This window comes from Vibrio sp. 5S239, assembly GCF_041439575.1.
GTDB classification, from domain to species: Bacteria; Pseudomonadota; Gammaproteobacteria; order Enterobacterales; family Vibrionaceae; genus Vibrio; species Vibrio kanaloae.
The window spans coordinates 57672-115342 of sequence record NZ_JBGOOM010000001.1; the positions used below are offsets into that span (position 1 = coordinate 57672).

General features: G+C 44.7%; 58 protein-coding genes and 1 pseudogene (2 of these 59 cut by a window edge). 21 read left to right on the forward strand and 38 right to left on the reverse strand.

The annotated features are described in order from the left end of the window. From ACED48_RS00265 to ACED48_RS00310, 10 genes are all read left to right on the forward strand, one after another. Positions 1-68: the 3' portion of a nuclear transport factor 2 family protein gene (locus ACED48_RS00265; protein WP_017057634.1), read on the forward strand. It extends 364 nt beyond the left edge of the window; the window shows 68 of its 432 coding nt (coding positions 365-432); the start codon falls outside the window, past its left edge; the stop codon is at positions 66-68. Continuing rightward, the gene (locus tag ACED48_RS00270) at positions 68-799 is read left to right on the forward strand and encodes an SDR family NAD(P)-dependent oxidoreductase (protein ID WP_017057635.1); all 732 of its coding nucleotides are present in this window, start codon (positions 68-70) and stop codon (positions 797-799) included. Before ACED48_RS00265 ends, ACED48_RS00270 begins: the two co-directional genes overlap by 1 nt. 2 nt (positions 800-801) lie before the next feature. After that, complete coding sequence (locus ACED48_RS00275; RefSeq protein WP_017057636.1) at positions 802-2073, forward strand: NAD(P)/FAD-dependent oxidoreductase; 1272 nt, start codon at positions 802-804, stop codon at positions 2071-2073. Next, positions 2070-2876 (forward strand): DUF1365 domain-containing protein, encoded by an 807-nt coding sequence (locus ACED48_RS00280; protein WP_017057637.1) that lies wholly within the window; start codon positions 2070-2072, stop codon positions 2874-2876. Before ACED48_RS00275 ends, ACED48_RS00280 begins: the two co-directional genes overlap by 4 nt. 119 nt (positions 2877-2995) lie before the next feature. Continuing rightward, positions 2996-4276: a cyclopropane-fatty-acyl-phospholipid synthase family protein gene (locus tag ACED48_RS00285; protein ID WP_017057638.1), complete on the forward strand. Its 1281-nt coding sequence runs from the start codon at positions 2996-2998 to the stop codon at positions 4274-4276. Then, entirely contained in the window at positions 4254-4778 is a 525-nt protein-coding gene (locus ACED48_RS00290) for a DUF2878 domain-containing protein (RefSeq protein ID WP_017057639.1), read from the forward strand. Before ACED48_RS00285 ends, ACED48_RS00290 begins: the two co-directional genes overlap by 23 nt. A 3-nt stretch (positions 4779-4781) precedes the next feature. Next, on the forward strand, positions 4782-5405 hold the full coding sequence (locus tag ACED48_RS00295; RefSeq protein ID WP_017057640.1) for a chalcone isomerase family protein: 624 nt from the start codon (positions 4782-4784) through the stop codon (positions 5403-5405). Continuing rightward, the gene (locus tag ACED48_RS00300) at positions 5402-5944 is read left to right on the forward strand and encodes a DUF3833 domain-containing protein (protein WP_017057641.1); all 543 of its coding nucleotides are present in this window, start codon (positions 5402-5404) and stop codon (positions 5942-5944) included. Before ACED48_RS00295 ends, ACED48_RS00300 begins: the two co-directional genes overlap by 4 nt. 228 nt (positions 5945-6172) lie before the next feature. Beyond that, complete coding sequence (locus ACED48_RS00305; protein ID WP_017057643.1) at positions 6173-6436, forward strand: hypothetical protein; 264 nt, start codon at positions 6173-6175, stop codon at positions 6434-6436. 125 nt (positions 6437-6561) lie between these two features. After that, positions 6562-6801, forward strand: a complete 240-nt coding sequence (locus ACED48_RS00310; protein WP_017057644.1) for an RNA-binding protein — start codon at positions 6562-6564, stop codon at positions 6799-6801. Positions 6802-6958: 157 nt separating this feature from the next. Here ACED48_RS00310 and ACED48_RS00315 read toward each other — a convergent pair whose 3' ends face one another. The 4 genes from ACED48_RS00315 to ACED48_RS00330 form a co-directional block, all read right to left on the reverse strand. After that, positions 6959-7303 (reverse strand): ribosome recycling factor family protein, encoded by a 345-nt coding sequence (locus ACED48_RS00315; protein WP_017057645.1) that lies wholly within the window; start codon positions 7301-7303, stop codon positions 6959-6961. A gap of 165 nt (positions 7304-7468) precedes the next feature. Further along, positions 7469-7936 carry an OsmC family protein gene (locus tag ACED48_RS00320; protein ID WP_017057646.1) on the reverse strand — a complete coding sequence of 156 codons (468 nt, stop codon included), beginning with the start codon at positions 7934-7936 and terminating at the stop codon, positions 7469-7471. Between the two features lie 29 nt (positions 7937-7965). After that, positions 7966-8358 (reverse strand): GFA family protein, encoded by a 393-nt coding sequence (locus ACED48_RS00325; protein WP_017057647.1) that lies wholly within the window; start codon positions 8356-8358, stop codon positions 7966-7968. A gap of 90 nt (positions 8359-8448) precedes the next feature. Beyond that, the gene (locus ACED48_RS00330) at positions 8449-9402 is read right to left on the reverse strand and encodes a LysR family transcriptional regulator (RefSeq protein WP_017057648.1); all 954 of its coding nucleotides are present in this window, start codon (positions 9400-9402) and stop codon (positions 8449-8451) included. A gap of 119 nt (positions 9403-9521) precedes the next feature. Between ACED48_RS00330 and ACED48_RS00335 the strand changes: the two genes are divergently transcribed. From ACED48_RS00335 to ACED48_RS00350, 4 genes are all read left to right on the forward strand, one after another. Beyond that, the gene (locus ACED48_RS00335; RefSeq protein WP_017057649.1) at positions 9522-10205 is read left to right on the forward strand and encodes an SDR family oxidoreductase; all 684 of its coding nucleotides are present in this window, start codon (positions 9522-9524) and stop codon (positions 10203-10205) included. An 80-nt stretch (positions 10206-10285) separates the two neighbouring features. Then, a complete protein-coding gene (locus tag ACED48_RS00340; protein ID WP_017057650.1) occupies positions 10286-11494 on the forward strand; it encodes an MFS transporter in 1209 nt (402 codons plus the stop codon). A gap of 70 nt (positions 11495-11564) precedes the next feature. Then, entirely contained in the window at positions 11565-12653 is a 1089-nt protein-coding gene (locus tag ACED48_RS00345) for an alkene reductase (protein WP_017057651.1), read from the forward strand. Between the two features lie 200 nt (positions 12654-12853). After that, a complete protein-coding gene (locus tag ACED48_RS00350) occupies positions 12854-13675 on the forward strand; it encodes an HNH endonuclease signature motif containing protein (protein WP_017057652.1) in 822 nt (273 codons plus the stop codon). Between the two features lie 270 nt (positions 13676-13945). On the opposite strand, the gene rlmJ is transcribed toward ACED48_RS00350, so the two are convergent. From rlmJ to ACED48_RS00410, 12 genes are all read right to left on the reverse strand, one after another. Next, positions 13946-14812, reverse strand: coding sequence for a 23S rRNA (adenine(2030)-N(6))-methyltransferase RlmJ (rlmJ, locus tag ACED48_RS00355; RefSeq protein WP_017057653.1), 867 nt, complete (start codon positions 14810-14812; stop codon positions 13946-13948). Positions 14813-15010: 198 nt separating this feature from the next. Next, positions 15011-15964 carry a protein translocase subunit SecF gene (secF, locus tag ACED48_RS00360; protein WP_017057654.1) on the reverse strand — a complete coding sequence of 318 codons (954 nt, stop codon included), beginning with the start codon at positions 15962-15964 and terminating at the stop codon, positions 15011-15013. A gap of 2 nt (positions 15965-15966) precedes the next feature. Beyond that, entirely contained in the window at positions 15967-17766 is a 1800-nt protein-coding gene (gene secD, locus ACED48_RS00365) for a protein translocase subunit SecD (RefSeq protein ID WP_017057655.1), read from the reverse strand. Between the two features lie 168 nt (positions 17767-17934). Continuing rightward, a complete protein-coding gene (locus ACED48_RS00370) occupies positions 17935-18417 on the reverse strand; it encodes a hypothetical protein (RefSeq protein WP_017057656.1) in 483 nt (160 codons plus the stop codon). Positions 18418-18687: 270 nt separating this feature from the next. Continuing rightward, positions 18688-21450: a pitrilysin family protein gene (locus ACED48_RS00375; RefSeq protein WP_017057657.1), complete on the reverse strand. Its 2763-nt coding sequence runs from the start codon at positions 21448-21450 to the stop codon at positions 18688-18690. Between the two features lie 179 nt (positions 21451-21629). Then, positions 21630-22454 (reverse strand): LytTR family DNA-binding domain-containing protein, encoded by an 825-nt coding sequence (locus tag ACED48_RS00380; protein WP_017057658.1) that lies wholly within the window; start codon positions 22452-22454, stop codon positions 21630-21632. A gap of 72 nt (positions 22455-22526) precedes the next feature. Next, positions 22527-23561 carry a sensor histidine kinase gene (locus ACED48_RS00385; protein ID WP_017057659.1) on the reverse strand — a complete coding sequence of 345 codons (1035 nt, stop codon included), beginning with the start codon at positions 23559-23561 and terminating at the stop codon, positions 22527-22529. Beyond that, complete coding sequence (locus ACED48_RS00390) at positions 23561-24853, reverse strand: hypothetical protein (RefSeq protein WP_017057660.1); 1293 nt, start codon at positions 24851-24853, stop codon at positions 23561-23563. The genes ACED48_RS00385 and ACED48_RS00390 overlap by 1 nt, the downstream gene beginning before the upstream one ends. 9 nt (positions 24854-24862) lie before the next feature. Beyond that, on the reverse strand, positions 24863-25645 hold the full coding sequence (locus tag ACED48_RS00395) for an outer membrane lipoprotein-sorting protein (RefSeq protein WP_017057661.1): 783 nt from the start codon (positions 25643-25645) through the stop codon (positions 24863-24865). Then, positions 25638-26936: an FtsX-like permease family protein gene (locus ACED48_RS00400; RefSeq protein WP_017057662.1), complete on the reverse strand. Its 1299-nt coding sequence runs from the start codon at positions 26934-26936 to the stop codon at positions 25638-25640. Before ACED48_RS00400 ends, ACED48_RS00395 begins: the two co-directional genes overlap by 8 nt. Further along, positions 26924-27622: an ABC transporter ATP-binding protein gene (locus ACED48_RS00405; protein ID WP_017057663.1), complete on the reverse strand. Its 699-nt coding sequence runs from the start codon at positions 27620-27622 to the stop codon at positions 26924-26926. The genes ACED48_RS00400 and ACED48_RS00405 overlap by 13 nt, the downstream gene beginning before the upstream one ends. A gap of 86 nt (positions 27623-27708) precedes the next feature. Beyond that, the gene (locus ACED48_RS00410; protein WP_017057664.1) at positions 27709-28389 is read right to left on the reverse strand and encodes a hypothetical protein; all 681 of its coding nucleotides are present in this window, start codon (positions 28387-28389) and stop codon (positions 27709-27711) included. Between the two features lie 437 nt (positions 28390-28826). Between ACED48_RS00410 and ACED48_RS00415 the strand changes: the two genes are divergently transcribed. After that, positions 28827-29513: an EAL domain-containing protein gene (locus tag ACED48_RS00415; RefSeq protein WP_198928342.1), complete on the forward strand. Its 687-nt coding sequence runs from the start codon at positions 28827-28829 to the stop codon at positions 29511-29513. A gap of 276 nt (positions 29514-29789) precedes the next feature. Here the strand turns inward: ACED48_RS00415 and ACED48_RS00420 are convergent, their stop codons facing one another. Both ACED48_RS00420 and ACED48_RS00425 read right to left on the reverse strand, forming a co-directional pair. Then, positions 29790-30557, reverse strand: a complete 768-nt coding sequence (locus tag ACED48_RS00420; RefSeq protein WP_017057666.1) for a glutathione S-transferase family protein — start codon at positions 30555-30557, stop codon at positions 29790-29792. A gap of 170 nt (positions 30558-30727) precedes the next feature. Continuing rightward, positions 30728-31120 (reverse strand): hypothetical protein, encoded by a 393-nt coding sequence (locus ACED48_RS00425; RefSeq protein ID WP_017057667.1) that lies wholly within the window; start codon positions 31118-31120, stop codon positions 30728-30730. A gap of 212 nt (positions 31121-31332) precedes the next feature. Here ACED48_RS00425 and ACED48_RS00430 point away from each other — a divergent pair, with 212 nt between their 5' ends. After that, entirely contained in the window at positions 31333-32220 is an 888-nt protein-coding gene (locus tag ACED48_RS00430; protein WP_029627159.1) for a LysR family transcriptional regulator, read from the forward strand. Positions 32221-32519: 299 nt separating this feature from the next. Here ACED48_RS00430 and ACED48_RS00435 read toward each other — a convergent pair whose 3' ends face one another. The 6 genes and pseudogenes from ACED48_RS00435 to phhA all read right to left on the reverse strand — a co-directional run bounded on the left by ACED48_RS00435 (position 32520) and on the right by phhA (position 36127). After that, positions 32520-33395: an NAD(P)-dependent oxidoreductase gene (locus ACED48_RS00435; RefSeq protein WP_017057669.1), complete on the reverse strand. Its 876-nt coding sequence runs from the start codon at positions 33393-33395 to the stop codon at positions 32520-32522. Next, positions 33392-33574, reverse strand: a pseudogene (locus ACED48_RS00440) (hypothetical protein); the annotation flags it as partial. The pseudogene ACED48_RS00440 and the gene ACED48_RS00435, both read right to left, overlap by 4 nt. Positions 33575-33735: 161 nt before the next feature. Continuing rightward, positions 33736-34452 (reverse strand): YebC/PmpR family DNA-binding transcriptional regulator, encoded by a 717-nt coding sequence (locus ACED48_RS00445; RefSeq protein WP_017057670.1) that lies wholly within the window; start codon positions 34450-34452, stop codon positions 33736-33738. A gap of 96 nt (positions 34453-34548) precedes the next feature. Beyond that, a complete protein-coding gene (locus ACED48_RS00450) occupies positions 34549-34758 on the reverse strand; it encodes a DUF3283 family protein (protein WP_029627160.1) in 210 nt (69 codons plus the stop codon). A 246-nt stretch (positions 34759-35004) separates the two neighbouring features. Beyond that, entirely contained in the window at positions 35005-35343 is a 339-nt protein-coding gene (locus ACED48_RS00455; protein ID WP_017057672.1) for a 4a-hydroxytetrahydrobiopterin dehydratase, read from the reverse strand. Further along, positions 35333-36127: a phenylalanine 4-monooxygenase gene (phhA, locus tag ACED48_RS00460; protein ID WP_017057673.1), complete on the reverse strand. Its 795-nt coding sequence runs from the start codon at positions 36125-36127 to the stop codon at positions 35333-35335. Before phhA ends, ACED48_RS00455 begins: the two co-directional genes overlap by 11 nt. A gap of 199 nt (positions 36128-36326) precedes the next feature. On the opposite strand from phhA, the gene ACED48_RS00465 reads away from it, so the two are divergent. Further along, positions 36327-38360 (forward strand): acetoacetate--CoA ligase, encoded by a 2034-nt coding sequence (locus ACED48_RS00465; protein WP_017057674.1) that lies wholly within the window; start codon positions 36327-36329, stop codon positions 38358-38360. 370 nt (positions 38361-38730) lie between these two features. Here the strand turns inward: ACED48_RS00465 and ACED48_RS00470 are convergent, their stop codons facing one another. The 3 genes from ACED48_RS00470 to ACED48_RS00480 all read right to left on the reverse strand — a co-directional run bounded on the left by ACED48_RS00470 (position 38731) and on the right by ACED48_RS00480 (position 41833). Further along, on the reverse strand, positions 38731-39900 hold the full coding sequence (locus tag ACED48_RS00470) for an MFS transporter (RefSeq protein WP_017057675.1): 1170 nt from the start codon (positions 39898-39900) through the stop codon (positions 38731-38733). Positions 39901-40089: 189 nt separating this feature from the next. After that, positions 40090-40182 carry a hypothetical protein gene (locus tag ACED48_RS00475; RefSeq protein ID WP_366664376.1) on the reverse strand — a complete coding sequence of 31 codons (93 nt, stop codon included), beginning with the start codon at positions 40180-40182 and terminating at the stop codon, positions 40090-40092. A gap of 757 nt (positions 40183-40939) precedes the next feature. Beyond that, positions 40940-41833 (reverse strand): LysR substrate-binding domain-containing protein, encoded by an 894-nt coding sequence (locus ACED48_RS00480; RefSeq protein ID WP_017057677.1) that lies wholly within the window; start codon positions 41831-41833, stop codon positions 40940-40942. A gap of 179 nt (positions 41834-42012) precedes the next feature. On the opposite strand from ACED48_RS00480, the gene ACED48_RS00485 reads away from it, so the two are divergent. Next, entirely contained in the window at positions 42013-42780 is a 768-nt protein-coding gene (locus ACED48_RS00485) for a carbohydrate deacetylase (RefSeq protein WP_017057678.1), read from the forward strand. A 108-nt stretch (positions 42781-42888) separates the two neighbouring features. Continuing rightward, positions 42889-44736, forward strand: coding sequence for a hybrid-cluster NAD(P)-dependent oxidoreductase (locus tag ACED48_RS00490; RefSeq protein WP_017057679.1), 1848 nt, complete (start codon positions 42889-42891; stop codon positions 44734-44736). A gap of 123 nt (positions 44737-44859) precedes the next feature. Here ACED48_RS00490 and ACED48_RS00495 read toward each other — a convergent pair whose 3' ends face one another. Further along, the gene (locus tag ACED48_RS00495) at positions 44860-45783 is read right to left on the reverse strand and encodes a LysR family transcriptional regulator (protein WP_017057680.1); all 924 of its coding nucleotides are present in this window, start codon (positions 45781-45783) and stop codon (positions 44860-44862) included. 121 nt (positions 45784-45904) lie between these two features. Between ACED48_RS00495 and ACED48_RS00500 the strand changes: the two genes are divergently transcribed. After that, the gene (locus ACED48_RS00500) at positions 45905-46654 is read left to right on the forward strand and encodes a 3-oxoacyl-ACP reductase family protein (RefSeq protein WP_017057681.1); all 750 of its coding nucleotides are present in this window, start codon (positions 45905-45907) and stop codon (positions 46652-46654) included. A 359-nt stretch (positions 46655-47013) separates the two neighbouring features. Continuing rightward, a complete protein-coding gene (locus ACED48_RS00505) occupies positions 47014-47784 on the forward strand; it encodes a TerC family protein (RefSeq protein ID WP_017057682.1) in 771 nt (256 codons plus the stop codon). A 188-nt stretch (positions 47785-47972) separates the two neighbouring features. On the opposite strand, the gene maiA is transcribed toward ACED48_RS00505, so the two are convergent. From maiA to ACED48_RS00555, 10 genes are all read right to left on the reverse strand, one after another. Beyond that, positions 47973-48677, reverse strand: coding sequence for a maleylacetoacetate isomerase (maiA, locus tag ACED48_RS00510; protein WP_017057683.1), 705 nt, complete (start codon positions 48675-48677; stop codon positions 47973-47975). A 21-nt stretch (positions 48678-48698) separates the two neighbouring features. Next, positions 48699-49736 carry a fumarylacetoacetate hydrolase family protein gene (locus ACED48_RS00515; RefSeq protein ID WP_017057684.1) on the reverse strand — a complete coding sequence of 346 codons (1038 nt, stop codon included), beginning with the start codon at positions 49734-49736 and terminating at the stop codon, positions 48699-48701. Between the two features lie 9 nt (positions 49737-49745). Beyond that, entirely contained in the window at positions 49746-50906 is a 1161-nt protein-coding gene (locus ACED48_RS00520; protein ID WP_017057685.1) for a homogentisate 1,2-dioxygenase, read from the reverse strand. After that, complete coding sequence (gene hppD / locus ACED48_RS00525) at positions 50899-51972, reverse strand: 4-hydroxyphenylpyruvate dioxygenase (RefSeq protein WP_017057686.1); 1074 nt, start codon at positions 51970-51972, stop codon at positions 50899-50901. Before hppD ends, ACED48_RS00520 begins: the two co-directional genes overlap by 8 nt. Before the next feature lie 401 nt (positions 51973-52373). Next, positions 52374-53033: an HAD family phosphatase gene (locus tag ACED48_RS00530; RefSeq protein WP_017057687.1), complete on the reverse strand. Its 660-nt coding sequence runs from the start codon at positions 53031-53033 to the stop codon at positions 52374-52376. A gap of 1 nt (position 53034) precedes the next feature. Beyond that, positions 53035-54054, reverse strand: a complete 1020-nt coding sequence (locus ACED48_RS00535; RefSeq protein WP_017057688.1) for an ABC transporter ATP-binding protein — start codon at positions 54052-54054, stop codon at positions 53035-53037. Beyond that, positions 54054-54839, reverse strand: coding sequence for an ABC transporter permease (locus ACED48_RS00540; protein WP_017057689.1), 786 nt, complete (start codon positions 54837-54839; stop codon positions 54054-54056). The genes ACED48_RS00535 and ACED48_RS00540 overlap by 1 nt, the downstream gene beginning before the upstream one ends. Then, complete coding sequence (locus tag ACED48_RS00545; RefSeq protein ID WP_004732590.1) at positions 54839-55732, reverse strand: ABC transporter permease subunit; 894 nt, start codon at positions 55730-55732, stop codon at positions 54839-54841. The genes ACED48_RS00540 and ACED48_RS00545 overlap by 1 nt, the downstream gene beginning before the upstream one ends. Next, the gene (locus ACED48_RS00550; RefSeq protein ID WP_017057690.1) at positions 55729-56628 is read right to left on the reverse strand and encodes an alkaline phosphatase family protein; all 900 of its coding nucleotides are present in this window, start codon (positions 56626-56628) and stop codon (positions 55729-55731) included. Before ACED48_RS00550 ends, ACED48_RS00545 begins: the two co-directional genes overlap by 4 nt. 33 nt (positions 56629-56661) lie before the next feature. Beyond that, a protein-coding gene (locus tag ACED48_RS00555; protein ID WP_017057691.1) for an ABC transporter substrate-binding protein crosses the window boundary here: on the reverse strand, positions 56662-57671 show its 3' portion. Its footprint extends 94 nt past the window's final position; the window shows 1010 of its 1104 coding nt (coding positions 95-1104); its start codon lies off the right edge, out of view; the stop codon is at positions 56662-56664.

Here is a 57671-nt window from a genome sequence, read left to right on the forward strand (position 1 = left end):
TGTTGTATGAACACATTCCAGTGTTAGGCTGTGCCATCAAATCCATCAAGAAAAGAGCGAGCCGATAATGCGTATTATGATCACTGGCGCGACCTCAGGTATCGGCCAATCACTGACACTCGATTATGCTCAGCAAGGGCATCAAGTAATTGCTTGTGGCCGCAACTCAGACAAGCTGCAAACCTTAGTCGATTCCCACAAAACAGACCTATCACACTCATCCATTGAGCCACTCTGTTTTGATCTAACCGATTACCACAATTTCCCTGAGCTTGACCACAACAAGCCACTCGACCTGCTAATTTTGAATGCAGGTGATTGTGAGTATATCGATGATCCATTGAATTTTGATGCGGAGCTTTTCGAACGCGTCATTAATATCAACCTGATCTCTATTGGCTACGCTTTAAAAGCATGGCTCAAAAACATCAAGCCCGGCGGTCGCTTGGTTTTGGTGAGTTCAAGCGCGAGCTTTTTGCCTTTGCCTAGAGCTGAGGCTTATGGCGCTTCTAAGGCGGCACTCACGTATTTAGGCAGAACGCTTTCGGTTGACCTGGCACAACACGATATTCATGTATCAATTGTGCATCCAGGCTTTGTTGAAACACCATTAACCGAGCGAAATACGTTCTCTATGCCTATGATCATTAGTAGTGAGGCCGCAACTCAGCGAATCGTAAACGGTATTGCTCAAGGAAAGAGTGAGATCGATTTCCCAAGACGATTCATCATGTTGATGAAGCTATTAAGAATGCTTCCAACTCAAGTTTGGCAAAAACTCGCTTCAAGGATGGTATAACAATGAAGAAAATCGCCATTATTGGTTCAGGCATCTCTGGACTCACTTGCGCGCATATATTGGATAAGCACCACGACGTAACGGTATTTGAAAAAAATGATTACGCTGGAGGGCACACTGCCACCGTTGATATTGAACATCAAGGCTCGGCGTTTTCTATCGACACCGGCTTTATTGTATTCAACGATCGAACGTACCCGAATTTCAACCAGCTTCTAGAACAACTCGGTGTGGAAAGGCAACCGACTGAGATGAGCTTCAGTGTTCACAACTCGACCACTAAGTTTGAATACAATGGCCACAGCATTAATTCATTATTCGCTCAAAGGAGTAACATTTTTAAACCGCAGTTCTGGTCTTTGGTTTCCGACATTCTTAAGTTCAACAAATTGTGTAAAGCACAATTCGAAAGCAATGTATTCACGCCTGACGTTACCCTTGGTAATTTCCTGCGAGATAACCAGTTTTCCGACTTCTTTAGCCAGCACTACATCCTACCGATGGGTGCCGCTATTTGGTCAACAAGCTTAGAAGAGATGGAAGAGTTTGAGCTTAAGTTCTTTATTCAGTTCTTCTATAACCATGGCCTGCTAGACATCGCCAACCGACCTCAGTGGTACGTGATTCCTAAAGGGTCGCGATCTTATGTTGAGATCATCCTTTCGCGTTTGAACAAACCGGTTGCGTTGAATACATCAATCAAACAGGTCACCCGCCAAGAAGTTGGTATTACCATTGAATTTGAAGATGGTGATACACAAGACTTCGATGAAGTGATATTCGCCTGTCACTCAGACCAAGCCCTGCGCCTACTTGGTGATGCGACCGAACAAGAGCAGCAGGTACTAGGCGAGATCCCTTACAGCCGCAACGAAGTAGTGCTCCACACGGATACTCGCTTACTACCAGACAGAAAGCTGGCTTGGGCGAGTTGGAACTACATGCTCGATGGCGACAGCAAACGACCGGCTTGTGTCACTTACAACATGAACATCCTACAGGGCATTGAAAGCCAAGATACCTTCTGTGTAACCCTAAATCAAAGTGACGCGATAGCACCTGAGAAAATCATTCGCAGCTTTGTCTATCACCACCCCGTTCTAAACTCGAACACGGTTGAAGCTCAGCACAAGCGTGAACAGATTTGTGGCAAAAACCAAACTCACTTCGCAGGAGCTTATTGGTATAACGGGTTCCATGAAGATGGTGTCCACAGCGCACTTGATGTAACCAAACGCTTCGGCTTAGATTTGAATACGAGTTCAGCGCTATGAACACTCACGCCCTGACACCCGACATGAGGGCCGATCCAGAAAAGAGTGAAGAACTCAGCGGGATCTATTGGGGTAACGTCAGACATCGCCGTTTCGGCGACATCACCCACGAGTTCAGCTATCAGCTATATATGATGGGGCTGGATCTTGATGAACTGCCCCAAACCACAGCGCGTAGTGCGCTGTTCGGAACTCAATGGTATAACCCGATTCGCTTTGTCGAATCGGATTATCTCGCTGAAAAAAAAGAAAATAGCATTAACAATGAACCAAAATCACTTAAGCAACGTATAGCTTCCAAAGTGCAACAACTTGGTGGGGTTTGGTCTGAGTCAAATAGAGTAACAATGTTGGCACAGTGCCGTTGTTTAGGTATTTATTTCAGCCCAATCAACTGTTTTTTCTGCTACGACGAAACCGGAGAGTGTCGCTATATGTTGGCTGAAGTGAGTAACACACCTTGGCGACAACGACACTACTATCTGATCGACATGCAACAAGAGTTAAAGGTTAAGAAAGAGTTCCACGTATCGCCGTTTATGGACTTAAACATGACCTACTTTTGGAAGATTAAGCCACCAGCGAAACGAACATTAGTCCACATCGAAAGCCGCCGAGACGAAAAGCTTTTCGATGCAACGCTGGCACTGACCAAGCAGTCAGTAACCAAGCAAAACATTCGACGAACAGTATTCAAAATTCCGGCGATGACGATAAAAGTCGTGATGGGAATTTATTATCAGGCTCTCAAATTATTCCTGAAAAAAGTACCGTTCGTGGCGCATCCAGACTCAACGTCTTAAGCGCCTTTACAGTCACTAAATAGTACAACTCAATTAACGATTTGGGCGTCTCAAACCAATGAACAACACCCAACCTTAGTTGACCTAAAAAATTTAAATGAGTTCTCAGCGAGGTTTACATGGAACAGCTTGCAAAACAAAACAACAACATTAAACAACAAGCTAAAGCCGTTGCTGTTTCAAGCAACTGTAAATATCGATCTTTAATCTTCAAGGTGTTAGAACGCCTGCAATTTGCGACGCTCGAAATCATCGAGCGAGACCAAAATTCAGTGTTTGGTGATCGAGAAGCCGACTTGAAAGGTCAAATTGTGATTCACGATGCGACCTTTTTTAGAGATGTTGTCATCAACGGCAGTATTGGTGCATCCGAAGCCTACATTGATGGTAAATGGACCAGCCCAGATCTGACTCGCGTTATCCAGATCATGGCGCGCAACCAATCGCAGCTAGACGAATTGGACGATAAAACACAGTGGATTTCTCGCATCAAAAACCTATTGCTTCGTCGTAAGAATGCCAACACCGAGCAGGGCTCTAAGCGAAATATTCTCGCTCACTACGATATTGGCAACGAACTGTATGAGCGCTTCTTAGATAGCTCAATGCAATACTCTTCCGCTATCTACAGCGAAGAAGCAGAAACCCTATCCAAAGCTCAGCAAAACAAAATGAAAACCATCTGTGAGCGCTTAGAGTTGTCAGAAAACGATAACGTGGTCGAGATAGGCACAGGCTGGGGTGGCTTGGCTATATTCATGGCGCAACACTATGGTTGCCATGTCACCACAACCACAATCTCAGATGCCCAACACGCGCTTGCAGAACAGAGAGTAAAAGCGCTTGGCTTAACCGACAAAATCACCCTCCTTAAGGAAGATTATCGTAACCTCGCTGGCGAGTATGACAAATTGGTTTCTATCGAGATGATAGAAGCAGTCGGACATGAATATCTACAAACCTTCTTTGAGAAATGTTCTTCGCTACTGAAACCTTCAGGCAAGATGTTGATTCAAGCAATCACCATCGCCGACAGTCGTTACGATAAATACCGCAAAGGCGTCGACTTTATTCAGAAGTACATTTTCCCGGGCGGTTGTTTACCTTCGGTTTCAGTGATGACTCAACACCTTGCGACCAGCACAGACCTTGTCGTCCAAGAAATTAATGACATAGGCCTGCACTACGCTCGCACGCTTAACGACTGGAACATCGCCTTTGAAAACAGCTGGCAAGAGTTAGAGTCTCTCGGTTATTCAGAAGAGTTTAAGCGCTTATGGATCTTTTATTTCTGTTACTGTGAAGGCGCATTCAAAGAGCGCGTGATCAGTACACATCACCTAGTGGCCAGAAAACCTCGTTACTTTGGAGCAAAAGATGAAACAGTTTTGGATTATTAATCTGGTCTTGTTTCAAGCGACCTGGGTTTGCAGCGCCTTCTTTACCGCGCAAGCCCCGTTCATCGCGCCACTGATTGTCGCTGTTCATTTCCTTCTCTCTCCGACTCGTAGTCGTGACCTGAAAATACTCTGTTTGCTTCCATTAGGGCTATTGCTTGATAGCCTCATGCTTTACTTCGGCGTGTTTGCCGTCGATTCTGAAATTGCCAATCAATCATGGTTTCCAGTGTGGCTCGTATGTCTATGGATCATGTTTTTGATCAGCTTCAATCACAGCCTAAATTGGCTTTTAAAATGCTCGAAAGTGATCTTGTTCGCCATAGGGTTCGTAGCGGGTACTAGTAGCTATTGGGGAGGCATCAAAGTAGGCGCCCTTATTACTACTTGGCCAGATGCATCGGTAGTCGCAGCCCTTGCAATAAGTTGGGGAATTTTGTTGCCCTTACTGGTGGCCGCCTACTCCAACTTAGTACAACCTGAAATAGCAAGGACAACGAGGTGACTTATGGCTTATTCACGCAACCCTACCCAAGCGTTCATACCTGAGAACGAAACAAGCCGCGTTCGTGCGCTGTCAAAATCTACAGTGCAATCAAGCTATCTAAATCAAGAGAGCACTCAAACAACAAACAGATTGGTAAGCTTCATCACACTACCCCTGATTTTTGCTGTGCTCTTCTTTACTGGAAACGCGAACGCCTCTGCTGTTGATGATTTAAATAAACGCGGCCAAGGCGAAATGAGTTACCTGTTTTGGAAACTTTATTCTGCTGAGTTCTACGCAACGCCAACCAACTCAGATCGAGCATTAAAACTTGAGTATTACCGCGCGATAGATAGCAAAGACCTCGTAGACGCAACCAAAGAGCAATGGAACAAACTTGGCTACTCAAACAACAATATTCAACGTTGGCTACAACCTTTGTACGAGATGTGGCCTAACGTTGAAGCAGGAAGCACACTCACTATCCGTGTAACAGAAGACAATATAAGCCGGTTCTACTTCGACGAACAACCGATCGGCACCATCCAAGACAAACAATTTGGTGAAGCTTTTTTGGCAATCTGGCTATCTGAAAACACATCCGAGCCCGGCCTACGCAAACAACTATTAGGGTTAAATAAATGAGTCCAAAAACAAAAATAATAAAACTCGCTCTAGCACTGCTTTCTCTCATTTTGCTAGCGGGCTGTGGCTCTGCAAGTTTAGAAGACCATGTCGACACTACGCCAGAGCTCAAGCTTGAAACCTTTTTTAATGGTGATCTGATGGCCTATGGCATGGTGCTCGACCGCTCTGGTAACCTGCTGCGCCGCTTTGATGCCAAACTTATCGCGACTTGGGACGGTGACAACGGAGAGATAAAAGAGTGGTTCTCCTTTGCTGATGGTGAGCGCTCAACTCGCGTTTGGAATCTGATCAAAACGGGCGAAAACACCTATTCTGGGACTGCCAACGATGTCGTTGGAACCGCTTATGGTGAGACTCAAGGCTCCGCCCTGTACTGGAAGTATGACCTCGAAATCGAAGTAGACGGCAGCACCTATGAAGTCGTACTAGATGATTGGATGTTCTTAATGGACGAAAAACGACTATTCAACAAAACCGAAATGTCGAAGTTTGGCTTTAAGGTCGGTGAGGTCATCTTATACATAGAGAAAATCTGATGAAGCGAACCTTAGATTTAATATTGTTCGTTTAGCGCGAAATTTCAGCCCACAAAGATATGTTGTGGGCTGTTTTGTTTGATCTCGCGAATTGCATACCTGCAAGCTCAACGCTCTGTGCTAAGATGCGCCACCAGCACACAAATGGGCTAGGCTCACACATAGCAGTTCCTATTTGTTTCGCTAGCGTAGATTTCCTAACATGATTAATTGAAAAGGCTTTAAAGCATGAGCAAGTTGACCTCAGCGGAGCGTAAAGCTCGCGACAATGAACGTTTCTCACAACGCGTAAACGACCGCAGAGAAAAAGGTGAAGACGTCGTTGCTTACGCACTGACCAACAAAAAAGCTGTAAAATTCCTGACTAAGTCCGAGAAAAAACGTTTCAACGAAACGAAAGCGACTCTTCAAGAAGAGAAGCGAGTTAAAGAACAAGAAGAGCTTAACCGAATCGAAGACGCGTTCACGATCAAACAGTTCGACGAAGAGTAACCTGACTCTAAAAACCGCTGGCATGACTTAACAAACCCAAGCAAGCATGAACTTAAATTATTATGTCAGGGTGAGCATGAAAGTGTGCGACAATGCTCGGCGTAAATTCATATTCAAGGTTTATTATGAAACTTCTAGTTCGTAACCTATCACGCTCTACTTCTGAGCAAGACATCCGTGTGCTATTTTCTGAGTTTGGCTCAGTAAAAGAGTGCAGCCTAGTTTTAGACCAAGAAACTGGCGACTCAAAAGGCTTTGCTTTTGTTGAAATGCCAGAGCACGAAGAAGCGAAAGCGGCGCTAAACAAGCTGAACATGACTAAGCTTGGTAAAAACACGATTCGTGTAAAAGTAGCGAACTCTTAATCGAGCAATGCTTCATAAGCCAAGTGGCTTAGCTTAACGGCAGCACAGATGATAAAGCCCGTAACGATATTTCGTTGAAAAACGCAATATCGTTACGGGCTTTTTGCTGCTCGCGATTTTCTTTTCACAACCCGTTCGACTCACTTAAAGTTCGCGCTTACAACCCTTCATGTTCATCAATAACTCGCCTTGCTTCTGCCATCGAACATCCAGATTCCATCACCAACTGAGCGACCGTCATCGAGGGTGTCGCCGCTAACATAGAAGCCAAACACACCACAGGTTTAGGCAATACTTTGTCTATCGCAATGGCGATCCAACCGTCTTTTTCGTGGGTGAGCAAGGCTTTAAATTCAACGAGTTGATGCTCTTGAGCGACCAACAACCAATTACGCGAACGACGAACTCGTTTCAACTGGCATCCACATTCCGCAGCATTAGCCATCACTTGGCTTTTATCACTCACACGATGTACAAAACTATTCAATGGGACGCTAAACATAACTCTCTGCCAACCAATCTCTATCAATCATTGAAGCGCTAGTACTCGCAACTCAGCACTTCAATCACAACTCAATAAAACCATGAGTAGGATTACACAGACACAAAAAAACCGCCAGTCATGCGCCAAATAGACTCGCGGTTGTTCTATGTTAATGTGTGTTGTTTACGCTTTAGTTTCTACCACAATGTCCGTTTTTACCGAGTTCGCAATAAAACAGTTTTTATGTGCCAAATAGTGCAGCTTTTCGATCTGTTTGGCCGTTGGTTGTTTAGTTCCTAAAAACACAATCTCAGGTCGCAAAGTCACCTTTGTAACGGACAAACGACCTGATTCATCTTCTTCAAGCACACCGACTGCATCGTCCACATAAGAGCCGATCACATACTTCTGTTTAGCCGCGATGCCCAAAAACGTCAGCATATGACAGCTAGAAAGTGCTGCAATATAGGCTTCTTCTGGATCAACATTCTCAGCCACCGAAAGTGGCAATGGCACCACATGAGGCGAAGAGGAAGCAGGTACAATAACACCACCATCGAACTCCCATGTATGCCCACGGCTGTATTGATTGTCGCTAAAGGCTTCATCTTCCGCTTTTTTCCAACGAATGACAGCTCCGTATTCAGACATAATCCCTTCCCTTTATAGTGCTCAATAAATTAACGATCAGCGGGGTGATTGACACCGTCGTTGGTGACCACATCACCAATATCAAAAGGGTTCACCCCTTCCAAACAACCGATATTAAAGCCATATTCATTTGGGCTTGAGCGGCGTTGATGATGGGTATAGATACCACAGTTTGAGCAGAAATAATGCTTTGCGGTGTTGGTATTGAATTGATAAAGCTTGAGATGCTCTGCACCTTTGAGGATCTTGATTCCATCCAGCGCAACAGAGCCCACAATCGCTCCCCTGCGACGACAGATAGAACAATCACAGCGGCGTGGTTTTTCTATCCCGTTAGGTAAGCTGAGCTCTAGTTCAACCGCACCGCAATGGCAGGTTGCCTTGTGAAAAGGTTGAATAACCGTATCTCCGACGACTTTCATTTTTCTCTCCAATCACGTCCTTATGTTGCAGGTATCATAACCAGTTCAATGACCTCTGTCCGTAAGCTGGCGCTGAGTTCGAGAGATCCGTCATACGTAGGTGAGCGTCGACTCTTTGTCTGATCGCTCGACCAAACCACTGAAATTCTCAAGAAGATAATCTAAGAAGAGTCGGATACGCTTCGGCTGATATTTCTTACTGATGTACACCACATTCAAGTCGGCGCTTGATACAGAGGTTGAGGTGTTAAAGTTCTTCATGTAGCCATTGAGCAGAGTCACAAGACGCTGGTTATTGATGTCATCTTGCACATCCAACACTGATTTAAGGGCAATGCCCTCGCCTTTTAATGCCCAATATCGAATCACTTCACCGTCGTCTGAGAATCGCTTTGGTACAACGGTAATCGACTTCTTCATATCATGATCTTGGAAGTGCCATGTCTTGAGTTCTTCATTGCTGCGCAGCATCGCTAAACAATCGTGTTCGACCAAATCTTGTGGCGTCAACGGCGTTCCATGCTTGGCAAGATATTCAGGCGAGGCACACAGCACACGTCGGCTTGGCGACAAACGTCTGGATATCAAACTGCTGTCGACCAACTCCCCATAACGGATCACGATATCCATGCCCGATTCCGCAATATTCGATAGGTTATCGTTCAAATACAGGTAAGGAATCACATCTGGATACTGCTGACAAAATTCCGACAAAATTGGCAGGATGTACTGCTTACCGATGTCTTTCGGCGCAGCGATCTTTAATGGGCCTTTAACCTCTTTGACACCATTCTGAATCAGATTTTCAGCCTCGCTGACATTATCTAATATCTCCAGACATGCCTTGTAATACAGCTCGCCTGAGTCAGTCAAAGACACATGTCGCGTGCTTCGATTCAACAACTTCACGCCATATCGTTCTTCAAGTGCCTGCAGCCTTGCTGTCATGGTCGCGGGTGATAAACCCAACTCTCGCCCCGCAGCAGCCAAACCTTGATGTTTGACAATACTGACGAACATCGCCATGTCTGAAAACTTATCCATTCTATTCGTGCCCTATTGTTCATTTAAACCGAATAATGAATTTATATTTTAGCCAATTATCAAATTTAGTCGAATAAATATAATAACAACCATCAGCAGAACACTTAGGAATTCAAGACATGAACAACGAACTAGCAAACCAAGAAAAAAACACCTTCGTCATCATTGGTGGCACGTCAGGTATTGGTAAAGCATTAGCAATGCAATTGAGAAACGAAGACAACACAGTACACATTGCCAGCCGTCACACTGGTGTTGATATCAGCAATGAAAAATCGATTTGTGAATACTTCGAATCAATTGGTCCATTCGATCACTTGGTGGTCACGGCAGGCTCATCCGCTCCGGCTGGAAAAGTGACAGACGTTGCTATCGACGACGCAAAGTCGGCATTCGATACCAAGTTTTGGGGCAGCCTAAACGTTGCTAAGCATGCAGCACGTTACATGAAACCTAACGGTTCGATCACGCTCACGACGGGCATGCTATCGCGCAAAGTGGTCGCTGGCACTTACGTAAAAACGGCAATAAACGCCGCACTAGAAAGCGTGACTAAGATACTGGCGAAAGAGCTATCACCGATTCGAGTCAACGCCGTCAGCCCTGGCCTAACCATGACAACTGCCTACAAAAACATGGATGACTCAGCTCGTTCAACCATGTACGACAACGCGAAAAACAACTTACCAGCAGGCAAAGTCGGAGAGGCTGAAGATATCGCAATGGGCTACCTATTCGCGATTAACAACCCATACGTAACTGGGTCAATCATCGACATCGACGGCGGCGCTCTGCTCGGCTAACCCCTTAACGACACAAAATGCAATTGTTAGGGCTTGTATATAACGCCCTAACAAACAAGAATCAACATAGGTAGCTCATCATGAAACAAGAAGCCATCCATAAAGAAAAGATTCCATTCCAAGTTTGGATACTGACACTCGCGGCTTTTGCTATCGGCACAGCTGAATTCGTTATCGCCGGCATTCTTCCACAAATTGCAACATCCCTTTCGATAACAGAAGGCCAAGCAGGCTATCTAATCAGTGCTTACGCGTTAGCTATCGTTATTGGTGGGCCGATCTTAACCATCTATCTTGCACGCTTTAATAAGAAGAGGGTACTCATTGGCTTAATGGCGCTGTTCATCATTGGTAATGTCTTGTCTGCCCTAGCGCCAAGCTACCCATTACTACTCGCGAGCCGTGTTATCGCTGGCTTAGTGCAAGGCCCTTTCTATGGCATCGGTGCGGTTGTTGCGACCAACTTAGTGTCGGAAAAAATGGCAGGTCGCGCCGTTGGTCAAATGTTCGCAGGCTTAACGCTCGCTAACGTTCTTGGCGTTCCCGCGGGTACTTGGGTGAGCTTGCAATTCGGTTGGCACACCACCTTCTTTACCGTAGCGGCGCTTGGCACAGTTGCGATGATCTCTATTCTAATCTCAATCAAATCAACGGGGCACAGTGAAGCGAAAGACATCAAAACTCAGCTTCTGGCGTTCAAAAATCCAATGCTTCTGATCAGCTTAGCGATCACCGCGTTTGCTTGGTCTGGCTTTATGACGCTTTACGGCTACCTAGCGCCTATCGCCATGCACATCACGGGCTACGGTCAAGAATCAGTAACTTGGATCTTAGTCATTGTGGGTATTGGCTTAATCATCGGCAACACTTTGGGCGGACGCTCTTCAGATAAAAACCTAGGCAAAGCTTCAATGTTTTGGGCTGTCGCAATGATTGTGTCATTGGTGGTGGTTGGCCTTGTGGTAGACAACAAAATCCTATTCGTTGCAGCGGCATTTGTCTTTGGTATTGCATCATTTGCGAACGTTCCTGCTATGCAACTTCGAGTAATGAACCACGGTGGCGAAGGCCAAGAGTTAGCAGCCACCGCGAATATCTCAGCGTTTAACTTAGCTAATGCCTTTGGTGGCTTCCTTGGCGGCATGGTGATCGACAGCCAACTAGGCGCAGGCATGATTCCATTCGCAGCCGTTGTTGTCCCCGTGATTGGCTTGCTGCTAATCGCCAAAGCTAACCGAGCTGACAAACCACAGAGCAACTCAATTTTTAGCCCTGCGGAAAACAAGTAACTCCGCTTGCCACTGGCACTAGACAAAACCAAAAACTTTAAGACCACATGACTCCAACAAGGTAAACACCATGAAAAAATTATTCGAAACATCAGAACTGAAAGGCCTAGAGCTGCAAAACCGTGTTGTTATGGCACCCATGACACGCGCTCGTACTAGCCAACCTGGAAACGTGCCAAACGACATGATGGCAACCTATTACCAACAACGCGCCAGTGCAGGTTTAATCATCACTGAAGCCACACAAATTTCAGATGACTCTCAAGGTTACTCATTTACGCCCGGCGTTTATACCGATGCACAAATCGAAGGTTGGAAATCAGTAACAACAGCAGCTAAAGCACAAGGTGCCGCGATATTCTGTCAACTATGGCACGTGGGCCGAGTGTCTCACCCTACCTTTCAAAAAGGCGAGTTGCCGATTGCACCTTCAGCACTGGCTCCGGTAGAAACTCAGGTTTGGATCTCTGATGAAAATGGTAACGGCAACATGGTGGATTGTATCCAACCAAGAGAGATGACCCAAGCAGACATCAGTCGTGTTGTTCAAGATTTTGCTAACTCAGCGAAAAAAGCAGTCGAGGCAGGGTTCAACGGAGTGGAAATCCACGGTGGTAATGGCTACCTCATCGATCAATTCCTAAGAACTAATTCGAACAAACGCACAGACAACTACGGTGGCAGTCGTGAGAACCGACTTCGCTTTCTAATTGAAGTCGTTGATGCGGTAATTGAAGCGATTGGTGCTGACAAAGTGGGTGTACGTTTAGCTCCCTTCATCACCTTCAAAGACATGAACTGCCCAGACATCGTGCCAACGATTTTAGAAGCGTCAAAGGAACTGCAAGCTCGTAATATCGCTTATCTACACCTATCAGAAGCCGATTGGGATGACGCGCCTGTGATACCTGAAAGCTTCCGTGTCGAACTAAGAGAGTTGTTCTCTAACACCATCATCGTTGCTGGCAGCTACACACCAGAACGCGCTGAAGAAGTACTAAGCAAAGGCTACGCCGACCTCGTCGCATTTGGTCGCCCGTTCGTGGCAAACCCAGATCTCGTTTCACGCCTACAAAACGGCAGCGAGCTAGCACAACTCGACGGCGCTACTCTATTCGGCGGCAACGAAAAGGGCTATATCGATTACCCAGCGTTGTAGTGGTAAAACATTAAATAAACACCAAGCCTGCATGAGTCCTGCAGGCTTGCCTCTTTAGAAACGTGACCGATCCGATACCTTTTCACACTCAAAAATTCACTTGCATATTTTGACCTAAACCGCTGTTATATTTGAACTTTACATGAAATTTAAATTATAAAAATATCAATAACAATTAGAATTGAAACGAGGACTCTCTATTGTTCAACGTAGGACAGGTTTACAATCGACGCACAGATATACACGGTCGCTACAAAGGTCAGCAATATGGTGGTATAGCTACGCCTGCAGCCCACCCATATGTATTTATCTTCACTAGCGATGCTGGTGAAGAATTTGGCTACTCTGATGGTTTTAGTGCAGACGGCACTTTCCGATATACAGGAGAAGGGCAAGAAGGTGATATGAAAATGGTTAAAGGAAACTTGGCCATCTTTAAACACCAAAACAACCTTAAAGACATTCTCTTGTTTGAATCTGTCTCAACTGGTTTTGTTAGATTCGTCGGAGTTTGCAACTACATCTGTCATCACATTGAGCAACGCCCCGACAAGAACGACCAACTTCGCGATGCAATAGTTTTCCATTTAGATATCGTCCCACAAAGTGTCGGCAATACCATTCAAACACCAAAAGCTTCATACCTAACGAAGCCAACTAAAAGTAAATCATTAAGGCAATTACGAGACATCGCCTTAGCTTCAACACCACTTCAAGCTGACCCTAAAGAACAACTCACGCATGTGAAGTATCGTAGTGAAGCCATTAAGCTTTACGCAAAAAAGAGGGCAAATGGTATCTGTGAAGGTTGTGGAGTGCCCTCACCTTTTGAGACCAAGTCAGGTCCTTACCTAGAAGTACATCACCTGACACGGTTAGCGGATGGCGGCGCTGATTGCCCTGAAAATGTGATCGCACTTTGTCCGACCTGTCATCGAGAAGCACACTACTCGGTGGGAGCCGCAGATTTCAATGCAAAACTCATCAAGAAAGCGCTAAAGATTGAAGAGAAACTGTTGTAAACATTTCCGACAGGCAAAAGAAAGGCTCGCATGACTAGTGCGAGCCTAATGCAGTTTAGGGGGTAAACCGCAATCGAGTTTAATCTTAAGATTAATTATTTAACTTATGAGCCTTTATGCACCTTTGCGCATTGGTCTTCTATTTTTAAATGATTCACTGCAATTAATCAATCGATAAAAGTTAGCGTTTGGTCAATTTAAACCACATAGATAACAGTGATTTAGTGAGTAACGTCTAGAGAAGCATCATAAAACTCATAAAAATCAGACCTATAAGCTTCTCATTTGCCAGTAGCCTTCACCATTGGTTGCGAGTTGGCTGTGTAAATAATCGAGCGTATCTGCGACCGTTCCAGCGATGCCTTGTGGTGGATTGAATAACAGCAAACCACTGCCGATCAGGCGATCATCACCCTTGGGATCTCGAAGACGAAGCTCCGACTTAATCGGACTTGGTAGCAAGCCATCTTTCACAGCTGTCACGCTGTGGTTCAGAATCAGTGAGCTCTTATCATCCGTGTAAAGCGGATACCAAATTAATGCTGATACCTTCTCAGACTGCTGATACGCCTTAACCAAGGCATCGATTACCGCGAGGTATTCAGAATCGGTTTCATAGGGTGGGTCGATGACAATCAGGTGATGATTATCGTGTTTTGCTATGTCATCAGGCAGTGCTTCCAAGCCATCGCCCGCGGTAATGGTGAGCTTACTTGAAACATCAAGATCTCGTTGCAGCTTCTCAATGTTGACTTGTAATAGGTCGGCTTCATCTTGCTGAATGTCTGAAAAATAGAAGCTATCTTGGCTGCGGCCTTGTTGATAGGTGATGGCCGCAGAGCCAGGATACAGCGTGAGAATCTGATTCGGATTGTAGTATTCCAGCACCGACATAAAAGATGTAAACGACTCTGGAAGATAAGCCTTGTTTCGCCATAAATACCCAACCCCTTCGGCAAATTCGCCCGCGTGATTGCTTGGCGCTGTGGTTAGGTCATAACACCCGGTACCTGAGTGTGTGTCGATAACATTGAGGCGTGAGTGTTGCTGCATTAATGATTTAACCAGTGCACTCAAGACTGGATGCTTGAGTGCATCCCCATGATCGCCTACGTGACATTGATGTCGATATTCCATTCCCTTGCCTCATCTCTACTAGCGTCATATAAACATACTTCATATCCTGAGGACTTGCTTGCTCAATCTATTGTTTTTTGAATTAGCCTCTTTTGACTAACTGTTTGACTCTTATAAAAAATAAAGCCCTTCGTCTTTTTACAACGAAGGGCTTTACTGAACTGATTCACTAACTCGTGCTGTTAACTAATCGACAACCTAAGGGTACTCACCCTCAATTTCTACTGGTGGTTTCACTTGGTAGTGACAAGGCTGTAGGCCAAGTAACTTAGGCAGTGTGATGCCTACGGAAACGGAAGACCACGTACCGCTGACAATACCGACAACCAGTGCAATCGCGAAACCTTGCAGTGCTGCGCCACCAAGCAGCCAAAGCGCTGATACGGTGATCAACGTGGTTCCTGATGTCACCATGGTGCGTGAGAAGGTCGCTTTAACCGATTCGTTAAGCAGGTTGTCCGTATCACCGTTAGGGTTACCTCGTAGCATTTCACGAACACGGTCGGCAATGATGATCGAGTCATTCAATGAGTAACCCAAAATCGCCAACACAGCCGCTAACACAGTCAGGTTGAACTCGAACTGAGTAAAAGCGAATAAGCCCAAGATAAGCATCACGTCATAAATGATCGCAGCAAGTGCACCCAATGCCAAACGCCACTCAAATCGCACACTCAGGTACAACATGATCATTAGGAAACACACCAATACCGCCAAGCCTCCTTGGTCAACCATGTCTTGACCCACTTGAGGCCCAACCACACTGCTGTTAAGCACTTGTACTTGGTCGCTCACCGATGACAAAACATCCACTAGGTTAGGCTGTGCCGCATCCGTCAATTGGCTGTAACGGATTGTCCAGCGATCCTGTTCTGCCATACCAACCACTTGCACGTCTTGTTGGAAAGCCGTATCAAGTTTTGTTTTTAACGCATCTTTGGTTACTTGATCAGAGAGCTGAACCTCGGCAACCACACCGCCTGTGAAGTCCAAGCCCCAGTTAAAACCTTTCACCGCCACCAGCATCACAGAGCTCATGAACAGCACAATAGATATCGCAGACATCACCTTACGAAGGCGAGTCATATTGCTGTCTGAAATATAGCGGTCTGAAATATTGCTGTTTGAGTTAGTCATTTTTGAAGTACTCATGCTTAAATCCTTACATCGTGGCGTTGGTCACGCCCCCAAACCAAATTGATGATCGCGCGTGACGCAAAAATGCCTGTAAACATACTGGTTAGAAGACCCAAACCTAAGGTCAATGCGAACCCTTGAATTGGTCCATTACCAATGGTGTACAGAGCCACGGCAACAATCATGGTGGTGACGTTGGCATCGAAGATTGAAGAGAATGCGCTATCAAAGCCACGGTCGATGGAGCTCGCAAAGCTGCGTCCTTCTTTCATCTTGTCTCGAATACGCTCAAAGATAAGCACGTTGGTATCGACCGCCATACCGACCGTTAATACCAAACCCGCAATGCCTGGCAGGGTTAATACCGCACCCGGTAGCATTGCAATCAAACCAAATAGAGTGGTCATGTTAACGACCAATGCAGCGTTCGCAACCCAACCAAGGCGGCGATACCATAGCGCCATAAACGTGAGAGTTAGACCAAGGCCAAGAGCCAAAGCAGCAAAGCCATTCGTTACGTTTTCAGCCCCCAGAGATGGGCCAATGGTGCGCTCTTCAATGATGGTAACAGGCGCTGTTAATGAACCTGCACGTAACAGTAGAGCAAGCTCTTGTGCTTCTGCCATGCTGCCTGCACCTGTGATTCTGAAGCGGCTACCCAGTTGAGATTGGATGTTCGCAACACTGATCACTTCACTGGTTTTTTCGCTGTTACCGGCTCTGTCACGGCTGTATTCGCTGTAAACGGTTGCCATTGGCTTTCCGATGTTATGGCGAGAAAACTCAGACATTTTCTTACCCCCCGCAGAATCCAGAGTGATGTTTACTTCTGCACTGCCCATCTCACCAATGCCACTGCGTGCATCAATAATGTGTTCACCGCTCAGCACTGCTTCGCGAGCAACAATGACACGATTGCCATCTGAATCTTTCAGAGTTTGAGTATTGCGCGTTGCATTGTCGTACACAGAGTAGAACGCTAATGAAGCCGTAGCACCAATCACGTCTTTCGCAGCTGCAGGGTCTTGTACACCCGGTAATTCGATACGGATACGGCTTTCACCTTGGCGTTGAATCGATGCCTCAGTGATGCCTAGCTCTTCAATACGGCTGCGCATGATTTGCAGGTTTTGTTGAACCGTTAGGTTGCGTAGCGTTCTTTGCTCTTCTTCAGACTGAGTTAACGTTAGCGATTTATCTGAACGGTCACGTTGCCATTGTGGGAACTCTTCGCGAATCAGCTTTTGTGCTTTCTCAAAATCGGCATCAGTACGGAAGTTAAATTCAACTTGGTTGTTCACCACTTTACCGCGTGCATAACGCACTTGGCTGGTGATTTCATCGACCACAGACTGCGCTTGTGCGTGGTAAACCGGTTCCATATCCACTTCTAATAAGAACTGCACACCACCACGTAAATCAAGGCCTAGCTGAATTGGCGCGAAGCCCATGTCAGTCAGCCATTTAGGTGCTGCTGGCTCCATAGCAAGCGCAACCGTCGCGTTGTCGAGAAAGCGCTCATTAAGCACTTCTTTGGCTTTCGCTTGTTGCTCGGCGTCTTCCAAAATAACGACTAAACGTTTGTCTTTTTGAAAGGCTGATTTGGCTTGGATGCCTTCACTCGCAAGGTATTGAGTTACCTGAGTAGCATCGATAGTTTGCTCAGAACGGTTACTTATTTGAACCGAAGCGTTCTCGCCATACCAAGAAGGTAGAGCACTCAGAACCATGATGATGATAGTGGCGATAAGTACCACGTATTTCCACTTTGAGTAGTGGTTTATTTGTTTTCTTGGAATGCGTTTTTTCACAGTCAAGATCTCTTCTTTGAACTAAGTTTTGCGAACACGAACGATGACTAGCCTCAACCAGAACCAGCTGATTGAGTAGTAATGTTAAAAATGGTGTGTCGCTATATTTTGATTAATTGGCGAGTTCAACGGGCACGAGGCGGCCATCGATACGACCAATTTGGGGTCAAACGATTAGCTAAGAAGTTCTCGGAAATGCGAGTATTGAATATTGCCCTCTTTCCACCCAGAAAGCCGGGAGGACGGAGAACTCACAATGCTGGTCCAGTGCTGCTTGGAATCCAACAACGGTGTGTTGAAAAGCAGAGAAGCCAGTAATGAAGGGGGAGAGAAGTCGATCAGTAGGTGATAAGCAGGCTCAAGATCGGCCACGCTTTCTTGCTCGTTACTGAGCATACGTCTGAAGTTTGCTGCTTGAAGGTTTGATTCGGTGTCGTGATAGTTGGAACTGTCACCAGAAGGCACGGTGCCAAACGGAACCTTATCGCACTCTAAATAACCCGACGGATTATCCGTAGTGGCTTGTTTACACTGTTTTATCGAGGAAGATTGTTCATTCTGCGAAGATTGCTCTTGAGCTGAGTATATTTGGAATGGCTTAGAAGGGAACGAATAGCCGTTAGAATTCACTAAGCCAAAGCTCAGTAAAAACAACATTAAGACTAATCGGGTACCTAGTTTAAGCAATGAACAACAATCCTGAATGGTAGAAACAGTGACAATATAGAACAGCTATGAAAGTTACAATTGATTTGAAATCACAACCGCCGACATTTGACATTACGCTGACAATTGTTCACCTCATTGCGCTGTGTTTGCGCATCCTATGTCGCGAGAAAACAAAAAGCCAAATGACTTAACATCTGGCTTCGCTCCAAACCCGCAGATTCAGGGCTGATAGGTTACTTACCTGAAAAGCGATTTAGCTTAGCTTTGTGGTCTTAACAAGTTCTTCAATTTATAACTGTTATCGCCAAAAATCTCTTTCGCATACTCCGTCATGTCTTTACTAGAAATAGAATCCGTCATTCTCTGTAGATCAAACAATGCTTCAACACCATAGTCATGAATTAAGTAACGCGAAATAAACCAAGCTTGTTCAGTCGGCTTAGTTTGGAGTGGAGTGAGGTCTGCCACCAGCTGCTTAGCTGCCGTTCGAGTCTCATCTTCAGAAATCCCTTTTGCAGCTTCAACAATGACCTTATCAATCGCCTGTTCAATTTTATCTGAGTTTTCTGGAGCCGTTAAAGAGCCGATTAGCCAGTCATAACTAGGCTCACTGTCTTGTGCGACCGAGTACACATAAGGCGCATAATCCAAACCTAACTCTTCACGAACATAAGCCGTTAGACGACTCGACAACACACGCTGAAGCATATCGTCCATAAACACATCTTTTGCAGTTTTATCCCGAGCTTGCTGGGAAATCACACGCAATAAATACTGGCTGCTGTCTTCATTATTGATGGATATATCCATTCGTTCTTTCGAATCAGTACTATAAGCCACCTTATAATCAGGAGACACAACGGCTTCTAGTGGCAATGAAGCAACATATTGACGCACAAGAGGCTTGATTTCAGCGGGGTTAATATCAGCAACAATAACTAACGTATTGTCTCTCAATTTTTGAAAGAGTTGATGCTGCACGTTAAGTATATCTTGTGACGTGACAGCCTTAATATCGTCACTTTCAAGCATCATGTGGCGGCTGCTTGTTTGATAGCTATTGCGATTAACCATCTGAATAAATTGCCCCACAGGTGTTTCTAGATATGCGGTACGAGATTGAGCAAATTCAGACTTCACGGCCTCAAGCTGGTCACTGTCTATTTTAGGTTCAGTTACAATGGTGTGGAGCGCAGCTAAACCTTCTGCAAGCGTCTTTTTCTTGGCGCTTATTTCTAAGCCATGATGAGTAAAGTTGATGAAGGGATAGATTTCAATGTCTTCGCGTCTCAAGTGAGCGGTTAGCTCCGAACCACTAAATTTACCAACACCACTACGAATCGAAGCTTGCAGCGCAATTTCTACAGCAGGAAACAGCGAAGGATCCAACGCCGCTTTTCCACCCTCACTCGCATAGTACACGCCAACATTATTACCCGCCTCAGAGTTACGTAAGTACCAAACTTCAATGCCGTTGCTTAATGTCCATTGCTTCAAATTAGGATCGTCACTCACCTGAACTTGCTTTACAATTTTTCCTTGAGACGCTGGCACACTAAACGCAGAGCTTGCAGTAACGAGCAATGGTTTGTTGCCAGTTTTCTTATAGGCTCTCCTGACATCTTTTAGCTCGTCATTCATTGCCTGCAAGTCTTCTTTAGACGATAAACCTAGTCCCAAAATATATGGGCTAGAAAGTAAATCATCTAAATTATCATTTACGGCTTTCAGATCCGTATTAGCAAGAAACGTTTTCAAGCTCGACTTATAATCAAGCTGTGATTGAACCGTCTGGTTAATCACCAGTGCCGTCGACTTACCATTCGCATGAGCCACTGCATCCATTTTTTCCCAGTTCACTTGAATGTCATCAAGATTCGCTTGGTAGGCCTGTATTACACTCATAAACTCATTCTCACTCACGCCATGATCACGTAAAGAAGCGAGAGTAGAAATAAACTGATGCTGACTTTGCTCTCGACTATCGGCAGGAAAGCCAACCGTTGTAATAGAATAGCGTTGGTACTCTAATAAGTAAGGAATCGAAGCAACCCATTGCACTGGTAGCGCAGCGTCAACAAAATCAGAATTCAATCTTTGTTGGATAAGTTGCTGAGCTATTTCGTCTAACCAAAGTTGATGTTGCTGCTCATGGCTGTGTGTCACTCTTTCCCCACGATCAATGACAATCCCGATACTTGGTGACTCGCTCCCTGCGACGTACGCCACAAAATCTTGAGTATTGTAGTTCGTTGATAATTTCTTCACGGGAACAGGTGTCGTGCCTCTTTGCCAACTAGAGAAGCTTTTTTCGATCAACGGAATCACTTCTGCCAGTGTAATATCACCTGAAACAATCACCTCGGTTAGTTGAGGTTGATACCAGGTTTGATAAAAGTTCTCTAATTCTTTGGCACTCACATTAGAAACGGATTTTTTATTGCCCATGGGATCGTGGCTTTGGTAATTCGTACCCTCAACCATATGATTATAGAACTGAAACGAAAGAGGCTTATCTTTAACTCGCGAGTGTCGAAACTCCCCAAGTATTACTCCTTTCTCTTTTTTGGTCTCAGTTTCGGAGAGCAGTAAACCATCACCAATATCTCTAAACCATGCCAGCGCTTTGTCTAGATTTTTATTATCGGGTAAATCCAACTTATAGAGCGTTTCTTGGTAAGAAGTATAAGCATTTAAGTCAGCGCCAAAGCTAGCACCAGATTGCTCAAATAGTTCTACTACATCATTACCTGAAAAATTTTTGCTGCCATTAAACGCCATATGCTCAACAAAATGGGCGTAACCTTTTTGTTGTTCGCTCTCTTGAAAAGATCCGGCGTGAACAATTAGGCGTACTGATACGGGTTGTTCTCGGTCAGGGTAAACGTGGTAGGTTAAGCCGTTATCTAACTCACCTGTGACCCAATATGGATCGGATTTCAATAACGTTTGCTGCTGAGGCGTTGAGCTGCAACCTAGCAACGCGGTACTTAATACGATGACTAAATAGTGTGCTTTCATAACGATCTCTCTGAAGTAATTCTCTTCAATATATCCTATCGATAAAATGTAATAATTTCTTATTAAATCAAACAATTAAGATTTGAGAGGCAATCGATATTGGCATGAAAATGTTTAATTTATAAATTACACGAATGAGTAAGAGTAAGTAAAAGGTAAGGTGTCATTAAGCTCGTTTATCACATCCCTTTAAACCTGACTTGCGAGGCTCGGCTGATCGGTAGCTTCTCGCCTGACACATAAGCCGACATCTGACCATAGAGCCCTTTCTTCACCTTATCAATGGCTGAAACTTTGACCACCACTGAACGGTGGATCTGCCAAAAATCATCCGGGTTAAGCTGGGCGATCAGCTCTTTTAGCGACACGCGAATAATAAATTCCTCTAGAGAGCCGCCTCGGCCTTTTTTGAATATCGAGACGTACTTGTCTTCCGCTTTGAAGTAAGCCACATCATCGACGGCGATTAAGTGGATATCTTCTCCGACACTGGCTTTGAGCCATGTTAGATATTGAACTTGCTGTGATGTTGATTGGGATAATCGCTGAAGCTGACTCATTAACGCCGCGATATCGGGTTGTACTGCCGTGCTATCTGATTTCTCTTGGTTGCTCGACAAGCGCGCTTGAACCTTCAGACATGTGGCAAGTAAACGCTCTTCATTGATCGGTTTTAGCAGGTAATCCATCGCATTGAACTCAAAGGCTTTGACAGCGTATTCGTCATAAGCCGTAATAAACACAATCAATGGCGGTGAATCTAGCTTGTTGAGTTGTTTCGCTAGTGAGATTCCATCCAGCTCCGGCATACGAATATCGAGAAAGGCCACGTCAGGCTTAAGCTGCCGAATACTCTGCATCGCCTCCAAACCATTTTGTACCTTACTGACAATATCAAGTTCCGGCCAAACTTCAGCCAAGCTCTTGTCTAAGTGGTGTCTTAACAGTGCTTCATCGTCTGCGATAATCGCCGTTACGCTTGGCTTTAATACTGGTTTTTTCATGGTCAGTCCTTTAAATTCACACTGTAAATCATCTGTCTTTCGTCATTGGTCTATGCTTTCTGATTTGTAATTCTAGGCAGTTGCGTCAGTCAACGGTAATAAGATAGTCGAGACTACACCGCCTTCAGCTTGTTCAGTAATCGTTAGGCTCGCCTTATCATCATAAAGGGTTTCGATCCTTTGACGAATATTGCTTAACCCAACACCGTGTCCCGTATTCGCAGAAGGCACTTTCAGCCCTGTGCCATTATCTGATACTTCAATTTTGAGCTGATCGGCTTGTTGAGCTATTCGGATATTCACTTGGCCACCCGCCGCTTTGGGCTCAATACCGTGCGTGAGTGCATTCTCGACCAAAGGCTGAATCAAGAACGGTGGAATCACCTGCAAATCTCTAATCTCATGTGTTTCAATCGAGAACGTTAGGCGCTCACCCAAGCGTATCTTCTGAATATTAAGATAAGCGTCTAACAAGTCGACCTCTTGTGCGATGGTCGATTGCTCGGTGCGGCTGTTTTTCAAAGTCACACGCAACAAGTCGGTGAGTTTTTCGAGCATCAGCTTGGCTTTCGCGCTATCACTCTCAATCAACACATTGATGGTCGCAAGTGTGTTGAACAAGAAGTGCGGTTCAATTTGGCTTTGTAGCTGCTTAAGCTGACTCAATACCACCACCTTCTCTTGATCGGCCTGACGACGCTTGGCTACTTCCAGCTCATTATCGGCCCGTAGCTGTTGCTCTCGTGTATAGAAATAGTAAAAGCAAACCGAACAGAAAATCACACCGAGCAACACGACAGATTTAAGATCAGAGATATTAGAGCCAAAGAATCCATTCAACCAATAGTATGCATTCAAGGTACCAAAGGTCATCGCGACCACCATAGAGATACCCACATCAAACACCTTCGATTTCCTCTTCAACACCTCAACCAAAATAAAAGAGGAGCCCACCGCGCTATAACCAAAACCAAAACTGATCGCTAGATTGACCACAAGGTCGCCCCCCCAAATTGTCTGTGTGGTAATGGCGATGACGAAACAAAACAGAGTGGTTATCGTGAAGCTTTTAATCCATGGAAACTGACTATTTGAAAAAGTGTTCATTAAAAGCGTCCTTTGATATTTAAGAGAATAATATGACTATCGGGTAAGTTGGCGTAAGTAGAATCACTTTTACCGCCTAGAAAGCGTGCAGCAAGTTCCAAATCCAACGATGAATCGCCATTATCTAATGCTTGATAATTGAGCCACTGAGTCGCAATAAAGCCGCCATCTTGAGGAGACAACATGACGTCGAATGTCGGCGTGATATCTTCAAGCCAGCCATGTGTCGAATCCAATGACCAGTGAAACATGATGTTGTGTTGAACCAAATTAGCGTGCTGATAGCCTTGCGCATAAGAGCCTGCCAATGAAGATGTCATCGGATTCACCGACAAAGACTCGGCACTTTCTATTGCGCTTTGCCACTCAGAATCACTCCAAGCTCGACTATCAAACCAGTATTCCAGCACCACATTGTGGCCCGTGTCATTCGCCCATGTTAACCCTGCTAACGCTTGATAAGCCTCGCCTTGCTCTTCAAGATAAACCGGTTTAAGCAGTGAGTTAGGCTGACTGTAGCCAAGGCTTTGTCGTTGATAGACCACCGAACCATGAAACTCCCAAGCGCGGTTCAACACCGACACTAAACTCACCCCAAGCAAGCCGTGACGTACATCGTCATAATAAGCGACCCACTGATACTCGTGATCACCTACAAGATTGTAACGACGTACCCCAAAGCCTTGTTGCTGATTCTGCTTTTCGAATTCATTTACGTCTTGGGAAGTCCATGACGAATCACTGTAAAGCAGTGTCCATTCTCCTGTCATATCGAACAGTGACGCCGAGGCCACTCCTGCACCCTCTTCTGCAACAATACCAACGGGATTTTGTCGATAAGGCTTGATGATGTCTAACGGTCGATAGCCATAACCCACGCCCCAATCAAGGCGAACCTTACCGAGCGTGACATCGAGGTAATGGTCACCGATTAATGAATTCGACAGCTCAACACCACCTTGCCAAAACAACTCACGCACAATGAATTCAGATTCAAAGCTCGCGTCTTGTTGTTGAGGGTTATTGCTTAGAATATCGTTAGCTTTCACTGCGAACAGACCAAGCCAATTGCCATAGCCAACCTCAAGATCCAGCAAGCCATTTAAAGACTGACGATTATCAGACGCTAAAGGGCTAAATGGCGACTCTCGCGATTCAATCGCTTCTGCACTGAGTTGCCAATCCCACGCCAAGCTCAGGTCGCCCGCTTGAATCGTGTTACTCACACAAGACAAAGCAAGCAACGTAGTGATTGAAGACTTGATGTGGAATCGGCGATTGGAAGCTTTCATGACGTCCACCTACAACCCAGATACGCTGTTACGCGATAGGTAGGCAGGGTTGTAATATTTGTCTTCCAAGCTTTGTTCACTCACTTCGCGGTACTCAATCACGGTTTTCTTGCTTGGTTGAATCTTATCGAGCAAGGTCATCGACACAACGGTTGGTAATCCATCTCGCACGCCTTCGGTAAACCACGCTTGCTTTGCCAGTTTTCCCGAACGCAGGTACATATCCGCTTTAACTGGGAATGCTCGGTCTGCAGTTAACCACAGATCAATCGATTGATAGCTGGCACCCTTGGTTTTCGCCGCGAGCTTTAGGTGATGGGTATCGAGTTTCTCGCCAGTCGACATCTCAACTTGTTGCTCGGCAACCCACTCACCTTGATAATCTTCGCTCCACGTCAGCGTCGAAATGTCCCCTACCGAGGCTTCACCCAATAGCTTTTGCATCGGTGTGATACGAATTGGTCGGCGTGACTTTGGCATCAGCAGCCAATAGTTATCTTCAATCATCAGCATCTTTTGACCTGCCTCAACGGCTGATTTAAACACCACTAATGACTCTCGGTTTGGCCTTGTGTAGACGTTGTATTCACGGGTTTTATCGAGTTGATCGTCTTGATACAACGCCACCAAAGACACTACCTTAGAGGCTTTCGCGCTGTTCAATCGGTAACCATCCGCCTTGGCGATCATCTCTGTGACCTGTTGTGAATCGACTGCCCAACTTGGTGTCGATGCTAGAACCAAAGCCAAAATAGAACCTAAAACAGTGAGTGAACGAGTAAATTTATACATAAACCAGCGCCTCCGTGATTGGCTTATTCACGCCTTTGCGAGCAGAGAAATAAGCAGCCAGCAAACAGATTGTCAGCACACCTAAAGTGGCGTAACCAACCAATTCCAATGAGAAGTAAATGTTGAGTGGGTAACCTTCGGTTCGACCCGGAGGCGGTGGCATTTGTATATCAACCACCAGCAGTAACACCGACACTAAGCCACTCACTAACGCACCGATCGCGCTGCCAATCACAGCCAACAATCCCGCCTCTTTTAAGAAGCCTGCCACGATTTCAGAAGGGTAACTGCCGAGTGCCGACAAGGTGCCAATCTCACGAGTGCGCTCGGTCACCGACATGGTCATGGTGTTAAACAACGACACAAACACCACCAATGCCATCACCGCGCCCATGATGCCGAAGATCCGGTCGTAAAGATCTTTAACCTTGGTGTAGAAAAACGCGCGATCTTGCCATGGGGTGATCTCGATCTCTGTGCCTTGATCGTTTTGGCTCGCGCTATTTCGATCTAAAGTCGCTTGAATGCGTTGTTGAACGGTCGAGGTCTTGTTAGTTTCAAATAGGAACACCGATAGGGTGCTGACTTTGTCTGAGGCCAAAAGATCTTTAGCGCTGGTGATATGAACATACAACTGACGCTTATCCAGCTCAGGAACCCCTGTCGAGTAAATCCCCTGCACCTTAAAATCAAAGGCATTCAATGCACCATCACTGGTGGTGGCGAGCAATGTGACCCAATCACCAATGGCCACTTTGAGGTTACGAGCAAGGTCAGTTCCCAGCATTACTTGTGGCTCTTGACTGTCGTATCTTGGGGATTTCACATCCGACAGGGTTTGCCCGCTGCGCACATCAAGGAAAGGTCCTTTCATATCGAACTCACGCTCATTCACGCCCGTTCCCATAAAAATGGTCGACTTACTGCCATTAGAAACCAAGCCACTAAAGTAGACTCGCGGCTGCACACCACGCACGTCGCTGTCGCCAATGATGCTCTTGGTTAGCACTTGAGCATTATCCAAGCCATTGCTCAGCGGCATGTCTTCATCTTGCTCAAAGTATCCCGGCGTGCTCAATGTGAGATGGCCAGTATCACGCGCGGTAGATTCACGCAGAGATTCATAAGTGTAAAGCCCATAGCCTCCAGCCGATGTCAGCGCAAATACCGCAATCGCGATGATCAGCACCGACAACAAACTGCGGCGACCATTTCTCAATAGATTAAGCCACGCCAAACGCACCGACGCAGAAACCAGAACTGTGCTCACCCTTTGTGTTAACTTGCCCATGAGATCGCCTCCGTTGCAGTAGTGTTTGGCGCCAGTTGGCCATCTATAAGTTCAATCACTCGATCGCAGCGCTGCGCCATTCTTGGATCATGTGTTGCGACAATAAAGGTGGTGTCCATTTCGTGGCCGAGCTCTTTCATAATGTCGATCACTAGGTTGGCGGTGTGGCTGTCTAAGCTAGCAGTCGGCTCATCGGCAATTACTAAGCTTGGGTTGTGGATTAGCGCTCTGGCTATTGCGACACGTTGCTGCTGGCCGCCTGAAAGGTTGTCTGGGCGATGATGAACATAATCCCCCAATCCAACACGCTCCAACATGTCCTGCGCTCTGGTTTGCTGTTCTTGTTTTGAGTATTGGTTCAACATCAATGGATAAGCGACGTTTTCAAGTGCCGTCATCACAGGAACCAAATTGAAGCGCTGAAACACAAAACCCAACGACTGACGGCGAAAACGTGCAGCGGCGATTTGCTCTGTCGGATACGGTTGGCCATCAATATTAATCTGCCCTCGATAATCCATATCCAATAAACCAAGAATATTCAAAAGTGTGCTTTTTCCTGAACCCGACGGGCCGCACAAGGCCACCATTTCACCGCGTTTGATTTGGCCATCGACTCCGTTTAATGCATCAACACTTTGACCACCAGTGAGATACGATTTGCCGATACCTTTAAATTCAATCATTCCGTTGTCCTCTGATTACCCATCAATTATTGAGCCTTCTCTACTATTGTTTCGTTTTCTCACCGACTACTTAGCCTTCGCAGCTGTTATTTGGCTTTCGCTATTAGGGCTTTAGCCGTCATTGTCTCGATGTTGCCGGCATCGGTGTTTTCCATTTTTTCAAGCCATACCTGTGCCTGCTTGAAGTCTTCAGCACGAATAGATGCCTCAATCGCATAACGGTATATCCACGAGGTCGCAGAGAAATGCTGTTGCTGGAAAGCTTCTTCAGCCAGTAGCGAGAGGAACAGGTCATAACCACGATCAAAATGGTTAAACATGTCTGGTAGCGAGGTGTAAGTCACCGCAGCCATTGCGCGAGTTAGGTAAGAATCTGGCAGCCCTTGAACACGAGGTTGCTCATGAATCGGTTGGTCTTCGTCTTTAAGCAGCACCAGTGATTTATCAATGGTCGATAAACCCTTTTCTACATACTTCATCTTGTTCCAAGGCAAGAATGCATCACGGCCCATTAAGGTTTCTGTGCTTCCTAGGTAAACCAAAGTCAGTGGTGTCGCACCGTCTTGCTGCAGCGTATCATTTAGGCGTTCATACGCCACCTCAACCAAGTCTTCATTGCCTTGCGCCGCTTGGTTGTAAATATCAAGTACGTCTGAACTCGGATTGGCCTGAACCAAAGTGGGAGCAAATGAAACAAGAGCAATCAGCAATGAACGCTTAAGCAAACAAGCGGTAGAGCCTGAATTAAATGAGTGTGAAGTAGTCATGATTTCTAATCCCTTTCAAATGTTGACGTTGAAAGGTTAACTAGAATTTGTCATGCCGTTTTATCAATGCGACGAATGGTAATTACTGGGAGTGAATGGTTGAGCTAGGGCGTGAGTGGGGCAGAACGGAAAACGAAAAAGTAACAGCAACACAAAATCGGATAGCTCAGAGCTGACTCATTTCTGCGCCAAAGTGAGCCAGAGGGCGATTGACTGCCATATTGCATTATATGCAAATTTTTCAGTTGGTTAGGTAGAATACTTGAGATATGCTGAATGTATGAACTCGTACTCGCTCGATATTAAAATGTTATATTTGCTCTTAATTTAGCGTTATATTTGTTAAGGATATAGAAATGAAAGAAGAACCTATAATTTATGACAGATTGTCATGTGATAATTGTTCTGATAAAAGCAAACTTAACTTCGACTTCACAATGGCTTTTCAGCCAATTATCAACTGCAAAACGAATCAAATTTATGGGTATGAAGCTTTGGTTCGAGGTTTAAACAATGAATCAGCATTTTCAATAATATCTAAAGTAAATGATGATAATCGTTATTTATTTGATCAACTATGTCGAGTTAAGGCGATAGCACTTGCATCCGAATTAAAAATTGATTCAATACTTAGTATTAACTTTCTACCAAATGCTATATACAAACCCGAACGTTGTATTCGCACAACATTAGATGCGGCCAATAAATATAATTTTCCAATTGATAAAATAATGTTTGAGTTTACAGAAGTTGAAAAAATTGAAGATATTAATTTAATTAAAAGTATAGTTGATTATTACAGTAAATTAGGATTTAAGACTGCAATTGATGATTTTGGCTCTGGTTATGCAGGCTTAGGATTGTTAGCTGAACTTCAGACCAGTATAGTAAAGTTTGATATGGAACTCATTCGCAATATTGATAAAGATCACGCTCGCCAATCAATAGTAAAAAACTGCTTAAATATATTTCGTGATTTGAAAATCACCCCTTTAGCTGAGGGTATTGAGACTAAAGAAGAATTCATCTGCTTGCGAGATTTTGGCATTGAATTAATGCAAGGGTATTTATTTGCTAAACCTGGCTTTGAAAGTTTGCCAAATGTAGATTTCAGTAAATTTTAATTGAGTGTATATATTCGGAAAATATAACAAGTCATTCAAGTAAGAAGGTTAAGTTCCGCTTCGCTACCACAATTTTAGCAATCTATTATCAGCCTCTTAATGAAACGTTGGAACGAAGTCGAAAGGAATGTGTCATTTTTAACGTTCCAATCTTATTCTCATGATTTTTACTCTAGAACAGGATTTACTTTATCGACATAGCTAAGATGGAGATACACTAACAGGATACTGAGTGATCTCCATACATACACCACATTTTATAATAGTTAGCTGTAGTTATTTGTCCCACCACTCATTTTGGATCTGAGCAAGAGTATAACTTTTTCGATGTTGCATTCTTAAGTAGTAACTTGATATTTCTGGGAAATTATCCTTATCTAACCACTTACTATAACCCAACAAGTCAAGTCTTGAGAGCACTACAGTCCAAATTACATCAGCTAGTGTATAAACATTGCCTAAAAGAAATTGATTACCTTCAAGTTGCTTTTCAGAAAATGAAATAGCTTCCAATGCATATTGTTCAACCTTTTCTATATGCTTGCTATCAACCCTAAATACTTTACTATTTTCTGAGCGATCTGCACAAAAAATATAGTTATCTTTAAGTTCAGGATATTTATCAGCCATTAAGAGTGCCTTGGTGATACGGGAATTCAATATTTTTTCAGATTTTTCCATCGATGGGTGACGCGAATAACTAAGGATCTGAAGATCAATGCCATCAGCTAAATTAATTAACTTATCCATTAATTGACAATTACTTTCACCTGATGGTATCAAGTTGTTACCTTCTGATAAAGAAGCGATGGATCGAATAATATAAGCAGAATCAGTCAATACTTTGGTTGTACCATTTCGAATCTCCACTGTAGGGATTACTCCTTGTGGGTTTAATTTCAAATACCATGGGTCTAACTGCTCTTGTTTTCGTATAATATCAATAACACGACCAGACCAAGCAAGCCCTTTTTCTTCAAGTGCGAGTCTTACTTTCATCGAACACACGGATAGTGGGTGATGATAAAGCATTAATGATGTCATAGTGTTAGGAACCTATCTTCTAAGTTTTGAATAAACGAGTTAAATCGCTTCATATTCTCGGTTTAACTAGCAGCATACGTGGTAATACATCAACATCGGGCTTATCTAAAAAACGATGTTTAAGTACACCTGAAGCATTGGTAAGAAAAACGCTTCACTTTACCGTTAAATTAATACTGTTTTAACCAAAGCACGCCAGCAGGTGTCAATTGATATGACGCTATTTTCTTTTTAGCTAAAGGTAATTCATCTAATATGTTTTGTGCTTCATTTTCGGTTTTCGCTTTGATAAAGAAAATCACTTTTCCAACATCACCTTTACGCACAATCACTTCCGATTTTTTGTTGTCTAGGTAGACATTCTCTATTGTGCCACTAACCCATAGTTCTAAAACTTTATCCATCTGCTCTTTTAGGGTGGTTTTGAATAAGTTGGCATCATTCACTTCAAGCGTCCACGTAACCATATATGTGTTGCGCATGTCAGCATCACTCGCGTGTACTGGTGAAATTGAAGTAAAACTCAATAAAATGAGTGATATAGCAAGTAGTAGTTTTTTCATAATATTCATCCTAGATAAAGTCTCATTGTGTTGTCGTATTTAAAGGTCAAACTCTAATGATAACCACTTACGTAAAAGGTAATCATCACTCACCCCATTGTTCATTTTTTGTTATCGGGTCGGTTTCAAATTGTTAACTTCAATTTTATTGTATTTATAGGGTGAGATATATATGCTTAAAGTAAACTAATTGTTTACTCACGAGTGCTAATGTGAATATTTTAACTCTTATGGAAACTTTTTCTGTTGTTGTTGATACAGGAAGTTTTACGGCGGCAGCGGAGAAACTTGGGTTCTCTAAATCATTTATCAGCAAACAGATCTCCACCTTGGAAGATGATTTAGGAACTCGCCTACTATATCGTACGACTCGTAAATTGAGCTTGTCTGATGAAGGCGGACAGTTCTATAAGCACTGTAAGATAATTATGGCAGAAGCTGAGAATGCTCGGGCTGAGGTCATGGATAGCCAAGGCGCACCAAAGGGAAAAATACGCCTAACATTACCTCAAAGTCTTATCATTTCAGGTTTTGGTCAATTACTAATAGAATTTCAACTCCAGTATCCAGAAATTGAGCTTGAGGTAATAGCCAGTGGGCGTACTGAAGATTTAGTGGAAGAAGGTATAGATATTGCGCTAAGAGTAGGACAATTAGAAGACTCCTGTCTTATCTCTCGTCGGTTAGCAGACTGCACATTTCAAGTCGTCGCTTCTCCCCAATATATAAGAAAATCGGGAACACCTTACCAACCAGCAGATCTAATGGAACATAATTGCTTAATTTATAGTGACTCCAAGATTAATCGGGGCTGGCCGTTTCTCTCTCCTAGTGGTGAATCAATTACTGTAAAGGCAAAAGGTAGTTTAACGAGTAATGATGGTGGTTTAATAGTTGAGAGCATTCTTCGTGGGTTAGGCATAGGCTTTGGACCTAGTTTTTTATTCAAGAATGATATTGAAGAGGGCCGCTTGCAATTACTACTTAGCGATTACTACCAACCAGCCACTACAATTTCAGCCTTATATCCACTAAATCGAAATCTATCAAGACGAGTCAGGATGTTGGTTGATTATTTATCTGAGAGACTATCGGTTTAGTAGCATTTATAGAGTTCCACAAATTGTTTAGTTTACAACCAAGGAAGCCTTTTTAGTTCATAGGCCTTTTTAATTAAATAAGGCAGAAAATACAATAATCGGTGCTAGGCATACATTTAATCAATTTTTTCCATATTTTCGCTAATTCGTGTTTTGCTAATTTAAGTAAAGGCTCGAAGAAGCTTTTATCCAATTGTGAACTTCAGAACGAACGCTTTCACGTATTCTAAGTGGGTACAAATAAAAATAGCCGCTAATTAGCGGCTATTTTTTTTATCCAAGAGAAGCTTCTATTACTTCTACTTCTTAGTCTCTTCAACCACAGCTTTCATCAATACTGACGTATCCATGCGGCCTTGTCCTTCGGCAGACAGTGCCTTGTAGGCGTTGTTGGTCTTTTCAGTCAGTGGAAGTTGGATGCCTTGGCGCTCTGCTTCATCTAGGCAGAAGCCTAAGTCTTTGATCATCCAATCAATGGCAAAGCCGAAATCAAACTTGTCTTGCGCCATTGTGGTTGCGCGGTTTTCCATCTGCCATGAACCAGCGGCGCCATTTTTAAGGCAATCGACCAGAGTTGGGATATCCAAACCTGACTTTTCAGCAAGTACCAAGCCTTCAGATAAGCCGTTCAATACACCCGCGATGCAGATCTGGTTAACCATTTTCGCGCGTTGGCCTTGGCCGACTTTACCCATCAGAACCGACGACTTACCGTAAGCTTCGAACACAGGTTGAAGGTCGTTGAATAGCGCTTGTTCGCCGCCACACATGATGGTCAACACGCCGTTTTCTGCGCCCGCTTGGCCACCAGACACAGGTGCATCCATAAAGCGAATACCCGATTGCTTGGCTGCCACTTCAAGCTCTTCAGACAGTACTGCAGACGTTGTTGTGTGGTCGACAAGAATCGCGTTTGGCTTCATCGCGGCCAATGCGCCAGTTTCGCTGGTTGTCATGCTGCGTACGTCGTCATCATTACCTACACAAACCAATACCACGTCAGCTTCTGCGACACACTCAGCCACGCTCTCAGCGGCTTTACCTTGGTGTTTATCAACCCAGTCTAATGCTTTGCTATGAGTGCGGTTAAATACCGTTACTTCAAAACCGGCTTTGACTAGGTGTCCTGCCATTGGGAAACCCATTACGCCTAGCCCGATAAAACTTACTTTCATTTCTTTCTCCTTTTCATTTGACTGAGCTCATCACTATGAACTGATTGAAAACATTCAATCAAAGCGTCGATGAGCAAGGTCAATGCCTTCGGCTGATATTTTCTTTCTTTGTACACTAAATACGCTTGGCGATCACCCCGATGATACTCAGGGAGTACTTAAATCAGATTCATGTCGGGATAAGACGAACAATATAATGAAGTTCAGCGATAAATCGCGACCAGAGAACGCTTTGTCAGCCGTACATTATGGAACGATGATCAAGGAAAATCAGGTATAACGTTCATAAAAAAACCGAGCACTAGGCTCGGTTTTTTAATAACTGTTGTTACTGTAAAAATTACAGCTCAGCGTTGTGGTAAACCTGCTGAACGTCATCACAGTCGTCAAGCATGTCTAAGAACTTCTGGAACTTCTCAGAATCTTCTTCAGCTACTGGCGTAGTTGTTTGAGGAACGAAAGTGATTTCCTCAACGTCTAGCGTTAGCTCTGGGAACGCAGTGTTTAGTGCTGTCTTCGTTTTGAAGAACTCAGTCGTTGGAGCAAATACAGTGATAACACCGTCTTCTAGCTCAACGTCAGTCACGTCTACGTCTTCCATCATTAGCGTTTCTAGGATGATCTCGTCGTCTTCGCCTTTAAACTGGAATACAGCTTGGTGAGCGAACATGTGAGAAACAGTACCTTCAACACCGATTTTCGCGCCAGTCTTAACGAAACATTGGCGAACGTCTTGGAAAGTACGGTTGCCGTTGTCAGTTAGACAGTCAACGATTACGCTTGTGCCACCAGGGCCAAAACCTTCGTAACGAGCTGGTTGGAAGTCTTCACCGCCGCCACCGTTTGCTTTATCGATCGCTTTGTCGATAACGTGAGCTGGTACTTGGTCTTTCTTCGCTTTAGCAATCAGGTGCTTAAGAGGTAGGTTCATGTCTGGGTCAGAGCTACCGTTCTTAGCCAGTACGTAAATCTCTTTACCGTATTTAGAATAAACTTTAATTTTTGCGCCTGCAGTTTTCGCCATTGAGGCCTTGCGCACTTCAAAACTTCTTCCCATCGGGATCTTCTCTCTGATTCAATTAACGGTGAAAATTCTAGCAAATTACTGTGTCATTACAATTCTACAGCATTGCTGGGCAAGGTTTATCTGCGTTTATGCGACACCCATTACCCGTTTGTATTTTTCTACAGACTGCTCAAACCACACCTTTTCATCAGGGTCACTTAGCCTCATTGCTTCTTCAACAATGGCTTCAGGGCCACATTTCGCTTGCTTTAGTTTCCATACAAGAAACGATGCTTGCTTATCCAGTTCGATTTTATTTTTCTCGCTGGGTGGAAGGAGTGAAAGGTTGATAGACATTATTAGCCTTCGTCTGTAATACACTTGGCCGAGAAATATATCATAGAGCAGGATCATAAAACCAATACTATGAGCATTAGTGGGCGGATGTAGGGCGAGAAAACAGCAAATCGCTGATGTACATCAAGCTACTTTGAGAGAAGTAGCTTGATGAGAAAGTATTGAGTATTCGACTCACCGAATGAGCCGAATAATGAGGTAATCACATCAAAAAGACTGCAAAAGAGTAACCCCTTAATCTACAAACTAATCACTCACCGCGAACACATCACAGCGTGAGGCGCAGATGAAATCATTCTTGTGCAGGCCTTTGATTGAGTGGCTCCACCAAGTTACGGTGACTTTGCCCCACTCCAATAAAATCGAAGGATGATGGAATTCTTCTTCTGCCAACTCTGACACTTTATTGCTGAATGCCCATGCTTGTTTGTAGTTCTTAAACTTAAACACCTTCTCAAGCTGCGAGATGCCCTCTCTTTCCATGATCTGCCAGTCAGACAACTCCAACAGTAAAGATTGTTGCTCATCTTTACTTAGAGCAATCGCGTCGATACTGCAGGCTTCGCATTTTTGTTCATTCAACATGTGTTGGTTCCTTGGGTTCAAAAAGTGGTGGTAGTAATCCCGCATCAATCGCGAGGTCAGCTTGCTGTAATAAGTTTTTCTGACTGATTTCGAATAACTCAGATAGCTCGTCGATCACATAATATTTCGGCTGCATGATGTCGATGCGATAAGGAGTTCTTAAAACGGTTTGTAGCTCGAACCGCTCACGAACGGCCAAGTCCCCTTCCAACGCGTAAATGGTTTCTGCCGGAGAGGAAAGAATGCCACCGCCATAGATTTTCAGCTTGTGCCCTTCTTTGACTAAACCAAACTCGACCGTAAACCAATACAAGCGGGCAAGATAGGCGCGCTGCTTGGATGTCGCCGCTTGGCCTAGTTTTCCATAATGTTCAGTGAAAGCCGCGAAATCAGTATTAGTCAACATTGCACAATGGCCAAAAATTTCATGGAAAAAATCAGGTTCTTGTAAATAATCGAACTCGTCTCGCGTTCTCAGAAATGTCGCAACGGGGAACTTCTTATTAGCGAGTAAATCAAAGAAACGGTCGAAATCGATCAATGCCGGAACAGGCTGAACCTGCCAACCTGTTGTTTCTTTTAGCACTTTATTTATCTCTGGGAGTTGAGGGACCCTATCTAACGGTAGCTCAAGCAAGGTCAAACCGTGCAAATAAGCATCGCAAGCGCGGTCACTAATTACGTCCAGTTGCCTTTTCACCAAGTCGTGCCAAATGGCGTCTTCTCCGAGGCTCCACTCAACCCATCCCTCTTGGCTCACGGGCTTAGAATGATATTGAGTCATTACACACCTCCTAACGAATGTCTCCCTTTAAGCCTATCTCCACTCTTTATAAGCGCCAATCTTCGCTATCTTTCTAAACACCCTCCCGTGTAACATTTTGTTTACACACCTATATCAAACGCTTATTTTGCTGATCTTTTGACTTTATAAAACCTAAATACCAGACTGAAATCGTTAACTTTTTGTTAAAGGTAAAGGAATGCACGAAAGCAATAAGTCCATTTGGCAACCAAACGAGCAACGTATCGCCGATGCCAACGTAACCCGATTTATCGACAGCCTCGACCTGTCTGAATTAAAACCGCAAGTATTGAAGTTAGAGAGGGAGCTAAGAAGCTACGCCGATCTCCATCAATGGTCTGTGGAGCAACCGGAGTCGTTTTGGCAAAACGTGTGGCAGTTTTGTGGAATGGTGGGTTCGCAAGGAGATGACACCAAAACTCAAGGCGAGAGCCGTTGGCAGCAGCCAAAATCGAATCGCGATGCGGTGTGGTTTCCGAATGCGCAAGTTAACTACGCCGAAAACTTACTGCATTCATCAAAAACGTTGCCAAACGAACTTGCGATTTGGTTTGAGAATGAACGTGGCGAACAGCAGAGTTATACATGGAAAAGCCTGTGTGAAGCTGTCTCTAGTGTTCAGCAATGGCTTGTCGATAGCGGCGTGGAGCAAGGTGATGTAGTTGCCGCTTATACCCCTTACCTGCCACAAACCGTGGTCGCAATGCTAGCGACCACCAGCTTGGGGGCGATTTGGACATCGACTTCACCTGATTTTGGCGTCGAGAGTGTGATTGAGCGATTTGGCCAAGTGAAACCTAAGGTGCTGTTCACCTGTGATGGTTACACCTTCAATGGCAAGACGTTCGATATGACGGACAAGAACCGCGAAATCATCGAGCACTTAAACACGCTAAAACAGGTGTGTGAGATCGGTTATTTGAAACCGACTCGTGATTTAAAGAAGAGCGATTTAGAGAAGAACAACGTTGAAGCTTATGTGTCACCCCAAAGCTGGAAAAACATCATTAGTTACTATCAGCCAAAACTTCTTCGATTTACTCGTGTCGGCTTCAATGAACCACTGTTTGTACTCTACTCTTCCGGCACCACAGGCCAACCTAAATGCATTGTTCACTCTGTCGGTGGCACCACCATCAACCACCTAAAAGAGCATCAACTTCACTGCGATATTAAACCAAGAGATCGCGTGTTCTACTACACCACATGTGGTTGGATGATGTGGAACTGGCACGTCTCTGCGCTCGCCAGCGGTGCTTGTTTGGTCATCTTTGATGGGAGCCCGGTTTACCCGCAACCCAACGTTCTGTGGGATTTAGCGCAGCGTGCGGATGTATCGCTGTTTGGCACTTCAGCCAAGTATTTAGAAGCGATTGAGAAAGCGGAGCTCTCGCCTATCGACAGTCACTCTCTGCCTCAATTAAGAACACTGTGCTCGACGGGTTCTATGCTTTACCCAGAGCAGTTCGATTATGTCTACAAGCACATCAAACAAGACCTGCATTTAGCGTCTATTTCTGGTGGTACGGATATTTGTGGCTGCTTTGTTTTAGGCAACCCTATCTCGCCAGTGTATCGTGGTGAGTGCCAACAGGCAGGGCTTGGAGTCGACATCAAGGTGTTCAACTCTTCTGGTGACAAGGTCAATCACGAACGTGGCGAACTCGTGTGTACAAACTCCCTACCCAACTTCCCTGTTGGTTTCTGGAATGACACAGGGGGGCGCTACCACAGCACTTACTGGGACAGGTTTGATAATGTGTGGCATCACGGTGATGAAGTAGCACAGAGCATGCATGGTGGCTACCTGTTCTACGGGCGAGGCGACACCACACTCAACCCTGGTGGTGTGCGAATTGGTACCGCTGAGATCTACCAGCAAGTGAACACCATTGACGGCATTGTTGATTCGATAGCAGTCGGTAAAGACATCGACCGCAATGAGCAGATATGGCTGTTTGTTCAACTGCAGCAAGGTGTGGATCTAGATGATGAATTACTGACAGCCATCAAAAGCAAACTCAAATCATCCTGCTCACCAAGGCATGTGCCAAGCCAGATCTTTGCGATCAGCGATGTCCCAAAAACACGCTCTGGCAAACTGGTGGAGCTGGCAGTAAAACAGGTGATTAATGGTAAGAGTGTAGAAAACCTCGGGGCTATCGCTAACGCCGAGGTTTTGGAAGAGATAAAACGTGCTGTTTCGTTTTAGTTTTTCTTTCCTAGGAAAATCGAAAGAAAAACCTCCGTTGGTTCAACACTGTGGAAGTTTTTAGCCTTGGAACTCGTGATCGTTAATTGGAATCGTCAGGACGTACCTATTACTTTATCTATTCAAGGATTAATCCTATGTGGACAGACAGACTTCGATTCACAAGCGTAGGTTTCACTAAACTCATCCACACCTTAGTGACTTCAAAACCATTTCCTCGACTCTTTCGGTTCTTGATTTAGTTCAACTGAATGACGTAACAAAGCCGCTTGAATTAACATGCTTATTCGAATCGTAGGTGGTTAAGTAATAAAAACAGTGCTGACCTTTGTGGTTATGCTTCTCTCATGAAAGTCAGCACTTTCGCTGATTAATTCACTTCTGAAAGTTTAAGAGCGGGACTTTTTTTCTGATTTAGTAAGATACTAATCAACGCTAATACCGTAAATGCTAAGCTTGATAGGAATAGATTTTCTACACCGAACTGAGCGATAAACCACCCCGCTATTACCGATCCAATAGTAATTCCTAGGTTTGAAAAAGATACAAAAAGACTATTCGCAAACACTTTAGAATCTCCCGCATTTTCCATTATCCATGTCTGGCTAACGATCAAGCCTGCTGAGTGTACAGCGCCCCAAAATGCAACCATGGCAATCATAAAGTAGAAAGAAAATCCCATAAGGTAAATTGTGATAAAGGTAAGACTGAATAGTATAGGGTACAGTACTACAGTTTTTCGCATATTCTGACTGAGTAACTTACCAAAGATAAAGTTGCCAAAGATACCAAATACACCGAACACCATCAGCATGGCACTAATCCACGTACCGTTCATATTCGTTACTGTGCTTAAGTATTGAGTAATAAAGCTGTACGAAGAAAACATCGCTGCAAAGATGAATATAACGGTGAATAGCGACAGCCACATGGACTTGCTACGTAAAATAGTCACTTGAGAGCCGAATGACATTTTTTCCTTTACAGGAACGCTTTCCATCAAGAACATCACACTCACTAACGCAATAGCACAAGCAGTTAAGCCAAAGTAGAAGGCATAAGCAAGTGAATATTCTTCAGCTAGAAAAGCGCTAATCGGAATACCAAAGACCAAACCAACCGCTACTCCACCAAAAACTTTAGCAGCGGCGTTGCTTTGCTCTTCAACTGGAACCATTGATGTGACAACCACTAAAGCGACAGAAAAGAATACAGCATGTACTAACGCCGGTAGAACGCGAAATATCATCATGGTTGTGTAATCTTGCGTCATAGCGTACACAAGGTTAGAGACAACGAATAGAGACAAAATGCCGACTAGAACATACTTTCTATTCCACCCAGACATCATTAACATAATAAATGGTCCGCTGACTGCTACAACGACAGCATAGATACTCACTAACAGACCAGCTTCTTGTACGTCAATGTTTAAATCTTTCATGACTTGTGGCAAGAGTCCGATGATACCAAGCTCTGTCGTGATAACGCCAAAAACGGCTAAAGATAGAGCAAAGATAAACAAGCTTTGTTTTTTCATTGTTTCAACTCAAAATTATTTATATGCGGTAATTACGTACCGTCGATATTGGTTGTTGTTAGAGCCCTAAGTCCAAGTGTCGGAAAAGTGGCACAAAAATGTTGTTTTTTATCCAATAAAAATGCCGTTTTCAATGTGATTGAATTCGGCAACGTATCAGAATTCGCATTTTCAAAGGGGGAATGGCTTCTATTTATCCCGATGACATGCGCTTAGAACCGTGTTGTACGAAACTTGCAAATGACGACTGGTTGCTCGCTTTCCATGATTTTGTGAGGTCATTTCAATAATCCTATTTCGAATTTCTGGTTTACAGGCCTCGTAACAATAATTCACTTGAAAGGTACGGCGGCAAGCAAGACAGCGAAATCGTTGATGGCCGTTGGGGCCATAGCCATGCTTTATGACACTGTCACTCTTATGACAGAAGCAGCAGTTAGGTCTATTCGTTGTCACATCGAACCGTAAATTTCACCAAAAGATATTGGTAGTCGTTTGAATTTAATTATCAACTTGGATTGCATAATAGGGGATAACACACGCAAGATTAAGTCCTTAAAATTACCAATACATATTCTTACAGGGACTTAATATGACTTTTTGAAGTTTTATTGTGCAAATGGTACTTGAAATAATTTGTGGGAAATGCTGATCCTGGCAATATCAGATAACGCTCAAAGTAGTTTAGGGACAACTCAAATCAATCAAATGAAAGAGTATGCCAATGACGTTCAAGGTCATGTGTTGGAGTCATGTGGTCACTGGTTGATGGAGGAGTATCCAGTCCAGGTTGAAGATCTAGTTATTGATTTTTTTTAACAAAAAATAATCAACAAAACTCAGTTTGAGTTTTGTTGATTATGCAGTCTTCATTGCTGCCATAGACTGCCTATCATTGTTGTTAATATATACCCTAAAGTAAACTCTAGGGTATTTTTTCATTTGAGCGATGATGAGGCTAAAGCACTGGAGAGGCTCTGAGAACGATGGCGTTTGAGTTAATTCGTGCTCAGTCATATAACAATATAACGAGCACGCTTTATCCGTTGTCTATCTCAGAATGTACCCAGCGAGAAAACGCTTGGAATTTTACTCTTGTTTCCATTCCTTTAGGGCAAACCAAATCGTAGCCTTTTCCTGATTCAATATGTGGAAATGGCGCGACTAGCCTCCCCGCTTGGATTAAAGGCAGCGCAAATTCATACCGAGCAAGAAACACACCGAGCGATAATTCCGCCGCTTCCATCGCTAGGCGATTGTCACTATAGAAGTCACACCGTTTTTTACAATCAATGTCGATATGCATTTCATCTAACCAATACTGCCACGCACTTGTATCCCCTCTATGGATAAAATTAACGTCAGATAGAGCGCTCAACCCATTGTGAAGACCATGCTCGGCGGCGTAATCAACACTGCACACAGGTGTTCTTTTCCCTGAAAACAGTCGCTCACTGTAGTGGTTTGGATACCGCCCTTGGCTATAAAAAATCGCCACATCGTAAGGCTCAAATTGAAAATCAGATTGATTTTGTTTGGTTTGCAGCTTGATGCTTAGATTGGGGTATAGCTGACGAAGTGAAGGGAGTTTCGGGATCAGCCAAGCAGAGGCGAAATAAGGTGATGTCGCTATATGTAAGCTACCAGTCAGCTCTCCGGTTTGAATGTCAGAAAGGGTGGAAAAAATGGACTCAAATGATGAATTCAGAACACTCAGAACTCTTTGTCCCTCCGGTGTGAGCTCTAACTTTCGGGTTTTTCTAATGAATAGATTGAATTGAAGCTGCATTTCCAGTTTTTTAATTCGCTGGCTAACCCCACCTTGGGTCAGAAAGAGCTCTTCTGCTGCTTTGGTAAAACTCAAGTGGCGCGCTGCAACGCTAAAAGTATGAAGCAGAGAAAGCTGCTGTTGTTGATTGGTGATTGAGCTCATGCATTACTCTGGTTAATTCGTGTGGGGGAATTATTCGTTTGTCCGAAGTTGTCAGTCATTATAGATTAATTTGTGTAATGTCACATTACAAGGACGTTAATGGTGACTCAATCAAGAAGGGAATCGGAGCTGATAACGCTATTACGAGAATCGATAAGATATAACGTGGATGAGATACGATGAAACTTATTTTAAATGCTGATGATTTCGGGCTGACGGAGTCGGTGAACTTGGGGATTGCGGATTGTTTTCGTGCCGGAACCGTAAAATCGACCACCATAATGATGAACCAACCTGGTGTCTCTCACGCGTCACAACTCTATCAACGTGGTCTTATTCATGAAGTTGGACTGCATTTTACAGTGACATCAGGTAAATCAATATCGTCCCCTAAATTAATTCCAACACTGGTTGACGAGAATGGTCATTTTTTTGATAGAAAGACCCTGTTTAATAAATCTGATGTGTCTTCTGATGAAGTCTTTAGAGAGTGTATGGCGCAATATCAAGCGGCTTTAGATGCGGGATTTAATATTAATCATATCGATAGCCACCATTTTGCTGGTGCCTACCGTCCTCTTAAGATAGGTTTCACGCAGGCAGCGAATGAAATAGGTCTTCCAGTTAGGCGTATTGATAGCTTTATACAGGGTCAAAGTTTACTGTCGGTTCCTACCCCAGATGCGTTTGATATGGGCTTTCATGCAGAAGGTGTCAATATTGAATACCTCAAAGCAGTATTGCTGGCTTATCAAGACAGCATGCCTAACAGTACGATTGAATTAATGTGCCACCCAGCAAGGACGCTAACTGAAGAGCTAGAGAACATCTCTAGCTATGCTCATGCTCGTATTGAAGAGTGGAAGATTTTAACCAGCGATGAGTTTTCTCTCTGGCTAAGAAAAAATGGTATTGAATGCGTTGGTTTCGATGCGCTTCATGCTTAAGTCCGCGAGGTAATCTTCGTAGCGACAAGATAAACCACCTGCCTTGTTAGGTCGTTAAAACAGTTCCTTTCAGTTCAATAAGTCAACACAATAATAAAGGGTGACATTGTGGTAAATCCTACCGTACTTTCCCAAGTTAATATCTATCCAGTCAAATCCATTGGCGGGCTTTCTCTCTCTTCTTCATGGGTCGAAAAGCAAGGCCTTGTTTTTGATCGTCGCTTTATGTTGGCGTTAACTGGTGATGATGTCTCCGCCTCGGCTAAATACCCAACCATGGTGACGGCGCGCCAGTATCCAAATATGGTGAAGGTGAGTTCTAGTCTACTGCCAACCGGTGTTATTTTTTCTTACCCTGGGCTGGCGGCACTAAAATTACACTACTCTACCTTCAAAATGCAGGCGACAGATGCCAGTGTTTGGAGGGACCGCTTTTCAGCCTATACAACAACCGATGAAGCGAATGAGTGGTTTAGCCAAGTAATTGGGAAGCGAGTTGAGTTACTGTTTACTGGCGAGCAATCTAACCGCATGAGAGAAAACCTTGGTCATAATGTGAGCTTTGCCGACGGTTTTCCTATCTTGCTTATTAGCTCTGGCTCATTAGCGGAGCTAAATAGACGCAGCAGCGAAGTCCACACCATGGAACAGTTTCGTACTAACCTCGTGGTGCAATCAAACGAACCTTTTATTGAAGACTCATGGAAGCGTATCAAGATAGGTGACGTTGAATTTGAAATTGTAGAGCCGTGTGAGCGGTGCATTTTAACGACACTTGATCTGGAAAATGGAGAATTTAGGGCCAGTAAAGAGCCATTGACGAGCTTTTCACGCTTTAGAGCCAACGAGCAAGGAAAAATATTTTTCGGGCAAAACCTTGTAGCGAAAAACGAAGGTGTTATCTCCATCAATGATGCTATCGAAGTGCTTGAGTATAAATCCAAGGAGTTTTATGAAGATCTCGACGCCAAAAAACAAGAGTTGATTTGTGTTGAAAGAGAACCTACAGCAAGAAACTTCGAGACATTTTGGTTTGAGCCTAAAAACGGCATGGTGCCTGAGTATAAAGCGGGACAACACCTCCCTATTGAGATCACGGTCAATGGCAAACTGACCAAACGAATGTATACGCTGTCATCTAGCCCCTCTCGGCCAGAACGTTTGTCGATTTCAGTGAAACGAGTCCATGGTGGTGAAGTTTCCAACTGGTTGTTCAACCACTTACAAGTTGGCCATACCATTATTGCGGATCAACCCAAAGGCACTTTTCATATTACTAAAGAATCGAATGAGCCGCTGTTGCTGCTTTCTGCCGGTAGCGGTGTGACGCCCATGATCGCTATGCTTCGGTATTTGACTGACCAACGAGACACGCGTGATATTGCGTTTTATCATCAATGTTTGACGAAAGCGGATATTCCATTCATGGAAGAGCTCCTTATGCTAGAAAAACAACACGCCAATGTCACTGTGACTCTAGCCCTTAGCGAGCCATCAACTGATTGGCTAGGCGAAAAGGGGCATTTTAGTCGTACTCATTTAAATCAAATTTCAGAGTTTCACAAACGTCAAGTTTTTGTATGTGGTCCTAGTGGTTTCATGGAGAGTGTAAAGCGCTTGATGATAGAGAGTGGGCTGCCCGAAGAACAGTACCATCAAGAGACATTTGGCGTTGCAAGAGTGGCGGACGGGAGCGAGAAAAGGGTTCAAATCAACCTTGATGGTGTCGTGTTTGAAGGAAGCAACCAGCGCACCGTTCTGGAGCAAGCTGAATCAGCAGGGCTTTCTATTTCGAATAACTGCAGAGCTGGTTTCTGCGGCGCCTGCAAAGTCACTGTGAAATCAGGAGAGGTTTACCAGCCCGATGCCCCAGGAATTGAAGACAGTGATAAGGCGAAAGGAATGGCCCTAGCTTGCTGCGCGATACCTAAGACAAATGTAAATATTGTTAGCTAGTATGTAGGTTTTATGATGATTGAGGCCACTATCAAACTTTTATAGTGACCTCAATATCGTTGGATTATCTAAAACACAATAACACCCAAATGACCTGCAATGTCGTGCTTCGATTAGTCAACATTACAAAGAAGCCTCAAAAATATCCGGATGACGGCTCGATAATGCAATGATTTCATCTATGATGACTCTTATTTTAGGCAGAATGTAAGGTGTTTTTAGCCAAACAATACTAATGGGTGCTCCTTCGCCATTGAATTTCTCTAATACAGGGCATAATTGCCCATCATCAAGGTATTGCTTCACTAACCATACTGGTAGTTGAGCTAAACCTGCACCAGATAAAGTCGATTGCAAAATACCTTCACAGTCGGCTATCTCATGACGTGCTGAAATATCAACAGATTCGGTTGCCCCTTTAGCATTTTTCAGCAGCCAACTATGCCTTTGTCCTATAGGCCAACCGACGATGCAATCATGTTGAGCAATATCTTCTTTTTTGGTAATAGGTGCTCGCGTTGCTAAATAAGAGGGAGAGGCACATATCACCCTTTTTTGCTCCCCTATTTTACGTGCAACAATATCGCCCGAGTTTTCTAAGTGCCCAACGCGGATCGCAAGATCAATCCCGTCACTGACTAAATCCGTAGGACGGTCATTAAAGGTAATAGATAGATCTAATTGCTCGAACTTGGACGTTAATTCTAGCAACTTGGGTAGGATTGCTCTTCTACCGAGAACTGCGGGTAAATCTATACGCACACGCCCTGATGGCAATAACTGTTGATTGCTTAAGCGCTTCTCTGCTTCCTCTAAAATGGTCATCGCTTTAAGGCAGTCGGCTAAATAGGAATCCCCATCATTGGTTAACGCGATGCGTCGAGTTGTTCGATGAAGGAGTTTGGTGCCTAGCTGTTTTTCTAGTCGAGCAACGCTTTTACTTAAAGCAGAACCGGTCATTCCAAGCGCTTGAGCCGCAAGGGTAAAACTCCCCAATTGCGCAACGGTGACAAAGTGACGAACTTCCACAAATTGGCTTTTTAACATCAATTAATTCCCACAAGGACTTTATGTTCGTCATTATATGGACTTAATAAGCGAATGTGAATCGATTATTCTGTGTACATCAACGAGATGATTACATCGATTTTCAATTAAGGTAAACATAATGAATAACTTCAATAGATTCAAAGGTAAGGTCGCTTTTATCCAAGGTGGCAGTCGCGGCATTGGTGCCGCCATTGTTGAGAGATTGGCATTGGAGGGAGCGTCTGTTGCTTTTACATTTGTGTCATCCCACGAAAAAGCTAAAGCGCTTGCTGAGAACTTAACTTCACAAGGTAGCAAAGTCATCGCAATAAAGGCGGATAGCACTAAGACTGAAGATATCAGAAATGCAATCAGCGAAACCATAGAACAACTTGGTCAAATTGATATTGTCGTAAACAACTCAGGTACGCTGATCTGGGACAGTATTGAAAATTTGACGATGGATGATTGGGACAAGACCATCAATACAAACGTACGAAGTGTATTTGTGGCTATTCATGAAGCCGCGAAGCATATGAATAATAACGGCAGAATAATCAATATCAGTAGTACGAACGCTCAGCGCATTCCTTTTGCTGGCGGTTCTATATATGGAATGAGCAAGTCTGCACTAACCGGATTGGCCAAAGGTCTCTCTCGCGATCTAGGCCCTAGAGGTATTACAGTCAACAACATTTTACCTGGTCCGGTAGATACCGACTTAAACCCAGACAATGGCGATACTTCAGAGCCTGTAAAAGCTATCGGTGCACTTGGTCGTTATGGTCAAGTTGAGGAGATTGCTAGCTTAGTAGCATTCGTCGCTAGCTCAGAAGCGGGTTACATCACTGGTGCTGATTTGATGATCGACGGTGGCTTTTCCGCTTAATCAAAATATGCAGTCAAGTAACTCGTGATTTATCAATCTAACTTCAAGCAATCATCGATACATGATTAGTAAAGAGAAGTACAATGGTTGGCCTATTTCACAGGTCAATCATTTAGAACCCCTTGGCTTTGATCAGTTTTGCATACTTGCCAACGACATCCAGTCACTACCACATAAACATCCGATGTTAAATATTGAGTTCAACAATAAAATAGATAACACATTAAAAACTAGCGTTATTAAATTGAATTCTGACTCTTAATCCAACATTTCTAAACAAAGAGGTAAATTACTTCTATGGACGACCCCGTTAGGTGCCGTTTTATCCCATTGTCTTCTTGTATTAAGGAGATAAGCACATGCTAGAGCTCTTTCTACAACCCGAAATCTGGGTAGTATTTGCAACTTTATTGATTCTTGAAATTGTTTTGGGTGTCGATAATGTCGTCTTCATTTCTGTTCTATGTGAGCGGCTTCCCGAACAGCAACGCAAAGTTGCACGTAATTTAGGTATTGGTCTGGCGGTGTTAACGCGAATAGGTCTTGTATTTTCTATTTCGTGGGTGATGTCTCTGACTAATCCTTTGCTGAGCTTCGCCCATACAACGTTCACCGGGCGAGATATTATTATGATATTGGGTGGTGGTTTTTTGTTAGCTAAAAGTGCGAAAGAACTTTGGTCATGGTTAAGACATACACCATCGTCATATTCGACTCAAGCTAGGACTGGACTAGCCGTCGTACTTCTCCAGATTGTAGCGGTAGATGCCGTTTTTTCAATGGATTCAGTTATAACCGCTGTCGGCTTAACATCTGAAGTGCCCGTTATGATAGCCGCTATTTTGACATCCGCGATTTTTATGATTTTAACAGCGGAAAAAATTAACAACTTGGTTATTCGTTACCCAGGGTTTAAAACGCTGGCTTTACTGTTTTTGGTTTTATTAGGAGGGTTGTTGATGGCGGAAGGGCTAGCCATTCATATCAATAAAGGCTATGTGTACTTTGCTATGGTTTTCGGACTAGCGCTTGAGTTATGTCATATACAAATAAAAAACAAACATAAGCGAACCTTAACCATCCAGCGAATTAAAGCATATCAGTCCAAAGCGAACCGAGTTACATTCTAATGAGACACGTCTCCACTATAAGGAGACTGTCAGCTCTGCTAATTCGGAATGTGCAAACCTATCCGACACGGTCAGCACTAGACAAAGCGGCTTTCTATAAATAAGGATCATTCATTAATTGCTAATTTAGGAAGGTTGCTAGCATGAAATTGTCCAGAAACGACTTTAGTGATGCAAGGGACGAGTATTTACACCGGTGCATTCGCATCCGCTTGATTCTCTGGCATCGCCTCGATAAAAGCGGGTAACTGATTACACGCTTCAACAATCGAATTAATCAGCGAATACGGCGACATATCAACGCCAAAACGCAGCGCATTGTAGACTTGCGGCACTAAGCAGATATCGACAATGCATGGTGAATCGGTGAGGCTATACACCGAATCACCGTGTGTTTGACGATGCTTAGAAAGCTTCTCTTCTAACGCCGAGAAACCTTGGCTCATCCAATAGTGAAGCCAATCCATTTTTGCCTCTTGCTCACACGATAATTCTCGCTCCAAATACTGCAGCACACGCAGGTTATTAAGAGGGTGAATTTCTATCGCAATATCCTGAGCCATTGCCAACGCTTGATAGCGCAGTGGTGTTTGCTCTGGAATCAACAAGGAGTCTGGGCTGCTCTCACACAAATAGTTTTCGTCCAAGTATTGCAAGATCGTCAGCGACTGATTGAGTTGAACGTCACCATCCACCAGCACCGGCACTAATTCACTAGCGTTGAGCTCACGATATTGTGGATCATGCTGCTCGCCGCCATTACGCACCAAATGCACAGATTTGGATTCATAGTTGATCTGCTTTAGGTTTAATCCAATACGCACTCGATAGGCTGCGGACGAGCGCCAGTAACCGTAAAGGATAATGTTCTTGTTCACGATGCTCTCGCTCATACTGAAACCTTATTACGTGGATTATAGCGCTCGATACTGGCTCACTTTTTGGTCAATCGCACCAAAAATGGAGTCACCCGCTGCATCAAACATCTCAAGCTTGATCGAGTCACCAAACGACATGAATTGAGTCGACGGTTTACCATCACGAATCGTCTCGATCATGCGAACTTCGGCAATACATGAATAACCCACACCGCCCTCGGCAATTGAGGTGCCATGATCGGTGCCTTGTTTATTCGATACCGTGCCTGAACCTATGATTGCACCGGCCGACAGTGGTCGAGTTTTCGCTGCATGCACAACTAACTCGGCAAAGTTGAAGGTCATATCGACGCCTGCATTCGGGCAACCAAAAGGCTGGTCGTTGTAGGTCGATATCAATGGTAAATGTACCTTACTGCCTTTCCACTGTTCACCAAGCTCATCAGGTGTTACCGCAACCGGAGAGAACGCCGAAGACGGTTTAGACTGGAAGAAGCCAAAACCCTTAGCAAGCTCCGCTGGAATCAAACCGCGCAGCGACACATCGTTCACCAACATCAGTAATCGAATCGAATCGTGCGCTTGCTTAACACTAGCGCCCATCGGTACATCACCGGTGACAATCGCCACCTCACCCTCGAAATCGATGCCCCACTCGTCACTGGCAAATTCGATGTTGTCACGAGGGCCAATAAAGGCATCTGAGCCACCTTGATACATGAGTGGATCGACCCAGAAGCTTTCTGGCATCTCAGCACCACGAGCCTTACGCACCAACTCAACGTGGTTTACATAAGCGCTGCCATCAGCCCATTGATAAGCGCGTGGCAGAGGTGATTCACAATACTGAGGTGCAAAGGCTTCACTGCCTGTCACATGCCCATTATTTAACGAGGTATATAACTCTTCTAACTGAAAAGCCACGCTGTCCCAGTTATCCAAAGCCACCTGCATGGTGGGTGCAAGGTGCATCGCGTGGAAGACTTCAGTGGCAGCCACACACTGTTTGAGATCTTTACTCACGACCATCAATAGGCCATCGCGAGTACCATTTTTCTTGGTTGCTAATTTCATCCTTGTCCCTTACTTCTTATCGTCAGCCATTTCTTTCAAACCAGAGTCTTGCCAACTGTAGACATATTCTTTGTTCTCAACGCTATCGAGTTCATCAGAGAACTGCAGCGCGTGGCGAGTATCGATCATCACCGCCACTTCATCGGTAAACTTCTTCTTGTGCGCTTGCCCAGCCTTGAACGCCTTTGGGTGAGGCCCATGAGTGAAGCCCGCCGGATGGAAGGTCACCATGCCCGCTTCAATGTTGTCGCGGCTAAAGAAGTCACCAGCGTGATAGAACAGCACTTCGTCGTAATCATCGTTGTTGTGGTAGAACGGCACTTTCAATGCGCCAGGATCGCTCTCAATCGGGCGTGGTACAAAGGTACACACCACAAAACCTGCGCCAACAAAGGTGGTATGCGCAGAAGGTGGCAAGTGGTAGCGATGTGACATCAAGGGTCTGATATCGCGCCAATTCACTTTCACCACGGCCAAATCGCCATGCCAACCAATTGCATCCAATGGATTGAACGGATAAGTAATAACGCTGACTTTGTCGTGGCGTTTTACCTGAACCTGAGTTTGGTTTTCTGAGTACTGAGCGCGGAATTGATCGTTGATTGAAGGTATGTCGAGCACAGCAGGATCAAACACCGCGTGATTGCCGACCATGCCTTTCTCTGGCAAGGAATAAGCCGCGTCGGTGTTTTCTATCATCAAGATAAACATCGGCTCACTTGGCTCTAAGCGCCAATTGGTCGAGCGCGGGATCATCACGTAATCCCCTTCACTCACTTCTAAATGGCCATAGTCGCAATAGAGATCAGCACTGCCTTGATGAATGAACAACAGCTCATCCCCGTCGGAATTACGCACCAAGAAATCCATCTTCTCATCCATGCGCCATACGCGGATTTTGCACTCTGCGTTGTGCAAAAGATGAGGCACAGCCCAAGGGGTTATCTGACTGGCTTTGTCCACCAGCGTAAAATCAAAAGCGCGAGGGCGTAAATCCCCCTCCCACTCCGACCAACCTGTTGGGGCATGTTGGTGATGGAAGTGAGCCGCAGGGCCAAAGAAACCACTCCGACCCGCCTCCCGCTCATAGATTGCCTCTTCGGGAAAATCGGCATGCGCTTGTTTAGAACACACCCCCTCCCGATGAGGAAACGAGATCCATTTATGCATCGTCTAATACTCCTCGACGAACCTGGTCCTCTTCAATCGATTCAAACAGCGCTTTGAAGTTACCTTCGCCAAAGCCTTCGTTGCCTTTACGCTGAATGATCTCAAAAAATACAGGGCCGATGACCGTCTGCGTGAAAATTTGCAGCAAGATGCCATCTTTGGTCGGCGCGCCATCAATCAGAACACGTAAATCGCGCAGCAGATCAGTGTCTTCACCGTGGCCTTTCACACGCTCGTCGACTTTCTCGTAATAGGTATCAGGGGTTGGCATAAAGTCCATGCCGCGATCACGGAGGGTTTTCACCGTTTTGTAAATGTCATCCGTAGCGAGCGCGATGTGTTGGATACCTTCGCCGTTGTATTCGCGGATGAACTCTTCGATTTGTGATTTGTCGTCTGAAGACTCATTGATTGGAATTCGGATCTTGCCACATGGTGAGGTCATGGCGCGGCTCACAAGGCCTGTCAGCTTACCTTCAATGTCGAAGTAGCGAATCTCACGGAAGTTACCGATGCGCTCATAAAACCCAGACCAAACATCCATATTGCCTTGCTTCACGTTGTGCGTGAGATGGTCGATTTCATACAAGCCAACATTAGCTTCGGCCATGCGCTCTTCCGCATCGTCATAGAATCGGAAATCAACGTCGTAGATGCTCTGCTTGCCATAGCGATCCACAAAATAAAGCAAACTTTCACCGATACCATAAATGGCAGGAATGCTCAGCTCCATCGGCCCTATTTCTGTTTTGTACTCTTCACCACCGCCCTTGAATGCTTGCTCCATAGCAGATGTTGCTTCGTTGACACGAAAAGCCATACCGCACACTGATGGCCCATGCACTTTAGCAAAGGCTTCCGCTTGGCTGTGTGGCTGTTCATTAACGATAAAGTTGATGTCACCTTGTCGATACAGCCAAGCCTCTTTTGATCGGTGCTTGGCGATCTCAGCGAAACCAAGTGACACAAACAGCGCTTTAAGTTGCTCAATTCCCTTGTGGTCAACGGCCGTGTATTCAACAAACTCGAATCCATCCGTACCAAGCGGGTTGTATGTATCCACCATGAACTTTCTCCTTGTACCTATTGGTTTTGTATTACGTGACTTTTTATTACGTGCTTTCTATTACACGATTAAGTGTTGTGTGTTTTTTGTCCTTAATTAAATTTGGCCCACAAGCCGAGATAATGGAATGCATCGAAGAAAATGGACGGTCACGGTGAAAACTCGTCAATATGTAAAGTAATTGTTACAGGCGAACAGCTAGAATAGGAAAGTGAGTACTATCAAAGGATTGAAAGGCGGTGCTTTAATTTACAATCGAACATAGGATGTGAATAAGTTGTTACAGGTAAGCTTTTATTCGTACAGGCATAACTTACAGAAATGCATTGAATACAAAAAAGCCACTGTAGTCAGCGGCTTGATGAGCTCTAGAAAAACCTAATTCCAATATAAAATTCGCATTAATCCCACTCCAAAATCGACCAATTCGGTTGATCAGCTAACGCTTTTAAACGCGGGCATGGGTTCACCAAATAAGCAAAATCAGCGTGTTCACACAAAGGTAAGTCGTTGATTGAATCCGTATAAAAGTGGATATCTGAGTAGTTGGTTTCTTGATTGTCTAACCACTCTTTTAAACGAATCACTTTACCTTCACGGTAACTTGGCACGCCTGAGATCTCAGATGTGAAACGGCCTTGGTTTTCAATCAAATCAATACCGAGTGCGTTCTCGATACCAATCTTACGGCCGACCGCTTCCACTAAAAAAGTGACGCTGGCTGAGATGATCAACATATCGATGTTGTCGCGCGCTAGCTGATCAATCAAAAACTTAGACTGCTTGAACTGTTTAGGCAAAATATGTTGTTCGACACACTCTTCCACCAAGGCAGTCACTTGCTCTGTTGGCATGTAGGCCAGTGGTTGCATGGAAAACGTTAGGTAATCTTCCATATTCAGTTTACCTTCCGAATACAGGCCCATTAAGCGCTTATCTTCTTCAATAAAGTTGGGCGCAGTGGCAATGCCCTTTTCAACCAAGAACTCATTCCAAAGCATTGCTGCATCGGCATTGATCAGCGTTTCGTCCATATCAAATACATACAAAGGTTTGAACATCTTAGGCTCTCACAGGTTGAATTTCGTTAAGGTTAAACAGGAGTTCAAGTTGGCTGCCGTTTGCCAACAGTCGCTCAGAGGAACGGTTAAGTAGGTCAACCGTCAGTTCACATTCATCGACGTCCACTTGGTAGCGAATCACGTTACCCAGCAGCTGGTGGTTGCGAATGGTGCCCGTTTTCGGCACAGAGATATGCTCGCCATACTGTCGGCCTTGCTCTTTAACGTAGATAGATTCAGGTCGAATCGCTACTTTCCACTCGGTTTCAATGTTGAACAGCTGCTTGGCTTTGTTCGCTTGCACCAAATTGTAGTGGCCCATGAACCCAGCAACGAATTCATTGGCAGGTTGAGTGTAGATCTCTTCGGGTGTACCCGCTTGGACGATCTCACCTTTATTCATCAAAAAGATGCGGTCAGACATGATCATCGCTTCTTCTTGATCGTGAGTCACGAAGATCGTGGTCAGGTTCATCTCTTTTTGAATATCTCGGATCTGTTGGCGTAGGTGTTTACGGATCTTCGCATCCAGCGCCGAAAGCGGCTCATCGAGCAATAGAATACGCGGCTTGACCACCAAGGCTCTAGCTAAGGCGACACGTTGACGCTGGCCACCCGATAACTGATGTGGGTAGAATTTCTCTTTGCCCGTTAAGTCCACCAGCCCAATTACTTTCGCAACTTCGTGCTTAATCTCATCGGCGGCAAACTTTTTCATTTTCAGGCCAAAGGCAATATTTCCTTCAACCGTCATGTTCGGAAACAGCGCATAAGATTGAAACACCATGCCGATACCACGCTGTTGCGGCACTTGGTGAGTAATCTCTTCGCCGTTAACCCAGATCTCGCCACCATCGACAGGATTCAGGCCAGCCAAGCTGCGGAGTAGAGTCGATTTACCACAGCCACTTGGGCCAAGCAGAGTAATGAATTCGCCCTTCTCGATTGAGAATTGAATATCTTCAAACACTGTGTTGTCACCAAAACGCTTGGTGAGGTTTTTCGCATTTACATAGCTCATTATTTTGTTCCCTGGCTGAAACGACTTGCCAACCAAGTCAGTAAGAAAATAAACAGGAAGTACGTCATCACAAGGGCTGACGTGAAGTGGCCGCTGGTTTGACGCATGTTGTATAGGTAGATTTGCAGTGTCTCGTAACGTGTACCCACCAAGATGTTGGCGAACACGAACTCGCCTAATAGGAACGAGAACGACAAGAACAATGACGCCATTAAGCCTTTCTTAAGGTTTGGCAGAATAATCAACAAGAACGCCTTGGTGGTGCTTGCACCAAGCAGGTGAGCAGCGTCCATCAAGTCGTGCAGGTTGATCGCTTCAAAGCTGTTGGCAATCGCGCGGTACATGAATGGTAGAGCGATGGTGAAGTAAGTACCAATCAGAATCCACGGCGTGCCTATCAGTGAGATTTCGCTGTCTGCATACAGCTGAAGCAAGCCGACTGACGACACTACTGGCGGCACCGCGAACGGCAATAAGATCAGGATATTCATCACCTTGTCGAGCTTCGGGAAATAGTAAAACACCACGAAAATCGCAGGCAAAACCAACACCACACTCAATGACAGCGCCGCCACACAAATAAACAGTGAACGACCAAAGGCTTGTAAGAAGCGAGGATCGGTCAGCAAATTGATGTACCAATCCAACGTGAAACCATCCGGCAGGATCGTCGCGCCCCATCGAGAAGAGATTGAATAGATAAAGGTCGCTAAGATCGGGACCATCATGATGCCAACAATCGAATAGACAACCGTTTTATGAAAGCGAGTATTGACGGTGTTCATTACTTTCTCTTCCCTGCGTAGCTTTTGCTGATAAGCCATTGGTTAATCACGGTGATGAAGGCCAGCATCGCCATCAGAATCACTGAAATTGCGGCGGCTAGGTTTGGTTCTAAGAACAGATCTCCCGATACCAAGCTCGCGATTCGAATCGTAATTACGTTGTAGTTGCCCGAGGTCAACGCATACACGCTCGCGTAGGCGCCAATCGCATTAGCAATCAAAATGATGAAGGTGCCGAACAAGGCAGGAGATAGCACAGGCAGCGCGATTTTAGTCCAGTACTGCCAAGTTTTCGCGCCAAGCAATGCCGAAGCGGCTTGCCAGTCGTCACTCAAGGCATCAAACGCTGGATACAGCAACAACACCGCCAATGGGATCTGGAAGTAGATGTAAATCGCCAGCAAGCCCCATTTACCGTACAGGTCGAAATCACCCAGTAATCCATACTGCTTGAGCAATAAGGTAATCGCACCATTGGTGCCCAAAATGATGATGAAGGCGAACGACAGAGGCACCCCTGAGAAATTGCTGCTCATGTTGGTAAACGCAATCACCGCATCGCGGATTTTAGAATCAACGCGGCGCAATGAAGAAACGAGCAGAGTCGCGATCGCTAAGCCAACAATACTCGACCAAATCGACAGCCATAAACTGTTGCCAAAAGCCTGCATCATGAAAGCAGAATCGAATATCTCAGAATAGTTTTCGAGAGAGAGCTCATCGTCGTAGAAGAAGCTGTTGATCAGCACCCAAACCATAGGTGCCAGTTGGAACAGATAGAAAAACAGCGCGAAAGGCGCAAGCCACAAGGCGGGCTTGAAGCGTTGAAACAAAGATTTGGTTTTGGGTTTAAGCGCAGAGCCATCGCTCTGCGTGATTACAGAACTGCTCATAAGGCCAACAATTCCTGAGTATAAGATTTATCGTGTTCAAGGTTGAGTAGCTGACAGACGCTGCCGCAGATATCGGTCTGTTTCACTGAACACTCTTGGTGTGTGAACTTATCGCCAATCACAAAGAATGGCACTTCACGCTCTTCAGGCAGAATGCCACCGTGAGACAAGTCATTGTTCATGCCGTGGTCACTGGTGATGATCACCTGATAACCATCGTCTACCCACTTCTCAAGATAGTTTGATAGGTAAATATCCGCGCCACGAGCACTGTTGCGGTACTGGCGAGAATCCAACCCGTGCTTGTGCCCTATGTCGTCAATGTTCATTGGGTGAATCAACAAGAAGTCCGGCTGATGAGTAACACGCAAGTGCTCAGCATCCAAGAACAAGGCTTCATCTGGGTAGTGATCCCAGTGGTAAAAACAGCCGTGTTGGATATTCATGGTTTCATCGTTAGTGAAACGGTCGCGTACAGCATCAAATGGCGCTCGGTTATACAGCTCACTCACCCAATGATATGCCGCTGCAGCCGTCACTTTGCCCTGCAATTTCGCCAAGCTAAAGATCGACTCGTGATTCGATAAACGCACGATTTGATTGTTGACGATGCCACTCTCGACAGGGCGAACACCGGTCAGAATGCACTCATACAGTGGGCGTGACATAGATGGCAGCTCACACTGCACAGGGTAAAGCGTGGCGCGCAGCTTGTTTTCTTGCGTGCTCTGCGAAGTGCTCTGTTTATTGTACGAATCGCCCTGTTTCTCATGCATATCACCCTGTTTTGTCTGCAAATCGCTTAGTTCTAGAAGACCGTTCAGGTAGCCCATGCAATCACGGGCTACCTGATAGTTCAGTCCATCTAGAACAACAAGGATAACCTTATTGCTCATGGTCTATTCTCTATTGCTTATTTTGGATACGGATTACTGCTGGTGAATCAAGACACTTTCTTGCCATTGACGTGGTAGGCGGCGTGCTGATTTTTCCCATGCTGAGAAGTCAGTCACTGGGTGGACGTTGCTGTATTGCTCGTTTGAGATCAGCTTGTCTTGTACTGATTTAGGCAGCGTGATGTTGCTGCGGATTGGACGTGCGTAACCTTCTGCTAGGTTGATTTGACCTTGGTCGCTAAAAATATATTCACGAGCCAATTTCGCCGCGTTAGGGTTTTTCGCGTATTTATTGATGATGGTGGTGTAACCAGAGATCACTGAGCCATCTTGTGGAATGCTTACTGTAAAGCGCTCACGGTCGATCTTGTCGCGGTAGTTCAATGCGTTGAAATCCCACATGATTGCCACTTCCACTTCGCCTTTTTCAAGGTTTGCGATGCTTGGATCTGTGTAAGACAGACGGCCTTGCTTCGCTAATTCACCAAAGAATTTAATCGCCGGTTTTAGGTTCGACTCGTCACCGCCGTTAGCAAATGCAGCCGCTAGAATTGCGTTGTTTGCTTGCGCGGCTACACCTACGTCACCGACGGTTACTTTGTAGTCACCTTCTAGTAGGTCACTCCAAGATTTGGGTGCATCTTCAACAAGGTTATTATTTGAGATGAATGAGATAGTGCCGGTGTAAGCCAGAGCCCAGTGACCATCTTTGTCTTTCGCCCAGTCTGGAATATCATTCCAAGAGCTTGGTTTGTAAGGCTGAGTCACGTCTTTTTTCACAGCGACACGTGCAAATGCGAAACCAACATCACCGATATCTGCGGTTGCGTTTCTTTTCTCTGCTTCAAATTTCGAGATCTCTTGAGCCGAGCTCATGTCGGTATCCTGATGCTTCAAACCGTAGTTTGCTTTCAGGTCAGCCCATGTGCCTTTCCAGTTTGCCCAACTGTCTGGCATACCCACACTGTAAACCGCACCCTCTTTTTGAGCGGCTTCAATCAGTGACTCAAGATCAGCATCCTTCGCCATCGCCGGCATTGAAA

Excerpts from the sequence above, each read along its gene's own strand:
- ACED48_RS00270 (WP_017057635.1), top strand. The coding sequence starts at position 68 with ATGCGTATTATGATCACTGGCGCGACCTCAGGTATCGGCCAATCACTG.
- ACED48_RS00275 (WP_017057636.1), top strand. The coding sequence starts at position 802 with ATGAAGAAAATCGCCATTATTGGTTCAGGCATCTCTGGACTCACTTGC.
- ACED48_RS00280 (WP_017057637.1), top strand. The coding sequence starts at position 2,070 with ATGAACACTCACGCCCTGACACCCGACATGAGGGCCGATCCAGAAAAG.
- ACED48_RS00285 (WP_017057638.1), top strand. The coding sequence starts at position 2,996 with ATGGAACAGCTTGCAAAACAAAACAACAACATTAAACAACAAGCTAAA.
- ACED48_RS00290 (WP_017057639.1), top strand. The coding sequence starts at position 4,254 with ATGAAACAGTTTTGGATTATTAATCTGGTCTTGTTTCAAGCGACCTGG.
- ACED48_RS00295 (WP_017057640.1), top strand. The coding sequence starts at position 4,782 with ATGGCTTATTCACGCAACCCTACCCAAGCGTTCATACCTGAGAACGAA.
- ACED48_RS00300 (WP_017057641.1), top strand. The coding sequence starts at position 5,402 with ATGAGTCCAAAAACAAAAATAATAAAACTCGCTCTAGCACTGCTTTCT.
- ACED48_RS00305 (WP_017057643.1), top strand. The coding sequence starts at position 6,173 with ATGAGCAAGTTGACCTCAGCGGAGCGTAAAGCTCGCGACAATGAACGT.
- ACED48_RS00310 (WP_017057644.1), top strand. The coding sequence starts at position 6,562 with ATGAAACTTCTAGTTCGTAACCTATCACGCTCTACTTCTGAGCAAGAC.
- ACED48_RS00315 (WP_017057645.1), bottom strand. The coding sequence starts at position 7,303 with ATGTTTAGCGTCCCATTGAATAGTTTTGTACATCGTGTGAGTGATAAA.
- ACED48_RS00320 (WP_017057646.1), bottom strand. The coding sequence starts at position 7,936 with ATGTCTGAATACGGAGCTGTCATTCGTTGGAAAAAAGCGGAAGATGAA.
- ACED48_RS00325 (WP_017057647.1), bottom strand. The coding sequence starts at position 8,358 with ATGAAAGTCGTCGGAGATACGGTTATTCAACCTTTTCACAAGGCAACC.
- ACED48_RS00330 (WP_017057648.1), bottom strand. The coding sequence starts at position 9,402 with ATGGATAAGTTTTCAGACATGGCGATGTTCGTCAGTATTGTCAAACAT.
- ACED48_RS00335 (WP_017057649.1), top strand. The coding sequence starts at position 9,522 with ATGAACAACGAACTAGCAAACCAAGAAAAAAACACCTTCGTCATCATT.
- ACED48_RS00340 (WP_017057650.1), top strand. The coding sequence starts at position 10,286 with ATGAAACAAGAAGCCATCCATAAAGAAAAGATTCCATTCCAAGTTTGG.
- ACED48_RS00345 (WP_017057651.1), top strand. The coding sequence starts at position 11,565 with ATGAAAAAATTATTCGAAACATCAGAACTGAAAGGCCTAGAGCTGCAA.
- rlmJ (WP_017057653.1), bottom strand. The coding sequence starts at position 14,812 with ATGGAATATCGACATCAATGTCACGTAGGCGATCATGGGGATGCACTC.
- secF (WP_017057654.1), bottom strand. The coding sequence starts at position 15,964 with ATGAGTACTTCAAAAATGACTAACTCAAACAGCAATATTTCAGACCGC.
- ACED48_RS00370 (WP_017057656.1), bottom strand. The coding sequence starts at position 18,417 with ATGTTGTTTTTACTGAGCTTTGGCTTAGTGAATTCTAACGGCTATTCG.
- ACED48_RS00375 (WP_017057657.1), bottom strand. The coding sequence starts at position 21,450 with ATGAAAGCACACTATTTAGTCATCGTATTAAGTACCGCGTTGCTAGGT.
- ACED48_RS00380 (WP_017057658.1), bottom strand. The coding sequence starts at position 22,454 with ATGAAAAAACCAGTATTAAAGCCAAGCGTAACGGCGATTATCGCAGAC.
- ACED48_RS00385 (WP_017057659.1), bottom strand. The coding sequence starts at position 23,561 with ATGAACACTTTTTCAAATAGTCAGTTTCCATGGATTAAAAGCTTCACG.
- ACED48_RS00390 (WP_017057660.1), bottom strand. The coding sequence starts at position 24,853 with ATGAAAGCTTCCAATCGCCGATTCCACATCAAGTCTTCAATCACTACG.
- ACED48_RS00395 (WP_017057661.1), bottom strand. The coding sequence starts at position 25,645 with ATGTATAAATTTACTCGTTCACTCACTGTTTTAGGTTCTATTTTGGCT.
- ACED48_RS00400 (WP_017057662.1), bottom strand. The coding sequence starts at position 26,936 with ATGGGCAAGTTAACACAAAGGGTGAGCACAGTTCTGGTTTCTGCGTCG.
- ACED48_RS00405 (WP_017057663.1), bottom strand. The coding sequence starts at position 27,622 with ATGATTGAATTTAAAGGTATCGGCAAATCGTATCTCACTGGTGGTCAA.
- ACED48_RS00410 (WP_017057664.1), bottom strand. The coding sequence starts at position 28,389 with ATGACTACTTCACACTCATTTAATTCAGGCTCTACCGCTTGTTTGCTT.
- ACED48_RS00415 (WP_198928342.1), top strand. The coding sequence starts at position 28,827 with ATGGCTTTTCAGCCAATTATCAACTGCAAAACGAATCAAATTTATGGG.
- ACED48_RS00420 (WP_017057666.1), bottom strand. The coding sequence starts at position 30,557 with ATGACATCATTAATGCTTTATCATCACCCACTATCCGTGTGTTCGATG.
- ACED48_RS00425 (WP_017057667.1), bottom strand. The coding sequence starts at position 31,120 with ATGAAAAAACTACTACTTGCTATATCACTCATTTTATTGAGTTTTACT.
- ACED48_RS00435 (WP_017057669.1), bottom strand. The coding sequence starts at position 33,395 with ATGAAAGTAAGTTTTATCGGGCTAGGCGTAATGGGTTTCCCAATGGCA.
- ACED48_RS00445 (WP_017057670.1), bottom strand. The coding sequence starts at position 34,452 with ATGGGAAGAAGTTTTGAAGTGCGCAAGGCCTCAATGGCGAAAACTGCA.
- ACED48_RS00450 (WP_029627160.1), bottom strand. The coding sequence starts at position 34,758 with ATGTCTATCAACCTTTCACTCCTTCCACCCAGCGAGAAAAATAAAATC.
- ACED48_RS00455 (WP_017057672.1), bottom strand. The coding sequence starts at position 35,343 with ATGTTGAATGAACAAAAATGCGAAGCCTGCAGTATCGACGCGATTGCT.
- phhA (WP_017057673.1), bottom strand. The coding sequence starts at position 36,127 with ATGACTCAATATCATTCTAAGCCCGTGAGCCAAGAGGGATGGGTTGAG.
- ACED48_RS00465 (WP_017057674.1), top strand. The coding sequence starts at position 36,327 with ATGCACGAAAGCAATAAGTCCATTTGGCAACCAAACGAGCAACGTATC.
- ACED48_RS00470 (WP_017057675.1), bottom strand. The coding sequence starts at position 39,900 with ATGAAAAAACAAAGCTTGTTTATCTTTGCTCTATCTTTAGCCGTTTTT.
- ACED48_RS00475 (WP_366664376.1), bottom strand. The coding sequence starts at position 40,182 with ATGACCTCACAAAATCATGGAAAGCGAGCAACCAGTCGTCATTTGCAA.
- ACED48_RS00480 (WP_017057677.1), bottom strand. The coding sequence starts at position 41,833 with ATGAGCTCAATCACCAATCAACAACAGCAGCTTTCTCTGCTTCATACT.
- ACED48_RS00485 (WP_017057678.1), top strand. The coding sequence starts at position 42,013 with ATGAAACTTATTTTAAATGCTGATGATTTCGGGCTGACGGAGTCGGTG.
- ACED48_RS00495 (WP_017057680.1), bottom strand. The coding sequence starts at position 45,783 with ATGTTAAAAAGCCAATTTGTGGAAGTTCGTCACTTTGTCACCGTTGCG.
- ACED48_RS00500 (WP_017057681.1), top strand. The coding sequence starts at position 45,905 with ATGAATAACTTCAATAGATTCAAAGGTAAGGTCGCTTTTATCCAAGGT.
- ACED48_RS00505 (WP_017057682.1), top strand. The coding sequence starts at position 47,014 with ATGCTAGAGCTCTTTCTACAACCCGAAATCTGGGTAGTATTTGCAACT.
- maiA (WP_017057683.1), bottom strand. The coding sequence starts at position 48,677 with ATGAGCGAGAGCATCGTGAACAAGAACATTATCCTTTACGGTTACTGG.
- ACED48_RS00515 (WP_017057684.1), bottom strand. The coding sequence starts at position 49,736 with ATGAAATTAGCAACCAAGAAAAATGGTACTCGCGATGGCCTATTGATG.
- ACED48_RS00520 (WP_017057685.1), bottom strand. The coding sequence starts at position 50,906 with ATGCATAAATGGATCTCGTTTCCTCATCGGGAGGGGGTGTGTTCTAAA.
- hppD (WP_017057686.1), bottom strand. The coding sequence starts at position 51,972 with ATGGTGGATACATACAACCCGCTTGGTACGGATGGATTCGAGTTTGTT.
- ACED48_RS00530 (WP_017057687.1), bottom strand. The coding sequence starts at position 53,033 with ATGTTCAAACCTTTGTATGTATTTGATATGGACGAAACGCTGATCAAT.
- ACED48_RS00535 (WP_017057688.1), bottom strand. The coding sequence starts at position 54,054 with ATGAGCTATGTAAATGCGAAAAACCTCACCAAGCGTTTTGGTGACAAC.
- ACED48_RS00540 (WP_017057689.1), bottom strand. The coding sequence starts at position 54,839 with ATGAACACCGTCAATACTCGCTTTCATAAAACGGTTGTCTATTCGATT.
- ACED48_RS00545 (WP_004732590.1), bottom strand. The coding sequence starts at position 55,732 with ATGAGCAGTTCTGTAATCACGCAGAGCGATGGCTCTGCGCTTAAACCC.
- ACED48_RS00550 (WP_017057690.1), bottom strand. The coding sequence starts at position 56,628 with ATGAGCAATAAGGTTATCCTTGTTGTTCTAGATGGACTGAACTATCAG.